Origin of the sequence: Acidicapsa acidisoli, assembly GCF_025685625.1 — a bacterium.
Classification (GTDB): domain Bacteria; phylum Acidobacteriota; class Terriglobia; order Terriglobales; family Acidobacteriaceae; genus Acidicapsa; species Acidicapsa acidisoli.
In genome coordinates, this window is the sequence record NZ_JAGSYI010000002.1 from 1,672,475 (window position 1) to 1,730,145 (window position 57,671).

Genomic DNA, 57,671 nt, shown 5'->3' on the forward strand with positions numbered 1-57,671 from the left:
CGGCGAGACACTCCGCCCGCCCTTGCGCGTCATCACGAACGACTTACGCCGGTCCGCCGCCGCATGGTCGATCTTCTTCCAGAACCCGATAAAGTAATCCACGGCTGAGATCACAGAGACAAGCGTCGCGAAGTAGATCGCAGTGATCGCCGTCCATTCGATTGGAATAATGACCCCGAAGAACTCCCACTGAAACCAGCGATGCGCCAGGATCGCCGAAACTACCGCCACAATCTGAATCACCGTTTTAAGCTTGCCAAGATCGCTCGCCTGGATGGTAAAACCCTCCGACGCCGCAATCGAACGCAGCCCCGAAATGAGGAACTCCCGGCCAATGATCACCACCGCGATCCACACCTTGACCACGCTCGGGTTATAGGCCACCAGCGCGATAAACGCCGCCGTGACCATGATCTTGTCCGCCAGCGGGTCCAGCAGAATTCCCATGGTCGTGATTTGGCCGCGCTTCCGCGCCAGGTAGCCATCCACGCCATCGGTAATAGAAGCCAGAATGAAGAGCACGGATGCCGCCAACTCCTGCTCCCCGGCAGCGCCACGCCACGGGAAATGAGGGGACAGAATCCAGAGCAGCAGTGGAATCATCACAATGCGGCTCAGCGTAATGGAGTTAGGCAGGTTCAATTGGCATCCGGGTGCGAGAACTGGGATACCTCTCGCCTTAGACGAATTATATGCGCAGCCTTCCCTGCGAGCGGACAAGCCTCCGCTCAACCTCCCATGTTGTTCCATTTGAGACACAGTCAGAGCAGCTTTGCATCCAATATGGTTCGCAATCCTCTTCGAGGCCCCAGATACATCTCTGCTCTGCAAGCACCTTCAGCAATTTTGCGAACGCCGTGTAACGTTCGCAGTCCATCGACCACTACTCTTCGTGCCTCCGTCATCGCGGAGAGAACGAAATTGCGCGCAGTCAGAAAGGCATTCCTCTCATGCTCAACGTTGCCTACCAATCATGCGGGTCGCTTGCCATCGCCACGCAGCCATCTGCGGATCGCCGATTCTTACGAAACCTGAACCACGATTCGCCGTCCCAGAGCCGATCGATGACTCAAAGCGTCTCTCTCTGGTGGCGCCGTATGCAGCTCGAACGGCGGTGCCGCTATACCGCGCGCCTCATGAAGCGCCTCGGCTGCTTCGACGATTCCGTCGCCGCTCACCTCCGCGAATACCCTGCGCCGCCTTCCGTCGACGAAATGTGCGCGCACTTCCTCTCTTCGCTCAAAAACCACAGGGACCCCGTGCTCCGCGCCGTCTCCGCCTTGGAGCTGGCCTGCATCTGGCCTGTCGACCCATTTGCCCCATTCGGAGCCCGTCCGCGAACCACCACCATCTACTGGGACCGCAACCCCAATCAAGTGATGGACGCACTCGACCGATCCGCCTCGCTCCCCGATCCCGAACCCCGCGTCCGTTATGTCCTCCGCATGGGTTCCGACACACCCAACGGCGTAACCTGCGTGCGCCAACTCCTGCGAGCCTAACTTCCCTTGCCCAAAAGAAACAGGAGGAGCCAAACGCCCCTCCTGTCTTGTTGTCTGCGAGTTAACTCGATTTACGCGTAAATCCCACGCTGCTTGATCGTAACCGCCACGCGATCGATGGCCAGCATGTAAGCCGCGATGCGGTTATTCACGTTATGCGCCTCTGCATAGCGAACCACATCCTCAAAGCTTTCGCGCAGAATCCCCTCCAGCCGCTCGATAACTTGCGCCTCGGGCCAGAAGTAACCTTGCCGATCCTGCACCCATTCAAAATAACTCGCAGTTACCCCACCCGAGTTAGCCAGAATATCCGGCACGACAAAGATTCGCTTTTCCGCAAGTATCTCGTCGGCTACGGCCGTCGTCGGCCCATTGGCGCCTTCCACCAGAATCTTCGCCTTGATGCGGTCGGCGTTGCGGCTCGTAATGACATTTTCCGTAGCGGCGGGAATCAGGATGTCGCATTCGGTAAGCAGAACTTCCTCGCTGGGCATCGCCTCCGCATTGCGGAACCCGAGCGTCGTCCCGTTGCGCTCCTTGTAAGCCAGCAGTTGGTGCACATCGATGCCAGCCGGGTTGTACAGCCCGCCATCATACTCGGCAATGCCGACAATCTTGTAACCGTGGTCGGCCATCAACCGCGCTGTGTTCGAACCAACGTTCCCAAAGCCCTGAATAATCACCCGGCAGCCTTCGCGAGGCAGTTTCAGGTAACGCAGGCTCTCGTCGCACATCACCATAACGCCGCGTCCGGTCGCCTCTTGGCGTCCGCGCGACCCGCCGATGTTGAGCGGCTTGCCGGTCACGACGCTGGTGACGGTCTGGCGCATGTGCATCGAGTAGGTGTCCATGATCCAGGCCATCGTCTGTTCATTGGTGTTCACGTCGGGCGCGGGAACATCCTTTTCCGGCCCGATAAACTCGATGATCTCCGAGGTGTAGCGGCGCGTCATGCGCTCCAGTTCGCCTTGGGACATCTGTTTGGGGTTGCAGATCACTCCGCCCTTAGCCCCGCCAAAGGGGATGTTGACGACAGCGCACTTCCAGGTCATCCAGCTCGCCAGTGCGCGAACTTCGTCGAGAGTGACGTCGGGTGAGTAGCGAATGCCTCCCTTGCCGGGGCCGCGAGCCTGCGAGTGCTGCACGCGATAGCCGGTGAAAAGCTCAAAGCGGCCGTCGTCCATCATCACCGGGAAATGCACGATGATCTCGCGCGAAGGAGAACTGAGAACCTTCCAAAGACCTGGATCAAGGTTCAGTTTGCGTGCTGCAAAGTCAAATCGAGCGCTCTGTGCCTCCCAGGGATTGATCTCCTGTTCGAGCGTAATGGTTGCCATTTCGAGTTATCTCCAATTCCGTCGCTGAGGGTCCTTTTCCGCCCCCAACTCGCCGCTTCCGGCGAAGATGCCCTGCACACTCTATCGGCCCAAACTCGCCTATTTATAGTGTGTTAGACGCAGCGTTCCGTTTCTCCGGTTCGATAATTCGGGAGTGCTCCGGCCCGTTCGGCTGTCCCCGTTCTCTCGTTTCCCGCCCACCCGAAACACTTCGTCGGGTACCGTAGCGGGAATCGTGACCGCAATCCCATTTCCATCGACCCGGGAACCAGCTGCTCCGGGCCGGTGGTGTAGCCAAACTCGATGAGTCTAGGTTCCCCCGGAAGCGTCAGTCAACCCCACAATGGTCATATTGGCCTGACACTTGCGGGTCGGAACCAAAGGACGCAACCACTCCAGTATCGTGGAAAGCCCTCAAACTTTCCATAACCCCGAATAAATGTTTGTTATATGACGCATAAAAATGTCCAGCTACCGGTCCAGATAATCTGAAATGATACCTTCGGACTTGAATTGCAACCATGCCCCGGGCAGCCATCGTCGGCAGCGGTCCCAACGGCCTCAGCGCCGCCATCACCCTCGCGCAGGCTGGTATTGAAACCCGCGTCTACGAGGGCCGCGACACAATCGGCGGGGCGGCATCGACGGCCGAAGTCACATTGCCGGGCTTCTGCCACGATCTCGGTGCGTCAGTCTTTCCCATGGCGGCAGCCAGCCCATTCTTCCAGCCCTTGCCCTTGCGCGACTTCGGACTGAACTGGATCGAGCCGTCCGCCCCGCTCGCCCACCCCCTCGACGACGGCACAGCCGTGATGCTTGAACACGATCTCGTCGCAACCGCCGACGGACTGGGAGTCGACGGCGCAGCCTGGACGCGGCTGATGCGGCCCCTGATCGACCACTGGCCCAATCTGTGCCGGGAAATCCTCGGTCCCGTCATCCACTGGCCCTCGCATCCGATCCTGATGGCGCACTTCGGCATCTTCGCCGCGCTCCCTGCCGCAACCCTCGCCCGAACCATCTTTCGCGGAGCGCGAGCAAGAGCCTTATTCGCCGGAAACGCAGCCCATTCGGTCCTCCCACTGGAGTCCCCGTTCAGTTCCGCTGTCGCTCTGGTTCTGGCCGCCGCAGGCCAAACCACGGGCTGGCCAATCGCCGCCGGAGGAGCGCAGCCCATCTCGGACGCACTGGCAGGCTATCTGCAAAGCCTCGGTGGACGCATCGAACCCGGGCACTCAGTCCAATCCCCAACCGAATTGCAGGGCTTCGACGCAATCCTCTGCGACATATCTCCCCGAGGACTGCTCGCAATCGCCAGGTCCGAGCTTCCAGCCAGTTACAACCACCAGCTCACGAACTATCGCTTCGGTCCCGGCGCGTTCAAAGTCGACTGGGCGCTCTCCGAACCGATTCCCTGGAAAGCCCGCGACTGCCTGCGCGCTGCAACCGTTCACGTAGGCGGCACATTCGAAGAGATTGCAGCCTCCGAACGCGCTCCGTGGGCCAGCCAAGAGGCCAAACGAGGGACCGAGCAATGGACCGGACAAGTCCCCGAAAAGCCCTTCGTCCTCGTAACCCAACCCAGCCTCTTCGACCCCGGCCGCGCTCCAGAGGGCAAACACACCGCCTGGGGTTACTGCCACGTCCCCAACGGCTACGCCGGGTCGTCGGAAGCGGTACTCAACGCCATAGAATCCCAGGTGCGGCGTTTCGCGCCCGGCTTTCGCGACTGCATCCTCGCCCGCCGCGTCACAAGCACCGCCCAATTCGAATCCTGGAATCCAAACCTGGTCGGCGGCGACCTGTCCGGCGGCGCAATGACCCTCCGTCAGCTAATCTTCCGCCCAACCCCCACGCTCTACCGCACACCCCGCCAAGGACTCTACCTCTGCAGCGCCAGCACACCGCCAGGCGGCGGAGTCCACGGCATGTGCGGCCATCAGGCAGCAATAGCGGCATTGCAAGACCTGAGCGGCAAGAGAAGAAAATAGTCCCTATTCCCGGCTCCCTGTTCCTTGTTTTTTCGGCAGCTCCTGCGGCGTCCAATAAGGCTCCGTAGCCGGAATAAAGTGAACCGGCAGCGACGGAAACATCGGACGCAACCATTGCGTGCAGTAATCCATCCCAGCCTCTTCCGAAGTCAGATGTCCCAGCAAAATCAGTGCCTTGCGCCGCCCCTGAAGCTGCGCGTCGCGAACATACTCCACCGTCTCCCACTCCGAGGCTTCCCCAGCCACTAGCACTTCCACATCGTCCCGCTCCAGCGCCTTCGCCTGCTTCGCCTCACCCGAAGCTCCTGGCCGGTACGCCACCTTCGTGATCTTCATCCCCGGATCGCCGACGATCCGCACCGCGCGTGCATGGAAACGCCGCTGCAGATCCTTCGCCAGACCCAAAACCGTAGTCTGCGGCAGCGTAAAAAACATCTGCGTCTCAGAGGAAGGACCGGGATTCTGATACTGCTTCCACCCGGCCTGCGCAACAAACCCCTCCACAATCCCATCCGGATCGCGCAAATGCCATGTATCGTGAAAACGCCAGATCACCAGATGATGCTCGCGAATATAAGCCAGCTTCTCCTTGTAAACCGGATCATCCACAAACAGCGTCGGATCATCGAGATGGTTATAGAACGTAGGCTCGTGCGTCACGATCAGGTTGTCGCCAGCCTCAACTGCTTGGCGCAGCACATCCATGCTCGGAGTAAAGGTCGTCACGATCCCGGTTACCACTGTCGCCGGATCGCCAGCCTTGATCGTGTCCACCGTATTCGCTGGCAGCGTAGCTCCCGTAGCCTTCACAATGCGGTCAATCACCTGCGACGCAGTCAGCGAGCCGTGATCCAGCGAGGAGTCCTGTGCCAGAAGATAAGGCGCGGTTGCCATCAATGAGATCGTCACCGAGGCAACAAAATAGGCAGTAATAAACAGCTTGGATCGAAGCATGGCTCAGCGTAACAAATGTCGGTGCTTCATCGAAGAGCAGCGGAGGCCCGCGTAAAGCCGCAAGCCATTTACACTTGGTGTGTCATGGCCCACGCAGACCCCGATCATCTCGGCATCCAGCCCACGCGCAAGGAATTTTTGGCGCTCGCCAAAAACCACACCCTCGTCCCCGTCTTCCGCACCCTGACGGCCGACCTCGAAACCCCGGTCTCCGCATTCCTCCGCGCCGCCTGGGAATCCCCCGAGTGCTTCCTGCTGGAGTCTGTAGAAAACGGCGAGCAGATCGGCCGCTACACCTTCATCGGGCTCAATCCCTACAAGCGTATCGTTGCCCGAGGCCGCTCCATCACCATCTCCGAAGGCAAAAAGACCGTTCAGATCGAGGGCGACGTCTTCGCCATCCTGCGCGAAGCCCTCAGCGGACACACCCCAGCCCGCCTTCCCGGTCTGCCACCCTTCACCGCCGGAGCAGTCGGCTTCCTCAGCTACGACGTCGTCCGCCAGATCGAAAAACTCCCCGCCACGGCCGCCGACGAACTCCATGTTCCCGACGCCTGCCTGCTCTTCTTCGACGAAGTCCTCGCCTTCGACCACGTCCGCAAAGAGATCCACCTCGTAGTCACAGCAGACGTGACCCTCAACTCTGCCACACAAGCGCACGCCGACGCGGTCAAACGCCTCGCACGCCTCGAAAAACGACTAGCCCGCCCGCTGCCCAAACTGCCCAAACCCACCGGCCGAGCCGGAAAAGACAAGGGCAAGCTCAAAATCACCCACCGCACCCGCAAAAAGGACTACCTCGCCGCCGTCGAGCGCACCCGCGAATACATCCGCGCCGGCGACGTCTTCCAGGCCGTCCTCTCGCAGCGCCTCGACGTCGAGCCAGGAGTCGACCCCTTCGCCGTCTACCGCGCCCTGCGCATCGTCAATCCCTCGCCCTACATGTTCTACCTGCGCACGACGCCTGACGGAGTCCCGGCCTCGAAATCGAAGAAGTCCGCCCGCGCCGCCGGTCCTCTCGAAGTCGCCGGCTCATCCCCCGAGATGCTCGTCCGCGTCAGCCAAACAAAAGACGGCAGCAAAGTCGAATACCGCCCCATCGCCGGTACCCGCAAGCGCAGTTCCGAAGAAGCCAAAGACCTCGCCCTCGAAACCGAAATGCTCACCGACGAAAAGGAGCGCGCCGAGCACGTCATGCTCGTCGATCTCGGCCGCAACGACGTAGGCCGCGTCAGCGAATACGGCACCGTCAAAGTCGACCGGCTCATGTTCGTCGAGCGCTACAGCCACGTCATGCACCTGGTCAGCACCATCCAGGGCAAGCTCCGCAACGGCCTCAGCGCCGTCGACGCCCTGCGCGCCTGCTTTCCCGCCGGCACGCTCTCCGGCGCTCCCAAAGTCCGCGCCATGGAGATCATCGAAGAGCTCGAACCCGCCCGCCGCGGCATCTACGGCGGAGCCGTCCTCTACGCCGACTTCTCCGGCAACCTCGACTCCTGCATCACCATCCGCTCCATGGTCGCCCAAAGCGGCCAGGGACACATCCAGGCCGGAGCGGGCATCGTAGCCGACTCAATCCCCGAAGCCGAATATCAGGAATGCCTCAACAAGGCGCAAGCCGTCCTGCGCGCCATTGAGCGTGCACGCGACCTTTAGGCTCCCATCGAATCTGCCTTTATCCCGCGAATAATCGCGTAAAGAACCGCCCGATACTGTGAAAAAAACCAGGCTTCTTCGTCTTCGCGGGCTTCGGAGGCTCGGGCGCAGCGACCACCGGCGCGGTCGCAACCTTAGCCTGCACCTGCCCACCCCCAGCGCCGTCGTAGGAAAGCACCGCCGTGGCCTGCGCTTCCTGAACGCCCTTCTTCACCGCATTCGGCGGAGGCGGCTTCAGCGCCACCATGCCTTCGCTCTGCGCCACCGGGAATTCATTATCGGCAACCTTCAGCGTCTCCGGCGGGCAGCCGCATGATTCCTTCTCGTTGTCCACCACTTCGTGCAGACTACCGTGCTGGAACATCACCCGCTGGTTCGGCTGCACGCGGTAGACTCCCCCGTCAAAGACGCTGTTAACCGTGACATACGGAGCATTGTCGCCGCGATTGTCCACGCACGTATCGCCCTTGTCGCCCAAGCGCACCTGCACCTCGGCGTTGCCCGGTGCACTGATGACAATGCGAAAATCCGGCGTCAGAATCACATCGGAATTCTCACCCGTCTGAAAATTCGCCTCCAGCGCGCCCTGATCCAATGCCATCATCAGCCCCGGCGACCCGCCCGGACGAAGCCTGGAAGCCACACTCGAATCCGCCGTCAGATTCACCTTCGTCATCGGGCAAATACGCATATTGCCCCGATGCGGCAAAGTGATCGTGGAGGCTTTTTCCCCCGCCGTAACGGACCCGCCAAAGGCAATCACGGCCTTGCCCGCACCAAGGTCCACAGCCCCGCTCAACTTCAACCCCTCCGTCGAAACAACCGCAATCGGAGTAGGCAAGAGAGTAGGGGGGATCGGCGCAGGCGTCGCCGTCGAAGACGCTGAAGGAGATGCAGCAGGAGCCGCCTCAGCAGACGTAGCCGAACTCGCAGGACGCTGGGAAAGTCCACTCAGCGGCGCAGCCAGCAAAATCCCCCACGCGCTCGTGATCCAGACAGCCCGTCCCCGCATCGTTTCTACATCTCCAGGAAATTGCGAATCATCTGCCGGCCGCCTTCGGTCAGCACGCTCTCCGGATGAAACTGCACGCCCTCCACGGGAAGCGACCGATGGCGCAGGCCCATAATAATGGACTCCCCATCCGCCGCGCCGGACCTCGCGGTAATTTCAAGCTCGTCCGGCAGTCCCTCTTCGGCCACAATCAGCGAGTGATACCGCGTACAGGTCAGCGGCGTCGGCAACCCGGCAAAAATCCCCTTGCCGTCATGCTCCACCGCGCTCGTCTTGCCGTGCATCAGCTTTGCCGCACGAACCACCTGCCCGCCAAAAGCCGCTCCAATCCCCTGATGCCCCAGGCAAACCCCCAGAATCGGCGCCTTGTCCGCCATCCGCTGAATCAGCGGAATCAGAATTCCGGCATCCTGCGGCGTGCACGGCCCGGGAGACAAAAGGATGCGATCCGGCTTGAGCGCTTCCACCTCATCCACGGAAAGCTCGTCATTGCGGCGCACAACAATCTCCGCGCCCAGTTCGCCAAGATACTGAACGAGGTTGTAAGTAAACGAGTCGTAGCTGTCGAGAACAAAAACCATCTTGAATTCGAGTGTACAGCCGGCGCAGGCATTCGATGCGATACCGACTCGAACCCAGCCCAAATCCAGCCCAGGCACTAGCCCGGATACGCTCCCGCGATGTACCCCTCCAGCGCCTGAATTGTCTGCTCGTGCCCTGAAATTACCCACTTCACCAGGTCGCCGATGGAGATCAATCCCACCACCCTATCCTCATGCAAAACCGGCAGATGGCGGCAACGGCGCTGCGTCATGATGGTCATGCATTCGTCCACGGTATGCTGCGTGCTCACAGACACAACGGGGCTGGACATGATCTGCTCAACCCGTGTCTCCCGGGAAAGATTGCCCAACAGGATTCCCTTGCGCGCGTAATCCCGTTCCGACAAAATGCCCATCAGCCGATCACCGGAAAGCACCAGCAATGCGCCAATATCGTATTCCGCCATCTTCTCGAGCGCTTCGTAAACCGTCTGCTCCTGTCCTATCGACAGCACCTGCTTCTCACCTTTGCTTTTCAGCACCGATCCAATCGTGTCGGAAACTTTCATCGAACCCTCCTGGCTCTTGGAATATAAGCTCCTGTACACCCATTCCGGGCAGCCTTCGCTGTCGAGAAACAACAGGCAGTCAATATAGTCCATCCGGATTGCGAGAGAACAGCCCGAAATAGAACCATGCCCTTGATTCTTCCAGCGCCAACAGCGCGTCGTTATTCCTACCCAAGCCATCGGCCTGAGTCTCGTCTCCATCCGGCAACCCTCCCCAACCCCTCCCTTGGGCTACAATAAACATTGGGCCAATACCCAACATATTCAGCAATCCCGTTCCATTTGCAAGGAGTTTCCCCTTTATGGCGATTCCCGCCACTCAAATGCGTCCCGGCATGATCATCAAGCACAACGACCAGCTCCACTTGGTCTTCCACGTCGAACACCGCACGCCGGGCAATCTCCGCGCCTTCATTCAGGCCAAGCTGCGCAACATCCGGACCAACGCGATGTTCGAGCATCGCTTCCGCTCCGGCGACGCCATCGAACGCGTCGTAGTCGAGGAAGTCGCCATGGAGTTCCTCTACAACGACGGCGACGACTACTACTTCATGAACCCGGACGACTACGAGCAGATCGTGCTCAAGGCCTCGACCCTCGGAGATGTCGTCGAATACCTGACGCCTAATCTCAAAATCACCGTCAGCTATTTCGACGGCAAAGCGGTTGGCGTCGAACCTCCCGGCACCGTCGAGCTGACCGTCGTCGAGACCGAGCCCGGGATCAAGTCCGCCACAGCCTCCAGCGTCACCAAGCCCGCCAAGCTCGAAACCGGCCTCGTCGTCCAGGTCCCGCCCTTCATCAACGAAGGCGAAAAAATCCGCGTAGACACCAGCGAAGGAACCTACCTGAGCCGCGCCTGAGCGCAGGACAGTTACCCAACACTAATTCCCAATGAAAAGAGGCGCGCTCAATCCAGAGTGCGCCTCTTTTTCATTTGAGATATTATTTCCAATCGCATCCATTCTCTTTAGATTGCAGCCGATTTCATATCTCAAGCCCAGCCGGGAGGCTCCGTGAAGACGTCAACACTGCATTCCTCATCGATTCCCAACACCAGCCCCCGGCTGCTCCGGTCAAGTCTGGCCAGCCTCATCGTCCTGGCAATCCTCGCGATGCTGGGCGTCGTTCCAGCGCGAGCGCAGGCACAATCTCCCGCCGGCGCTTCCGGCCAACCGTCGCAATCAGCCCCCAAAACCGACTCAACTCCGGCAAAGAATCCCCCAGCATCACCCAAAGGGGCGCTACGCGGCAGCTTTCACGAGCCGGACCCAATCGACTGGGAAGATCACGACGGCTACCAGCAGATCTTCGACGGAGTCAGCCTAAAGAACTGGGTCGGCGATCCCGCCGTCTGGCGCGTCGAAGACGGAGCCATCGTGGGAGAATCCACAAAAGAGAAGCCCGTGACCAACAGCTACATCTCCTTTCATGGCTTCGAAGCCAAAGACTTCGACCTCAAGCTGGAAATCAAAGTCGTCAACGGCGGCGGCAGTGGCATCCAGTACCGCAGCCAGACCGGAATTACCTGGCGGCGCGCGCCTGCCGACCAGCAGCCCAATCTCGACTGGATGATGACTGGCCCGCAGGCTGATTTCTGGTCTCCCGCATTTCCCATCGCCTCTGAGTGGACCGGCCAGTTCTACTCCGAAAACACGCCGCTGGGAATCCTCGCATGGCGAGGCCAGGTCGTCGATTCATCGCCGGGAAAAGACTCGCGGTTGGTCGGCAACATCGGCGACCGCACGCCGCTCGGCGGCTACGTCAAAGTCAACGACTGGAACCAGTACCTGATCATGGCTCGCGGAGGCACATTCATTCACATCCTCAACGGCCAGCTCATGGCGGTCTACGTCGATGACGACCCGGACTCCTCCAACAACAAGTCCGGAATGATCGGCATCGAGATCGAAGGCTCACCCTCCAAAGTCCTGGTCCGCAACATCTGGATCAAGAAGCTTCGTTAGCCACCCATCCCAAATTTCTCCAGTCCGGCCTGGACATCAAAATGAATTGAATGTGGAAGTGCCCTGCTACTCTTTTACATTCAATTCAGGTTTCGCCCCAGCTACTTATTTTCCAGCGTAAGGGCGTAAAGATCGTCGGTGCCCACATCGCGCAGTAGCAGAGGCGCGTCATTCGGGTCCAGCCCCATCCAGAGGCCGACAAGTCCCGTATGATGAAACCCTTTTAGATCCACGACCCGCTCGGGAACGCCGCCCTTGACGGAAACGCGGTAGACTCCCGGTTGCTGATCAGCGTAGAGGATATAGAGGTAGCGGCTATCCCGCGACCAACTGGGAAAACCGATACCTTCGTGCGACAAAACCGTCGACCATCGATGCGTCTCCAGGTCGCACACTGGGAGACCCGAGAAGCGCGTAGACAATGCGGCGATGAAGCGGCCGTCCGGCGACCAGCGCGGCGAGTACATGCCAATCGATCCCGGAACCTCTGTTATGCGATGGCTGTGAAGGTCGAAAATGCGCAGTGCTGCTTCTCCATTCGACTGGCTGTGAAAGACGATCCTGCGACCGTCAGGCGACCAACTCCCGTCACCTTGCTTCCCGTTATCCTCTGGAATCAGGCGGTGGGGCTCGCCGCCCCGAGAAGACACCACATAAAGCAAGTCAGTACTTTGCGCGTCCGGTGAGGCCGAGAAGAGTATCTGGTTTCCATCCGGGGACCAGCGCGGGCCCGTGGGATAGAGGGGAAGGTCGGTGAGTTGGATCCTTCCACTGCCGTCAGCGTTAGCCTTCCAGAGTATTCCTTCGGGGAAGGTGACATAGGCGAGCGATTTGCCATCCGGCGAAAAAGAAAGAAACTCCGCAGAGATGCCATCGAGGAAGGGCCTTAACTGACGGCTCGCGGAATCGAATCGGACCAGCTCGCCTCGTGGCGTGACACCGACAGCGAAAATCCTGGTCCCGTCCCTGCTCGGGATCGCCCCGTACCAACGAATTGGCCCCGAAGTCAACTGAATCGGCTCACTCGATGCTTGCCGGAATGGCCCCCGGCGCTCATCAAGAGCCGAGATTTGATAGAAAGTACCGATTGCGGACCCCCTCTGAATCCCGGACAGGTAGATGAAGAATCTTCCATCGGGAGTCCAGTGGCCGAAGCAATGCGCGTTAGAGGCAGCCAGGCCGGAAAACAACCGATGCAGGTTCGATCCGGTCGACGATACCTCCCAAATCTTATTGAGCTCAGAAAATCGCAGAACCCTGCCGTCCGGAGACCAGGCAAGGGCGTAAGGAGACCATTCACCGGAAGGAGCAACGGTCCGTCTGGACACCAGCATTTGAGGTTCCGTCCCATCGCTGCGCACGCGATAGATGTCTCCGTCTCTCGTGACATAGGCCACATATTTTCCATCGGCGGAATAAGCCGCATATGTCGCGAATACGCCGTTTATGCGGCGAAGCGAGCCTCCCAGCACCCCATCACTCCAAACGCTCATATCAGGTCCCTGAAGGAGGGCAGTCGTTCCATCTGGCGAGATACCCAGCACGTTGTAATCTCGTACCTCACTTGGCATCTGCGTTATTTCGCCTCCCGACACCGAAACCTCGAAGTTGTCGCTTGCAGGGGAAAAATAAAAATATAGCCTGCTGTCGTCGATTGCGATCAGACGTTTGGGTCGGCCGTCGTGAGTGATCTGGTTGTACTCCGTAATACGCGGCGGCGGCAGCGGACGTCGCAAGTACAAAAAAGCGCAGATCAGGCCAATGACCAGGACGGTAGCGAAGACAATCGCTGAAAGAAGCCGCTTCGACCTTCTACGGCTCTCGACAGGCTGGAGTTTGGGCACTCGGTCGTCAAGGAGATTAGGGTCGTGAACGCCAATCTGCCCATTCGATACCTCGACCGCGCATAGAATCCGATAGCCTTTGCCCGTGACGGTTTGCACAAAGCGCGGCTCGTCCGGGTCGTCACCCAACACCTTGCGGATCTTGCGAATGGCAGTGTTGATCCCGTGCTCGGTATCGACAAAAACTTCGCTGTCCCAGAGGTGCTTAGCAATTTCCGATCGGGTAACGAGCTGCCCCTGGCGCGATGCCAGCAGGATAAGCAGTTCCAGAGGTTTGCGTTCGACTCGGGTACTTTGGCCATTGCGGAGGAGCTCGAATTGGCCGGAGTCGAGCCGGAATTCGCCGAATTCGTAGACGGGACCAGCCACGGAGCCCCCTTCCGCGGGGGAAGTATAGCATCGGGTGATCTGGAAGTGGCGCGAATTGAGAGGGTTGGAGGTTCACCAAAACTTCACCTCGATCTTCACCACTCCTTCATTGCCCATTCCGTCAGGTTGCAGTCTCCTCGGGGGCAGCCGGCGTTCCCGGCAAAGGAGGAGGAGAAATGAAGTTGAACGTATCGATGACGCTTGGGTTGGTTGTCCTGGGAATTTCCGCCGTGCCCGCAGCGCTGGGGCAATGCGGTATGCCGGCGAAGGCCGCGAAGCCGACGGCATGGCATCCCCAATATGGCGTTGCGCGACTGGTGCGGGCCGCCGATGACGATGAGTTCCGTCGCGAAGACGGCAAGTCGATGGTGGGAATGTGGCATGTGATTTTTACGGCCAACACCAGCAGCGGCGCGTCCATCCCGCCAACTGTGATCGACAACGCGCTGGTTGTCGATCACAGCGATCGCACGGAGATCATGAACTCCGTACGCCCCCCGCAGGACGGCAACTTCTGCATGGGCGTCTGGGAACAGCTCGACCGCTCGCACTACTTCGTGAATCACTTTGCCTGGTATGCGAACGAGTTCCCCAATGCCAACCCCAGCGGGATCGGGAATGCGCAGGGTCCGACGCAGATCCAGGAATGGATCAAGCTGAGCTCCGACGGGGATCACTTCACCGGAACCTTCCAACTGGATGCCTACGATTTGTCGAACAACATCCTGGCTTCCTTTACCGGGACGCTGGCTGGAACGAGGATAACGACTAGCACAAAGGAAAAGGACCTCGTCGGCAATTAGCTTTCGCGCGACGAACGAGATGGGCGGTGTCTATCGATGCCGCCCGCGTCCGTCTCTGGCATTGAGAAACCGGAATAACCGCTCAGCGCCGGGCCTGTACCTGCTGGTCTTCGCCTTGCTGCGGCCGCAGGATGTGCGCGTCGGCACGCGCTCACTGAACCAGGTAGCCTTCGTCACCCCTGAAAGGCGACCGCCGTTCAACTCCCGAGGAAGATGGCCTGTTGCCAACCAGTCTGCTGCGGTGGGTCTTCATCGGCTATGTCGATCACTTCGTCATTGTGGCTCCAAAATGATGTCCAAGCTTCAGCCGGCCCTTAAAATGATTGAGAACGGAGGGCACAGACTGGCTATGGTGCAGCATTTTCTGGTCCGGGGACGGGTACAGGGCGTCGGCTTTCGCTGGTTCGTCCACCGCGAAGCCAGTGAACTCGAACTGAAAGGCTGGGTCCGCAACACCGAAGACGGCGACGTTGAAGTCGTCGTCGCCGGAGCCCCCGAGAGCCTCGCCGAACTGCGCGCCTCGCTCCATCGCGGGCCGCGCGGCAGCCGCGTCGACAAAGTCATCGAGCACCCACTCGCCGAAAGCGAAGCCGAGAGCCTGAACGCCTTCAAGATCGAAGGAGCGTGGTAACTCAAAGCTCCAGCCTCCGCGCCAGGACTTTGTAAGCCCATGACTTTATAATCAGTCAGAAGGACAGCCTTCCTAAGCGTCGGGCCGCTTTCCGAGAACAAGTCACCCCGGAAACCTCTCCGAGACCTGACGGAACAAAATTTACTGACATTCAGGAGTAACAGGATTCATGCCGGAACCCATCAATGAGGCAGCGCTGAAGGCGCTCGTGCGCACCGTCCCCGATTTTCCCAAGCCGGGCATTCTCTTTTACGACATCACCACCGTGCTCAAAGACCGCACCGGCTTCGCCATGCTCATCGACGAGTTGGCGACCCACTATCTCGACCGGAAAATCGACCTCGTCCTCGGTATCGAAGCCCGCGGATTCATCTTCGGACCAGCCCTCGCCTACCGCCTCAACGCTGGCTTCGTCCCCGTCCGCAAACCCCGCAAGCTGCCCGCGCCGGTCGCCCGCGTAACTTACGACCTCGAATACGGCTCCGACTCGCTCGAAATCCACCTCGACGCCATCGAACCCGGCCAACGCGTTCTGCTGGTCGACGACCTGCTAGCCACCGGCGGCACCATGGAAGCCACCGTAAAGCTGGTCAAGCAACTCGGCGGCGAAATCGCCGGCCTCGCCTTCATCATCGAACTCGACTTCCTCCGCGGCCGCGAGCGCTTCAAAGAGCACGACGTCTTCAGCCTGCTCCACTACGCGGAGTAGTTGCCTTCCGGGAGCAGCTCTGTGACGTTAAGCTGCTCCCCAGCCTTCAAATACCCCTTCCGTCGAAACCAATCCTCCATCGCCGGTCCCAACCGATCTACCGGAACCCGATGCCCAGCCTCCAGCAGTCCATCCCCCACCGGCAGCGTATCGTCAAAGACCGCATCGTTGGTAAAGTTACGCATAGCAAAGTTATCGATCCAGTGAATCGGGCACGGCGACTCCGCCCCGTTTGCATCGACCCGATTCACCCGAATTCTGCGTACGAACATTCCTTTACTCTAGGCCATCCGTTCCAAATTCGCCCTGAAACTCCAATCCGGCCGTCAACACTTTCCCGCCGACCCGCGTCTGCCCTCATGAACACACGCCAACGCGTGGTTCCAAGACAACCCCGGCAGGGACAAGAGGAGTAACCGGATCATGAAATCAATGCAATGGAAATGCGCGGTAGCAATCGCCGTATTAGGAATTGGTTCATTGGCCGTCTATGGACAGTCCGGGCAGCCGGCCAATGATCCTCAAAATACTCCCCAGGGCAATTGGCATCGAGGAGGCGGGCCGGAACGGGAACTGCATATGCTGACCGAAAGGCTCTCCCTGACACCCGAACAACAAACCGGAGTCAAGGCAGTCCTCGATCAGCAAGCCACGCAAATGAAGGCTCTGCGCACCAACGCGCAGAGTGAGTCCGCGCAAGCCGACACACCGGAAGCACGCCAGGCCCGCATGACCCAGATCAACCAGATCCACGACGAGACCGACACTAAAATATCCGCGCTCCTGGACGACAATCAGAAGAAAACCTACGCGGAGATCGTCCAGCATCGGAAAGCCATGATGGCCCGTCGCCAGGGCGGCAATCCACCCGAAACGCCCCAGCAATAAGACAATACGGCAATATCCATCGCCCTGGGCCTGGAAACGCGGAAACAGCATCGTCACCCGCGTTCCCAGCCCTCGCGATCCACAGATCCACAGATCCACAACGGAGAGGACAGAAGCGATTCCGCTATTGTCCTCGGGATAGCTCGGCGTAGAGACCGTCAAGCTCTTTCCCGGAAAAGTTCTCCTTCAAACCAGCATCTTCCAACCGGAGTTGAGAAACGAGTTGATCCTTGGGAGTGCCGTCCTTGATCAGCTTCGTGGCGCGGGAGACAAATTCGTCGATCTTGCCTTTGAACGACTCCAGCTCTGATCTGGAGATAGCCGCTCCCGAGTCCGGCACAGCCACATCGAAATCCAGTTTCAAAACCTCGCCCAACGCCTGTGACCAACCGATCAGGCTCCCTTCGGTGGCATAATCCGGTTCAGGATTTAACGAGTAAAGTCCTCCCACAACGACTGCTTTCAAATCGGGAAAGTAAACTACCGTATCGCCGTTCGTTCGCGCATTCCCAAAATGAAGAAGCTGCACCTGGACCGCCCCAAAGTGCAGCATTTGCTCATGGTCGTATACGGCGGACGGCGGCGTGAGACTTGCACCGGAGGTGTTATCCACAAGCAGGTTCCGCTTGGCATTCTCTTGTGCGACTACCTGTATGCCATCTCGCAGAAACTTTGCGTTAGTCCCCGTGTGGTTCTCAAAATGATCCGTATCGATGACGACGCGGATGGGTTGATCGACGATCTTTCTTACCCGCAGAAGAAGTTCATCGTAGTTACTTGCAAACTTGCCGTTTACCAGGATCAATCCGTTTCCACTCAAGCGAAGAACGGTATTTCCTCCGCCGCCGGAGATAACATAGAGGCCAGTCTTCACATAATGCGAAGTGAGCGTGCCGGCCGCCTCGTTTGGATTGTGTGGAGCGTATTGTGCTGAAACAACAGGAATGCCTGCGAGCGCGATAAGTAGCATCGCGCAAAATCGAAACGTTGCGACTGCCTTCTGTGACATCGTGACTCCCGGATATAAATAAGTGAGTGCTTGAAAGACGCAGGGCAGACCTGCAGCCAAATCTGGCTGTGGGTCCACCCCGTATCTTCCTGAACGGCGGTGCTAGTTTCCGCCCGGTGTAAAGGCGTAGAACGTCGTCCCGCCCGTCATGCCCGGAAGTCCTAAGTGTGTGTATCCAGAACCCCAGTAAACAGAGCCATTCGAAACAGTGGCGCCTGCAATAACTGAAGATCCCGCGGGAAACGTCCAGAGCGTCTTGCCTGTCGCGGCGTCCAGGGCAAGCATATTCGGTGCTGTTGCCGCACCTCCCATGGAAGGCGCATACACCACCCCGTTGGATACAGCAAGAGGGCCAAGGTCGATCGATCCATTCGGGTCCGCCGCTTTCCACAGCACGTTCCCAGTGGCAGGATCAAGCGCCGCGAAGAAACCGGCACTGCCCCCTCCCCACGGAATGCCATAGAAGTTAGCGACTGCGACATAGATGCGAGAACCATCCGTTGCCGAACCCCACTCCATGCCGCCCAATGCAGATCCCGGACCAACCTGCGTCTGCCACAGCACGCGGCCTGTATCCGGATCAAGAGCAAAGTAAATCCCGCTCTTCTGTCCCGCGCCAATAATCGTCTTGGGCCCGCGCGGAGTGGAATAAGTGATTTCATTCGGCGCAGAGCCAAAATCAAAGTCCGGCCCGGCAGGCGATGGGCAGCCAGGAATACCGTAAAGACAGGAGAGATTGAAGAAGTCGCTGCCGCTCGTTACACCTTCCTGATCCCATGTCTGCATGCGTTGCGACCACTTGACATGCCCTGTAAATATGTCCAGCGCAATGATTGAATCGGAGAGATTGTGCGGAGACTGGCAGCTCGGGGCGGTGCCTCCGGCCGAGATACATGCCAGATAGGCCGGGTCGGTCGGAGCTGAGTAGTTGTCTCCCATACCCACAAAAACGGTGCCGCGTAACAAGTCAACAACAGGGTTGCTACCCCACACTCCCGCGCCGGTGTATCCGGCTGGCGTAGTGTAAGTCTTCCATAGAATGGTGCCGTTCCAGGCGCTCAATGCTACTACGCTGCCTCTAGCTGGCCCAGCTCCTCCGGCGAGTGCTTCCTGGGTCGAAGCTACTCCCTCGAATACCATCCCATTTACTACCGTGGGAGAAGTTGTAATGATCGCCAGCGGATCAACAGTTTCGAGCTGGGTCTTCCAGAGCAGGTGGCCGGTTGCCGCATTGATCGCCAGCATCCATGCACCTTGTTGGACGCCGATATACAACACGCCATCCACCACCGCCGGCGTCGATCGTGCGTAAGTGGGATTCACCAGGCCGTAACTTGAAAACTGCTTTCCCCAGATCAGCTTGCCATTTCTCGTATTTACTGCAAATAGATTGCCTGCCCAGTCGGGGAAGTAGGCAACTTCGTCCACGACCGCTGCCCGCGCTGAAACATCCCCACCGGTCTGGAATGTCCACTTGGTTTTTAGCGTTCTGACATTCCTGGTTGAGATAGACGTTTCCTCTGAATTACTGGCGCTATTGCTGGGGTTTTTCCCAAACATCGGCCAATCACTCTGAGCTGTTGCCATCGTTGAAGTCAACAATCCCGTTGCCATTGCTAACAGAGCTAGAGCGTGGCGCAGCTTCCATGGTCGACCACTGGCTGGCAACGCGACTTCACTCTTAACTCCCGGAATGAATCCATTGAATCGCATATCTTCGATATTCCTCTCGATCGCAGATGGGTGAGTCCTTTTACCGACAGAATTGGTAACAGGGCGGGAAATATGTATGAAACTGCCAGGGGGAACACGAGAAACCAAGCGTAGAGACGTAACTAACTCAGGGGGTGGTGAGCCACGCAATTATGCTTGAACGATCCATGCAAAATCAAGAGGGAATCTTACGCCGATTTCGGCCTGCCGTCTTCGTAGGAGGAAGCTCTCGCACGCGTGGTAACTGATTCCATTTCGTGATGACCCGCTTGCGCAACTTGAATTACTAGAGTCATTATCTTTGCATCGTGCTTCCTGCGGCAGCCGAAAGGGCAATCACCATTCCAGGGGCAGGCGGGGGACGAGGTCTACAAGCTTAACGAGGCGCGGAACGGCAACCGGCCGCCGCAAGGCAAAGGGAGGCAGCCGCCCGGCAGTGGCGGTCCACCACCGGGCAACAGCACGCCACGCCGTCTGGATCCCCGGTGCACTCTCCCTGCTCAGTCTAGCCTGCTGGTTCCTTGGCTCAACCGCCCATCGCCAGCGTCACTTTGCCTTCAGATTCTCCGGCAGCGTCCAGCCCTGCATCCGCTCCGACTTCAACAGCAGATAGAAGTCGTAGGTCTCGTTGTCCTCGCCCGAGTTATGCTTCGCCTGAGCCACCGCCATGGCCTTCTCCGTGTTCGGAACCCCGCCGGTCGAGTCCAGCGAATCGAAAAGATCGAAGAGCGTGCACGGGTCCCACGCAGGCTCGGGAATAACAGGCAGCTCCGGCACCGATGCATCCGGCGCAGTAAAGTTCAACGCGCTGGCCAGGTTGGCAATCTCGTCCGATGCGTCGCGCGCCGTCAGCGGCTCCAGATTCCAGCGCCATTCAATCATCTTGAGCACCGACGTGTGATCGTACAGCAGCGAATTGATGCGTGGCTTCGCCGGATTTCCGCGCGCAAACGGCGACACGATCAGCGTAGGCACGCGGCATCCGAGCAGCGCCTTGCCATCCACGAGGTCGGTGTCCACCGCGTTCGGCGCAATCACCCGCGGAGGCACCACATGATCGAAGAATCCGCCCCACTCATCGCGATTGATCACCAGCACCGTGTTCTTCCACTGCGGGCTTGCCGCCAGCGCCGTCACCACCTCGCGCAGAAAGATTTCTCCCTTGCGCATATCCGCATGAGGATGGTCGTCATTCCCCGTGCCGTCATCGAGAATCGTGAACCACGGATCGACAAACGACACCGCCGGCAGCGTGCCATTCGCCGCATCCGACTTGAACTGGTCAAAGAGAGCCGATATCCCGATATACTTCAGCCCCCACAACGCAAGAAACGGAACATTCGAGTAGTAGTAGCGGCAGCTCACGCCGGCGGCGAGCAGGCGATCCCAGATCGTCGGCAGCGAGGAAAGATCAAGCGAGTTGGTCAACCGGTCCGTCTGCGCCGCATGTTGAAAGACGCGGTTGGGATACGTCGACGAGAGGATCGATGGAAAGTAGTTATTCAAGGTCGTAAAGTTGCGCGCCAGCGTGCCAAAAAGCGGCAGATCCGCCTCCTCGTAGTACCCGATCGAGAAGCTATCATTCGAACTTGTGCGCAGCCATCCATCCATCTTGCCGCCGTCATACTCCGATCGCCCTCCGGCATACGAGTGGTCGGGGTCTGGATGGGAGCAGCCCACAAAATAGTTCAGCCGCTGCGTCGGTTGAAGATTGCCGTTGTTATCCGGGTAACTAAGCCCGGCTTGTCGGCCATTCGCTTTCGGCATCCAGCCAAGCAGATGGTCGAAACTGCGGTTCTCCATCATCACCACAACCACATGCTCAATGCCGGAGCTGGCCGGGCCGGGCAGCACGGCATCGATTGCCTGAACGTGGGATTTGGCATCAGCCAGCGTGCTGGCAATTGTTGCGGCTGAGACGCTGGCAGCTTTACGCAGAAAATCTCTACGATTCACAGTCATTGGGGGACCTCGATAAACGAGATGCGGCGACGAGTCGGGCGCGCCGCCGACTGGCCCACAGCATACCCCCGCCCAGGGCCGAGTAGTTGAACCGCGCATGAATCCACGATGAAAACCCGCAGGCTTCGCGAGCCGCCAGTCTACTTCTTCACATCCGGCTTCGAGTCTGGCTTCGAATCCGGCACCACAGTAGCCGTCTTGCTCGTCTGCGTCTCAACTGTAAACCGCTGATAATCCGAGTCCTTCTCGACAAAGTGCTCGCGCACACCCTTCAGCAGCAACACCCGCGCCTGCACCCGACCCTCCGCGCCCGTAGGAAACCAGATCTCGCCATTCACCGGAGCCTGATCGAAGTAAAAGCTCGACCCCTTCTGGATATTCGCCAGCAGCCCCCCAACCAGATGAAAATTGTCCGTGAAGCGCGCCTCCATATGCGCTACCTGTCGATCGCGCTCGTCGACCCAAAGCGTTCCCGCCAGCTTCTTGGACGCGTCTTCCGCCAGTCCATGCGTCTTGGCGTCATGCCGCCCGGCAAAGTCAAAGACAATCGTGCTTCTGCCGCGAAAATTCTCTCTTCGCGGATTCGAAACCTCCATGATGTTCAGCAGGCGAGTAATGCTCACCGTCTCCCGCTCATCAATCGGCTGGCCCGATGGCGTCTTAACCGCCTTCTCCACCAGCTTGTTCACGCGATCCTGCTCCTTTTGCTGGTCGTGATCGCTAAGCGGCTTGCCACCTTTCTTGACCGTGCGTTCGATGCGGTGCCCGTTGACGAAAAACACCTCGCGCTCCTCCGTCTCCGTCTTCTGCACCTGTCCCTTGGAATCGATCTCGTCATCCGTAAACGAGGAACGATACGTATAGTTTTCGCGTATCTTTTCCAGCTTCTTCTGGTGATCCACCACATCGGCCATCAGCTCGCGAACCCCGGGAATCGGCGCTGAATTCGCATCCGCCGGCTTCTGTTCCTGCCCAGCCGCCGCCATCGGAATCGGGCGCATCATCGCAACGGCAACCCCGAGAGCCCCGAAAAAGACAAGTGCCTTGAGCATGGTCCGCCTTAATCTGGAGGAATTTCGTTTCATCGATGCCGCGCCGAAAGCGATACTATGACGAAGACGCATAGGACTCGCTAAAATCCTGCTCTCCTCCAGCACCGCGAGCTCAAGACCTCACGCACACTAAGACAGAGATCAAAATCCGAATCGGAGAGAAAAAAATGGTACGATTGCTCGCAAACTGGCTCCTGAGCGCCATAGCCTTACTCATTGTTTCACGGCTGGTGAACGGCTTCGTTATCGATTCCTTCGGCACAGCGCTGGTCGCGGCCCTGGTATTTGGACTCCTCAACGTCACATTAGGCTTGGTCTTGAAGCTGGTTACGCTCCCCGTCACCATCCTGACGCTCGGACTCTTCCTCCTCGTCATCAACGCCTTTGTGCTGGAGCTGGCCTCCGGCTTCGTCCGCGGCTTTCACATCCGCAGCTTCGGCGCCGCCTTCTGGGGCGCAGCTGTCCTGGCCCTCATTCAGATGCTCTTCCGCTTCCTCGTAAACGAATCGAACTAACGTTGCCTGAATCGATGTCTGGACAGATGTATGGACCGGTTCGTGATCATATCCGGCTGTTCCGGAGGCGGTAAATCGACCCTCCTCAGCGAGCTCAATCGACGCGGCCATGCAGTCGTGGAGGAACCCGGCCGGCGAATTGTTCAAGAAGAAACCCAGCGCAACGGCTCCGCCCTCCCTTGGGTCGACATGGATGCCTTCCTGCATCGCGCAATCGAACTGGCGCTTGCAGACCGGGCGACGGCGAGCACGCTGGAGGGATGGGTCTTCTTCGATCGAGGATTGATTGACGCAGCTTCCGGTCTTCAACAGTTAACCGGCGAGCCGGTGTTGGCTTCGCTCAGCCACGCGCACCGCTATCACAGGCGTGTCTTCCTGACCCCGCCCTGGCCGGAGATTTACCAAACGGATTCAGAGCGGCGTCACGATCTGGACCTCGCGATTGCCGAATACACACGGCTGCTCGACGCCTACCCTTCCCTCGGCTATGAGGTCTTCCTTCTGCCAAAGGTGAGCGTGGAAGAACGTGCGGACTTCGTTCTCAATATTCTGAAAGAAGCTCCGTAGCGCCCGAGTTTCTACTGGTTCTCGATCGGCTTCGGAGCAGCCTCGTCCGCAGAAGACCGTGCAGCAGGCGTACTCGGCGAAGGCTTCGCCAAAACATGGCTAGGATTCGGCTTCTTCTTCGGCGCCGGTGGCACCTTGATCGGATGCAGCGTCGGCGGCACGCGCTCCGCTCCGGCGCTGCCAAAGCCACCCGACACCCCAGGCAAAGCCCTCGCTGGCTGGGTCGGCGCAGCCTGCGAACCGCCGCCCACCTGCGGATGCGCATGGTAGACGCTCCACGTCGACCCCGCCACCGCGATCACCAGAGCCGCCGCAGCCGCAAACTGCAATCGCTGAGCCGGCATCCACAGCGACCAGAATCCACGCTGCTTTCTCGCATTCCGTTCATCCGCGAGCCGCCGGTGCACACGCTCCGCAAGCTCCTCAGGCGGTCGAAGCTCCGCCACCAGGCGAAGCGTCTCTTCCGCAGGATGATTGGTCTCGTATTCGGCATTCCGATTCTGGCTCATTGCGCACTCCCCGATTCCCTTGGCGACTCGCTTGCCGGCTGGCGCGTTCCCTGACCCTGTATCTGGCCTTGCATTCGGCCCCTTGCCGGGCCAAGCAAGTTGGCCAAAAGCTTCCTGGCGCGGAAAAGCCGCGAGCGAATCGTCGATTCCGTTGTGCCAAGAATCTGCGCAATCTCCACGCTGGAAAGCTCTTCAAACGCCGACAGAATCAGCACCCGCTGCTCCTTTTCCGGCAACTGGCCGACAGCCCGCAGCACATGCTCATGATGCTGAGCCGACGCCACCCGCTCCTCCGCGCTCAGCCCCGATGCAGGCAGCAAGCGCGCCAAATCGGCGATGTCGTCGGTTTCAGGCCGGGTCTTCGCGCGGCGCTTCCGGTCTAGCACCACATTCCATACGATGCGCACCAGCCACACTCGCGGTTCGCGAATTTCCGCCAGCCCATCGCGATGCCGCAGCACACGCAGATACGTCTCCTGCACCGCGTCTTCCGCATCCGCCGCATTCCGCAGCACCGAGTACGCCACGCGATACAGCGTCCCGGCATACTCGTCCACAAGCGCCGCAATTGCAACCGCGGCTTCCTCAGCCTTAGACTCAGCTCTCGACTCAGCCGGATGGCCGGAATGTCCGAACGGTTTCATCTCAGGTGTCGTCGGGATCTCCATCCAGCCTGCGAGTACTGCGGGAGTGCTGCTCATAGCCTAATGGACGCAGCCACCCCTTGCTACGCTCGCCCAATTGGACTACCGAAAAACGAAAATGGCCTGCGCAAGCGCAGACCAATCTCGATTCCTCAATCTCTTCCGGCTACTTCTTCGCGTTCAGCTTTTCCGCGGCAATCGAACCAGCGGCGCCGGTCTTGTCCGCGTCCCTCACCTTGGCCCAGATCTGCTTGGCCTGCTCGGTCTTTCCGGAAGAAGCATAAAGATCCGCCAGCGCAAGCTGCGAGCTAAACGCCGGAACAGAGGCCGTCGGCTTGGCGATCAGCCCGTTGTAGAGATCGATGGCCTGCGCGTCGCGGCTCGTCTGGTGGTAGAAACCAGCCAGCGCAAACTTCGCCAGACTCGCAAGATTTCCGTCCCACGCCCCCGCGGCAGCCTTCAGTTCCGTCTCCGCCGGGCCATTCTGGCCCAGTTCGGCATAGGTCAAACCGGCAAAGTAATGCGCCTTCGCGCCTTCCGGCAGCCATCCATACTGGCTCGCCACCTGCACAAATTTCTGATTGGCAGCCTTCGCGCGATCGACCGCCGTTGCGTAAATTCCGTTTTCCAGCGGCTGTCCCGGCTGGGCCAGCTGCGCGCTGTAAACGTCCAGCGCCGAGCCAAGCGCGGACGACGCCGCTTGAGAGCGCTGCGTGTAAACCACAAGGCCGGCAATCAGCACCGCCAGCACAACCACAAAAACGACCGAGTAACGAATGACAGTGGACCGATGTTCCCCCACCCAGCTAACGCCGGATTGGGTGGTCTGTACGAATTTGTCCTGTTTGAGCGCGTGACGCGTTTGGGAATCCACGTGAGTCCTTAATCAATGATCCGGAAAGATTCTTGCAGGGCAAGCACACAGCGGAATGTGATGCAGGCACAGCCAGTACAACCCTATCAGTCTAACAGGGGACGCTCCGGAGCGTCCACGACACCTCTACCCCCAGATCACTAACCCCTGATCTCTGCCCCCTGCTGCCCGGCCTTACTCATACCGCAGCGCCACCATCGGATCGACCCTCGAAGCCCGCCGTGCCGGAATAGCGCAGGCCACGGCTGCCACCCCGCTCAGCACCAACGTCGCGCCCACCAGCATCAGCGGATCGCGCGACGATCCCTCCGCCCATTGCGCCACGACCTTGTTGAGCGCCAAAGCCAGCACCAGCCCTGCAATCACTCCGCCGCCAACACTCACCAAAATCGAGTAAAAGACGATCTTCAGCACATGGCCGCGCTGCGCCCCCAGCGCCATGCGAATGCCAAACTCGTTCGTCCGCTGCACCACCGAATACGCAACTACGCTGTACAGCCCCACCGCGGCCAGCGCCAGCGCCAGAACAGCAAACGAGCCAAATAGCCAGCTGATGAGATTCCCCTGTTGATACTCGGTCGTTCCCATAATCCAGTGCTCCAGATCCTGCACATCGCCCGCCGTCTGCTGATCGGCATTCACCGAAACAATCTGCTTTTGAATCTCGTGCAGCAGCGTCAGCGGAGGCACCTTCGTCTTGACCAGAATCTGCGTCCACATCCGCATAAACAGCGTGTAAGGCACAAAAGCCTCCGGCTGAATCGGCTTGCGCAAGCCATCATCGCGCTTATCTTCAATCACGCCCACAACACGCAGCGTTGCAAAATCGCCCGCGTCCTTCGCACCCGGCGCCAATAGATTGAACGGCGGATTATCCTGCGCCGGAACCCGGATCAACTGCCCCAACGCGTCTCCGCCCGAAAAATACTTCCGCACAAAGCTCTCATTAACCACGACCAACTTGGCAGCGCGCCGATTCTCCGCGTCATCCCAGATGCGCCCCTGCGACAGCGTAATACGCAGCGCCGGAAAATACTCCGGACTTACAAAGTTGAGCCGCCCCGGATGCTCTTCCGTCGTCGGTTTGCCCACAATCTCGAACTTCGTATTGTTCCCATTGTCCGGCGGCGTGGCATTCGTCGAAATCCCCGCAATCTCCACCCCCGGCACCGCGGCAACCTTCTCCCGCAGATGCTCGAAGTAATTCGATCGCTCCTCCCACGTCTTGAACGTGTTCTCATGCACCGGTATTCCAACCGACATGATGTTATGCGGATCATACCCAAGCCGCGTATTCATCAGCTTGAGAAACCCCTCCAGCGCCGCGCCCGCGCCCGTCAGCATCAACAGCGTCAACGCAATCTGCCCCCCAATCAGCGTGCTCAGCGTCCGCCTGCCCTGCACGCTTCCCGCAACCTTGCGCGTGCTCGACTGCATCACCTGGCTCACCTCGGGCCGCGAAAGCTGCAGCGCCGGCCACAGTCCAAACAAGACGCCCGTCAATATCGCCACTGCCACGCTGAAACAAAGCACCGGCACATTGATATGAATCGCCGCCTCATGCGGAAACGAACCATTCGGCAGCCAGGCCACAATCTTCGCCAGCGAAACATACGCCAGCAACACGCCCAACGCCGCTCCCGTCAGCGACAACAGCAGCGACTCCGTCAGCAACTGCGAAATCATCCTCCGCCTGCCCGCCCCAATCGCCGACCTTATCGCAAACTCGTGCTGCCGCGCCGTTCCCCGCGCCAGCAGCAGTATCGAAACATTCCCGCACCCAATCAGCAGCAGCAGCGCCACCGCCGCAAACAGCAGCGACAGCGTCCCTCCAAGCTGCTCCAGAAAATCATCATTCAACCCGCGCACATTCACCTTGAACGAGCCAGTAGGAAAATGATTCGGCGTCTCCTTCTGAAACTGCTCCATCATCGTCTGCAGTGCCGCATCCGCCGCCGCGTGGGTTACACCCGGCTTCAGCCTTACCTCGCAATCGAACGCATGCTCCCGATCCTGCGTAACCTTCTGCGGCACGTAAACATCCGCGTCAAACCACGTAAATCGCTGAGCAGCCACGCCAATAATGGCGTAGTCCTTATGCACCATCTGCATCGTGCGCCCAACCACCGCGGGATCGCCGTTGTAATACCTCTTCCAGAACTTGTAACTCAGCACCACCACCGGGCTCGGGTCCTGCCCATCAATCGCATCCGAAGGCAGCAATCCCCGCCCCAGATACGCCGGCACGCCAAAGAAGTTAAACGAATTCGACGAGAAAAACCCCGCCTCCACATCCTCCGGAACATCCTTGCCCGTAACCGTCAAACTCCATCCATCGGCGATGAACGAGTCCTCCACCACCGGCGACTTCCGCAACTCCTGCCACTGCCCCGCCGTCAGCCCAAACCCATTCCGCTGCCCCGCTGAATTCACCAGCCCCAGATGCACCATCCGGTCGTTATTCACATACGGGTAAGGGTCCAGCAGAATCCCATAAATCACACTGAAGACAGCCGTAGTCGCGCCAATCCCCAGCGCCAGCGAAACAATCGCAGTAAATGTAAATCCGGGTGACTTGCGCAACTGGCGCACAGCATAGCGGAGATCCTGAACCATAGCGTGCATAGACAGCCTCCAGGCCGCGACAGGCCGAGCTTAGACAAGCCCGTGAACTAGCACCCCGGAGACCAAAGCCCCACACCGCCAGAAACACATCCAATCCAACCACTTACAACGACACTTATAGCTGGAAACCAAACCACCCTGTCCAAAAACGCAACCCCGCTGTCCACAATCGAACAACGACCGTGTCCGAGCCCAATGTCCTCAAAACCCGCCGGGTGCCCCAGGTCTCGCTTCTGAGACCTGGGTTTCCGCAGTTCCACACTTCTTCGATGGGTAGACTTGGTAGCTTTTCTTTTGAGTTACTTTCAAGGGCGAGTTCCTGCAGAGCCTGCTACAACTTCTCTCTCGTCTGAACCCATCGCGAACTGGAAAAAATAAAAGCGGGATGCCCCGGATCTTCCCCCGGGCCTGAGTTACCGCAACACAGGACCTTGAGTAGAATTACCCCTCAAACGCGCAAATCTGGGTGAGTTCTTCAGATGTTCTCTGGGAGTAGTATTATCCCGCATTCCTAAAAAACTGAAAGGAGAACCCCGTGAAAGTTCGCTCCCAATTGTGGATTGCCGCACTCTGCTCGACCGTCGTATCTTTGACCGCCGTATCTTTGACCGTTGCATCTCTGACCGTCGCATCGTCTGTTCCGGCTCTGGCGGCGGATCAGGAGCATCGTGATTCCCAGCCTCCACAGCCCATCATCGTCACCTTCGACGCTTCCGGAGCTGGTTCAGGCACTTCGAATTTCTGCTTCCCGGAATGCGGCACGGTTGCCGACTCGATCAACGCGAAAGGGGAGGTTGCCGGTTATTACATCGACAACGAGCACGTCGCTCATGGCTTTCTGCGTCGGCGCGACGGCACGATTGAAACATTTGATGCTCCGGGCGCGGGAGCCTCCCATTACCTGGGCACGGTGTCTTCCGGTATCGACTCCGCAGGTACGATTTCGGGAACCTATACGGACTCGAACTCTCTAAGCCACGGCTATCTACGCACACGGGACGGTGACTTCACAACTTTCGATGTCCAGGGAAACATCACCGGCTTAGTTACGACTGGCATGAATGCCGAGGGCGCAATTACCGGATGGTTTGGCGACTCGGATGACCGGGCGCATGGCTATGTGCGCAATCGGGACGGCGAGATAGTAACATTCGATCCTCCGGGCTCGATTCAGACCTTTCCCGAGAGCATTAATCCCGACGGCGCGGTCACCGGCACCTATGGGGACGAGAGCGGCGGCTCTCACGGTTTTTTGCGTAAACGTGACGGAAGGCTCGTCAGCTTTGATCCTCCCAACTCGACGTATACCCTTCCCTTTAGCATCAATACGGAGGGCGCCATCACCGGAACCTATCAGACCGGGCCGGCATCGCATGGGTTCTTACGGGCCCCCGACGGCGCTTTCACCAGTTTCAATCCTCCCGGCTCGACCGGTGTCTTCAGCAGCGCCATCGACTCAGCAGGAACAATCACTGGATCCTACAACCAATCGGTCGGCCCGGTGCAAGCCTTCGTGCGAGATCGCGATGGCGCGTTCACCTCGTTCAGTGCCGGGCCGGATGGGACGACGCAAAACACCACACCCCTGGCCATCAACGCAAAAGGAGCTATTACAGGGTACTACGTCGACGAAAACAGCGTATCTCACGGCTTTCTTCGCTACTTCAATCAAGATCGCTGTGAGGATGACAAAGATAAACATTGAAAGAGATGAGCCGAACGGCCCAGCTTTGTCCCTGTTTTTTCTGTCCCCAACTATAAAAGCTGGGTGCCCCATCCTTGACACGCACCTTGCGGTAAGGGTGGGTTACCACAGAAGCCGGGTGCCCTTGGTCTCGCTTCTGAGACCTGGGTTTCCGCAGCATCACACCTCTTCGATGGGTAGATTTGTTAGCTTCTTCCTTTGAGTTATTTTCAAACATAAGTTACCGCAGAGCCTGCTGCAACTTTTCTCTAGCTTCTATACGCATCGCGAACCTTTACTTCACTAGGTTCAAGCGTAACCTAACCCTGAAAAAAAATAACATGCGGGATTCAATCTGGGTGAGTTCTTTAGATGTTCTCTGGGAGTAGTATTATCCCGCGTTCCCAAATAACTGAAAGGAGAACCCCATGAAACTTCGCTCCCTATTGTGGATTGCCACGGTTTGCCGGATCGTGACATCTCTGGTCGTCGCATCCTTAACCCTCGCACAGGCTGTTCCGGCTCGGGCGGCGGGGCAAGAGCATCGTGATTTCCATCCTCCAGAGCCCATAATCGTCACCTTCGACGCTCCCGGAGCCGGTTCAGGCACTTCGGGTTGCTTCCCGGAATGCGGCACGTATGCCGACTCGATCAACGTGCAAGGGGAAGTTGCCGGTAATTACGTCGACAACGACCACGTGCGTCATGGCTTTCTGCGTCGCCGCGACGGCACAATTGAGACATTCGATGTTCCGGGCGCGGGAACGTCCGCTTACCAGGGCACGTTTTCTTCCGGTATCGACTCCGCAGGTACGATTTCGGGATCCTATACGGACTCGAACGATCTCAGCCACGGTTATCTACGCACACGGGACGGTGACTTCACAACTTTCGACGTCCCGGGAGATACCAGGGGCCTGTATCCGGCTGGCATGAATGCCGATGGCGCGATTACCGGAAACTTTGTTGGCTCGGATGACCAGCACCTGCAGCATGGCTTTGTGCGCAATCGGGACGGCGAGACAGCCGAATTCGATCCTCCGGGCTCGTTTGCGACCATTCCCGAGAGCATTAATCGAGACGGTGCGGTCACAGGCAGCTATGAGGACTACAGCGGCGGCGAACACGGCTTTTTGCGTAGACGCGACGGAGGACTCGTCAGCTTTGACTTTCCTCTTTCGGCGTTTACCTTCGCCTCCAGCATCAATCCGGAGGGCGCCATCGCCGGAACCTGGGTGGTCGGGTCGGCATCGCATGGGTTCTTGCGGGCCCCGGACGGAGCTTTCACCAGCTTCGATCCTCCAGGCTCGACTGGTGTCAACGGCATCGCCATCATCGACCCAGCCGGAACAATCGCCGGATCTTACACCCCGTCGGTCGGCTCAACGGTAGCATTCGTGCGATATCGCGATGGCACGTTCACCTCGTTCAGTGCCGGGCCGGATGGGACGGCAAAAGAAACCATGCCCCGAGCCATCAACGCGAACGGCGCTATTACCGGGATCTACGTTGACGAAAACAGCGTATCTCACGGCTTTCTTCGCTACTTCAAAAAAGATCGCTGTGAGGATGACAAAGACAAACATTGAAAGAGAATTGAGCGGGTGCCCCAGGTCTCGCTTTTGAGACCTGGGTTTCCCCGGATATTGCGCAGAATTACTCTCCGATCCCGCAAAATAAAAGAAGGCAAATCCCGCATCCCGTCCACCACGAGACGCCGGGAATCAGCGCAAAAAGCAGTATAAAAAGCACCCAAACCGCCTCAAAAACGCACTTTCAGGCACCCTGATTTGCACGTAACCAACTCAAACCAAACAGCATACGGACAAAAACACCCACCCCCTACCCCCTCCAAACTGAATCGAGGCAAAAAGTAAAATTTCGTTGCTCCAAATCGCCACCAGCGAGTACGCTGAAAGCCCGCAGCAATGAGCCAGGCCGAACAACCCGCCGAGACAACACCTGCCCCGCTAACCGACAACGTCAAGTCATGCGTGGCCCTGCTCATGGTCACCGACATGGAGCGCTCGCTCGCGTTCTACGTAGACGGCCTGGGCTTCAAAATCACCAACCGCTGGCTCCCCGACGGCCATCTCCGCTGGTGCTGGATGCAGCTCGGCACAGCCGCTCTCATGCTCCAGCAAGCCATGCCCCCGACCCTCGAAAAGATGACCGCAAACGGAAAGCTCGACAACGGTATGTCCCTATATTTTCAATGTGAGGACGCCCTCGCCATCTACCGGCGCGCCAAAGACCGCGGCGTCGCCGGACGCGAGCCGCAGGTCGGAAACTTCAACTGGGAAGTCTCCCTCCACGACCCCGACGGCTACAGCATCCACTTCTGCAGCCCCACCGACCTGCCCGAAGAAACCCTCCTCTCCGAAATCGAAAAATAGCCCCGAATATCAGAAAAATCAGCCAATCTCTGCCCACCCGCCTTATGCCCCATAACAATTTGCGAATTCACTTCGACCCGGCCAAAAGCTACTGTCGAAGCATGGAGACGCAAATGAAATCCCGGAAAACAATAGCCATCATCGGCGGAGGGGTCAGCGGATCTCTCACCGCATTCCATCTCATTCATCAGGGCACGAAAGCCCGCGTCATTATCATCGAACCTCGACCGGAACTCGGCCTCGGCCTGGCATATTCCACTCCAAGTCTTCGTCACCTGCTCAACGTGCCGGCAGGCAAGATCAGCGCGCTGCCCAAAGAGCCCGCGCACTTCCTCAACTGGCTGCGCACGCATCATGATCCCCACGCGACCGCAGCGACCTTCGCTCCCCGCGCCGTCTTCGGCCGCTACATCCATTCCCTCGTCGCCAGCGTCAAAGGCATCGAGCAGGTGCGAGCCACGGTGGTGGGCTATCGCCAGATCGGTGATTGCGCGACCCTGATCCTCCACAACGGTGCGGAACTCCAGGCCAACCGCGTAGTCCTCGCCACCGGCAACTTCGACCCTGCCCAATTGCCTGGCATCAGCCGCGAAGCCACAGCAAGCGGGGCATATTGCCACAATGCCTGGCTCCCTGAAACCTATGACAACCTGGCCTCCGACGCGCCCGTGACCCTGATCGGCACTGGCCTCACAGCCGTGGACGTGGTGTTGCGGCTGCGCGAACTCGGCCACAGCGGCCCGATCACCGCAGTCTCGCGCCATGGCGTCTTCCCCAATCGCCACGCGGATTACACCCCGATAACCAAGAGCGCCATCCCTGCCGGAACCGCGCCAACCTGCGTAGCTTATCTGCGCGCCCTGCACTGCGTGATCCGCAGCGGCGTCGAGTGGCGAGCCGCCATCGACAGCCTCCGCGCGACCACCAACGACCTCTGGCTCGCGTTGCCGATCAAGGAACAGCGCCGTTTCCGCCGCCATCTGCAACGCCGCTGGGATGTAGTCCGCCATCGCATGGCCCCGCCCATCGCCGACGTCATCGAAGCCGAACTCGCCGCAGGCACGCTGGTCATTCACGAGGGAAGTCTTGAGAGCATTGAAGCCGCAGAGAACGGCGCCATTGTTACCTTCCGCGCGCCAGATGGCAGCGATAGCCTCGCGACAGCCCGCGCAATCAACTGCACCGGCCCAAGCATGAACTACCGCCGCGTCGAATCTCCCCTGCTGCGAAGCCTCTTCGCGCAAGGGTTGGTATCGGCCGGTCCAATGGGCGGAGGCTTTAACTCCACCCGCTCCGGCGCTCTGATCGGCTCTGACGGTGAAGCATCGCCCATCCTCTTCAACCTCGGCCCCGGCCGCCTGGGCACGCTGCTCGAGTCGATCGCAGTCCCCGAGATCCGCGAGCAGGCTGTGGAAGTCGCCAAGACCCTCACCGCACAGTTGGCGGCTGCAGAATACCCGAATTCCCAACCAGCTTCGCACGCACTAGGCGGCGAAGAGTTAGACTCCGAAACGGTGGCGGCATGACAATCGCTGTCCTGAGCCGCGAAAGGCGCTTAGGAGGCACGATCCCCAAGCGCCTCATGAACTGCTTCCCGACCAGCCTCTCGAAGCTGGCATGGTCCGTGGTCATTGGCGCGATAAGCGGCCTGGCTTGCGTCGGCGTGAGGCTTGGATTTCGTTTGTTGCAATGGATTTTCATGCAACATTCTGGTCTGCTACCGGAGGCGGCCGCTGGACTGACGCCAATGCGCCGCCTGCTGACGCCGATGCTCGGCGCGGCCTGCGCAACGACGGTTATCTGGGCCGTGCGGCGATGGTCAAAAACCGGACACGCCGAGGACTACATCGAAGCAGTGCGCGGCGAACACGGCCACATTCCGTTCGCCTCCACACTTTGGCGCACTGTGTCCTCGGCTTTCTCTGTCGCGACAGGCGCGGCGATCGGGCGCGAGGGCTCGATGATCCAATTCGCGGCGGCGGCTAGTTCCTGGCTCGGAAAGCGCACTCCGGTCAAGTCCGTCACTCTAGCACAGCAAGTGGCTTATGGAGCAGCGGCGGCCGTTGCAGCCGCGTACCAGGCTCCAATCGCGGGCGTCTTCTTTGCAATGGAAATAGTGCTTGGGAATTGGGCGTGGACTGAAGCGCCCCAACTGGCTTTGGCCTCGACAGCAGGGTGGCTTGTGAGCCGCGCCATACTTGGCGGAAGCACTCTCTTCGCTGTCCACGCAGCGTTGCCGCTCTCCTGGCAGACGGCGCTATGGGCTGTTCCTGTGGCTCTGGCAATGGGCGTAACGAGTCCGCTGTATCAGGCACTATTGCGAAGCCTGCGCTTCGCGCGGAACTTGCCTTTAGCGCTTGTTTGGAGTGGGTTCTTTGTGGGCATATTCAGCCTGCTTCGTCCGGAAGTGTGGGGCAACGGCGACGTGGCTCTGAGCCACATGCTGACGGGCGAGCCGATCCTCTCTGGAATCGCCGTGATCCTCATTTTGCGGATTCTCGCGACCACTTTTTGCGTTGGAACTGGAGCTGTTGGAGGAGTCTTCACTCCTACGCTCTTCACCGGCGCGGCCATCGGCCTCGCGGCGGGACAGATATTTCACCAGTCGCATACAGCCCTTTTTGCCATCGTGGGATTGAGTGCCTTATTGGCGGCGACGACACACGCTCCAGTGATGGCTGCGCTGATGGCAGTTGAGCTGACCGGACAATGGCACCTGCTGCCGCTGTTGCTTATCCTGAATCTGGCGGCATTTCGATTGGCGCTCGCAATTTCGCCGCACTCGCTCTACGCAGTCAATACGACGAACCCATCGCAGCGCGACGGGCATCCTAGTTCTCAGGCTCATGCCAGTAACTTGATAGTCTCAAGTTAGTCTCAAAGGGCACAGTTGTGAGCCGGACAGAACTGGATAAAGCCGGACAACGTTGTCCCCGCACTATGCATTCCAAATGAGCCAGGATCATGATCGAGAACTTTCGTCTCCGTGTCTTCCGAGTCGTCGCGCATCACTTGAACTTCAGCCGCGCGGCTGAGGAGTTGCTGTTAACGCAGCCTGCAGTGACGCAGCAGATCAAAGCGCTCGAAGAAGAGTTTGGCGTGCCGCTTTTCGATCGCGGCGGCGGACACATCTCCCTGACTCCCGGCGGCGCTGCGCTGCTTCCGTTTGCGGAGAAGATGAAAACGCTGTCTGAGGAGGCAACCGCTGCAGTTGCGGGAGCCTACGGCCAACAGGCCGGCGAACTGGCTCTTGGAGCATCGCAGACGATCGGCCAATATCTGCTGCCGAAGCTCATCGCCAGCTTCCTGCATTCGTACCCAAAGGTCCATATCGTAGCGCGCAGCGGCAACTCGGATGCGATGCTCGAAGCCCTGGTGGCGCGCGAGATCCATCTGGCGTTGATTGAAGGACCGGAGCAACGCCAGGATGTCCGCATCGAGCCTTTCATGGAAGATCACATGGTGCTGGTTGTTCCGGCGAGCCACGAGTGGGCCAATCATGAAATCCAGCTTTCGGACCTCGCGACGCAACCGCTGCTCATGCGAGAGTTCGGCTCGGGCTCGCGTCGCGTAGTGGAGCAGGCTCTCGCCGCCGCCGGACTGAAATCCAAGGATCTGAAGATAAGCATCGAACTGGATTCCACCGAAGGACTGTTGAGTGCGGTTGAGGCTGGGCTGGGCGTCACCTTCGTTTCCCGCTGGGCTGTGAGAAATCACATCGCAGTGGGATCGTTGAAGCTATCGCGGGTGAGCGGCCTCAAGCTTTCCCGCAAATTCTCCATGGCGTATATGGCCGGGCCGGAGCCATCCGGCAGTATCGGCGAGTTTCGGCGCTTTCTTCTGACTCGATCCGAAGAGCTGGCGCCGCGCGCAACGGGCAAGCGAACCAGCGCCAGCGAATGAGATTTCGTCACGGCTGATGGAAACAGGCGCAGAATCGCGAGTGAGATCTGGCGGTCACGCTTTAAGATGGCGTTACGCTCGCACTTGACGCCAGGAGTTCGCCCGCCATGAAGTTCTGCCTTCTTCGCCGCCGTCTCGCCCAATGCTTTCTCTTCAACTTGCTGATCTGCCTTCCGATCTGGCTTTCGCTTGCCAACACCGCACGCGCGCAGGATTCGGCGGCCAATGTGAATTCGCAGGCGCAATGGACCCCTGCGCTTCACTGGCGACTGGTTGGGCCGTTTCGAGGCGGCCGCACACGGGCAGCAACAGGCGTTGTCGGCCAGCCGAATGTTTTCTATGTGGGCCAGGTAAATGGCGGCGTGTGGAAGAGCACAGATTATGGGCGCACCTGGAATCCCATCTTCGACAACGAGTCTTCGCAGTCGATTGGCGCGATTGCCGTTGCTCCGTCAGACAGCAATATTGTCTATGTCGCCAGCGGCGAAGGGCTGCATCGGCCCGATCTCTCCATCGGCAACGGCATTTACCGGTCGAGCGACGCCGGCAAAACATGGCAGCATCTTGGCCTGCGCGAGGGCCAGCAAATTCCCGCGCTGGTCGTCGATCCTCGCGATCCGAACCGGCTTTTTGCCGCGGTGCTTGGCCATCCTTACGGTCCCAATGAGGAGCGTGGCATCTATCGCTCCACCGATGGAGGTCAGAACTGGAAAAAGGTGCTGTACAAAGACGCGAATACCGGCGGCTCGGATGTTGTGATCGATCCGGCCCATCCGGACGTGGTTTATGCCGGACTGTGGGAATCGCGTCTCGGCCCGTGGGAGGATGGCAATCAGTACGACGGCACGCATGGCGGCCTGTTCAAGTCGACCGATGGCGGCGAGACCTGGCGTCCGCTGACCAAGGGGCTGCCGGACAATCTGGTGCAGATTCAAGTAGCGATTGCCAACAGCTATACCAATCGGCTCTACGCCACTGTCTCAACCACGCACGCGGGCGGCTACACGTCCGGCGCGGGGCTGGGTGTGTACCGGTCCGACGACGCAGGCGAAAACTGGTACAAGGCGACGGACGATCCGCGTCCGGCGTTGAAGATCGGCGGCGGCGATCTGGCGATCCCCGCGGTTGATCCGAAGAACCCGGATGTGGTCTACAGTGCGAGTATTGTGACGATGCGCTCGACGGATGGCGGCAAGACGTGGTCCGGTTTTCGCGGCGCGCCGGGTGGAGATGACTATCAGAACCTGTGGATCAATCCGGAAAATCCCGACATCATTCTGCTGGTGAGCGACCAGGGCGCGCTGGTGAGTGTGAATCGCGGAGAAAGCTGGAGTTCGTGGTACAACCAACCGACCGCTCAGCTCTACCACGTCGCCACGACCAATGAATTCCCGTACAAGATCTGCGCGGGTCAGCAGGAGAGCGGTTCGGTCTGCATCGCAAGCCGGGGCAACGACGGCGAAGTCGGAATGCGCGAGTGGCATCCCGTGGGCATTATCGAGTACGGATACGCGGCGCCCGACCCGCTGCACCCGGAGATTATTTACGGCGCGGGCCGCACCGAGGTTTCGCGATTCAACAGCCTCACGGGGCAGGTTCAGAATGTAACGCCGCTCCCGGTGCGTGGTCCTGACTATCGCGCCGACCGCACCGAACCGATTCTGTTTTCCCCGGTCGACCAGCACCTGCTCTTCTACGCGTCGAATGTGCTCTTTGAGACGAAAGACTACGGCAGGAACTGGGAGAAGATCAGCCCTGATCTTTCACGTGAACAGACCGGGCAGCCTGAGTCTCTTGCGCCGCTTCCAGCCAAGGATGTTGCCCGCAGGCGAGGCGCAATCTATGCTGTTGCGGCATCGTTCCTGAACGCGAAGACGATCTGGGCCGGAACCGACGATGGGCTGCTTTGGATTACGCGCGACCAGGGCAAGAACTGGAAGAACATCACGCCTCCAAAGCTGACGTCCTGGAGCAAGGTCACGCAGATCAGCGCTTCGCACTTTGACGACAACACGGCGTATGCCTCGGTCAGCCGCTTCCGCATCGATGATCTGCATCCCTACATCTATCGCACCCAGGACGGCGGGGTCACGTGGCAGACGATCACGAACGGCTTGCCGGAAGACTCGCCAGTGAACACCGTGCGCGAAGACCCGCTTCGCAAGGGCCTGCTCTTTGCCGGAACAGAGACCGCGGTGTGGATGTCGACCGATGATGGCGATCACTGGCAACCGCTGCAATACAACCTGCCTCATACATCGATGCGCGATCTGATGATCCAGGGCAACGACCTGATCGTAGCCACGCATGGGCGCTCGTTCTGGATCCTCGACGACATCTCGCCGCTGCGCCAGGTTGCTGCTTCAGCAACGCAGACAGAACCGGTGCTGTTCAAGCCAGGAGATGCATATCGTGTGCGCAGAAGCACTTATACGGACACGCCGATGCCGCCGGACGAGCCTGCTGGTCAGAATCCACCGGATGGCGCGGTGATTGATTATTCGCTGCCGGAATCTGTGCAAGGGGCTGTGACGCTGGAGATTCTCGACGCAGGCAACAAGGTGGTACGCCGTTACTCCAGCGCTGACGCACCGGAGGCCACGCAGGAGCAGTTAGCAAAACAGCTAATTCCGCTGTACTGGCTTCGCATGCCGAAGACGCTGCCCGCAAGCGCTGGAATGCATCGCTGGGTTTGGGATCTCAGATACGCAAGGCCAACGGCAACCAACTACCAGTACCCTATCTCGGCAGTGCCGCATGACACACCGCGCGAGCCGCTGGGGACACTGGCCTTGCCGGGCACTTACCAGGTGCGACTTACCGCGGGCGGCAAGGTGCTTACGGCTCCGCTGACCGTGAAGATCGATCCGCGCGTGGAGGCTTCGCGCGCCGATCTTGAGAGCCTCTTCAAGCTGGAGTATCAGCTCTCGGGGATGGTCACAAGCAGCGCCGCCGCAGCGCTCGAGGCCCACTCGATCCGGGAGCAGATTGAGAAGCTTTCGAGCAGTGCGTCGCCAGAAATCAAGGAGTCACTGGAGAAGCAGAACAAGGAACTGTCCGCGTTGCTCAGCGGCAAGGAGAAGTCAGCAGAAAGTGGAGAAGAGCCGGGACTGGATGAAGTTGCGGGCGAGGCATCGTCGATCTATACGATGGTTGGCATGGCCGATGCGCTGCCTACCGTAATTCAGCAGAAATCAAGCGAGCACTTGAGCAAGGAACTGAGTGAAGTGCTTGAGAAGTGGGACGCGGTGAAGAAGTCTTCGATTCCGCAGTTGAATCAGAAGCTCCGCGCCGCGCACCTGCCCGCGATCGACCTGAATCAGGAGCCGGAGTCAATGCCAGAGAGTGGAGATGAGGACTGATCTACGGAGAATCCAAAATCTTGCCGCGCAACTGAGAATTCTCGCTGGCATTGCGTTCGTATTCCTCGCAACAGCAATGCACGCGCAGAACTCAACCGGGAGTCTGCGCGGCATGGTGCAGGATTCGCGAGGCGCACGTATCGCTGCGGCCAGCGTTCAGATGAACATCCCTGATTCCTCGCTTTCCCGCATTGTTCAGCCGGACGCGCATGGAGAGTTTCGGATCGAGAGCCTTGCGCCGGGAGTATGGCAGGTGCAGGTGAAGGCTCCCGGATTCGCTGACGCCAGCGCAGATGTGACGATAGGCGTAAGCACTGTCCGGGACATTACCGTAACCATGCAGCCCCAATCCGTGCGGCAGAGCGTCAGCGTCTCGGCGCAAAGTTCTTCGATCTCCGCACAGCCCATCGATCTCTCCAGCAATGTGCATGGCGGCGTAGTCACTGCGCAGGATCTTGAGTCGCTGCCGTTGCCTGCGAGGAGCTTTGCGAACATCGCCTATCTTGCGCCAGGCACCGAGCCGGTCGAACCATCCGACCCAACCAAAGCGCGCATCACCGCCGTTTCCACGGGCGGCAGTTCCGGACTGAACAACGAGTTATCGGTCGACGGGGCCGATAACTCGGATGACTACATCGGCGGATTCCTCCAAAGCTACTCTCCCGACGCTATCCAGGAGTTTGCCATTCGCACCTCGCAGGAGGACGCGGATACGGGAGGCACGACTGCCGGGTCCATCGTCATCACGACCAGGAGCGGCACCAATGAGTGGCATGGAACCGGCGCATTTTACGAGCGCGCCGCAGCGCTGAACGCGCGCTATCCAATCGAAAATCCCGCGCCTGATCCCAAGCAGCCTTTTTCGCGCCAAAACTACGTCGCCACGCTCGGCGGTCCGCTGGTGAAGGACAAACTGTGGTCCTTCACCGCCTTTGAAGGTGTACACGAAGACGCAAGCATCGCATACAGCCCGGCCAGCACCACGCAGTTCAATGCGCTGGCACAACTTGCCGCGGAAGGCTTGATTCCCGGAGTCGGCTCGATTCCCGTTCCAACCGATGTGCCAATTCCCTTCCGCGACTTCTTTGATTCGCAGCGATTTGACTGGGCGCAATCGGCGCGGTCGCACTGGTTTCTGCGAGCAGCCACCGATAGTTACACCACGCATAACAACCTGGTGCAGCAAGGCACGCTGCCATCCACCGGATTGCTCACGCATAACAACTATTTCAGCCTTGTGATCGGCAACCAGTTTGTCTTCTCGCCGACTCTTCTGGGTTCGCTGGTTTTGAATGCAAGCGGACTGCACCTGACGCAGTCGCGCAACTCCGATCTGGGCTTTGCGCTGGCTTTTCCTTTCAGCTCGACCGCATTGACCGTCTCGGGCTTTGAGACCTTTGGCGATAATCAGTTCGCTACGCCAATTACTTTTTTCCCGTCGCTGCGCAATCAGGAGAAGTATCAACTGCGCTATGACCTTACCAAGACACACGGCGCACACACATTCCGGCAGGGAATCAATTTCATCCATGAGCCTGTGCTCGGTGGAGCGTTTCCGAGCAACACCGAGACACTCTATCAATTTCCACAGGACCCGACCTACTATCTGAGCAATCCCACTCAATTCACGGCCGACATGACAGCCGGCGCTACCACTTCCAACCTCGGCGGAAGCTTCTCGCAAAATGTGCAGCGGCTTGCCCTCTACGCTCAGGATTCATGGCGAGTTTCGCGCACATTCACCGTCAACTATGGGCTGCGCTACTCGACCACTTACGGACTTCTGACCGGCTCGGGGCGCAGCCAGCTCGAGAATCCCGGCTATCTCACGCTTGCAGCATTGTTCATTCCGCTGATGCATGGAGCGCCGCAGAACGACCACAAGCAGATTGCGCCAAGACTTGGCTTTGCGTGGTCGCCGGACAGGAGCGGCAAGACGGTATTTCGCGGCGGCTTTGGCGTGTACTTCAACGATCTTGCTCAGAATGGCTGGGCGACGGCGCTGCAAGCGGTCAATGCCGCTCCCGGCACATGCACAGATCCAGTTCAAAATCCCGGCGGAGCGGAAAACGCCGGTTGCATTGCAGGAAGCGCCGCCGGCGGCACGGCCAATCTTATTGATTCAGGCTATCGAACGCCGTATGCGATTCACATCTCTGGCGGCTTGCAACACGCCTTCAACGCCGACTGGTCGTTGAGCGCGGACTATGTGCACGAACAGGGCAACCACTCGTACCGCGCCTACAGCTATACCGGAGGCGTAAACCTCTTCACGCCCGAGCTTGCTCCCGGCGACCCGAATCAGGCGACTTACGTCCCGGACGTAAATCTCTTCCGGTCTGACAACCGCTCCAGTTACAACGGCTTATTGCTTCACCTGCAAGGCAACGTCGGCCGCAGGGCCAACTTCGTTGCCAATTACACATTCTCCAAAGCACAGACCTGGGGTTGCGTGCTGGGCGAGTTATTCGACTATGTCAACGGCGTCTGCAACCCGCTCGACGCCTTCGGCCCAGGAGACTACGGGCCATCCGGCGAGGATGTTCGCCAGCGATTCGTTCTTGCGGGCACCTGGCGAGCGCCGGCGGGCCTTGAGATCAGCGGCCTGTCGCAGGCTGAGAGCGCACGGCCATTCACGATTACGACGGCAGACAATTCTGGGCGCATCGCCGTCAATGGAGTACCCACGTCCCTCGACGAGTTTCGCGGCACGCCGTATATCCAGACAGACCTGCGCATCAGCCGCCCGATCAAGCTCGGTGATCGATGGACGATCATGCCATTCGCCGAGTTCTTCAACCTCTTCAACCGCAACAACCCCGGCGCGAATTACGTGACCAACGTCGCATCGCTGCCGGTCCCGTCGGCGCAGGCGCAGGCCGGAAATATCACGGATCTCTGCACCAACGCCGATTGCAGCGAAACCGCGCCCGTCACCAGCCTGAGCCAGCTCGCCAAGCCAGCCGGAGAGCTAGGCGATTTCTTTGGCCCTGGCACGACGGTTGGTACGCCGTTCGCAGCGCAATTGGGTGTGCGCGTCCGCTTCTGAGGCACTGTGAACCCTGAGTCTTCGCTTAGGGAGCTTGCCCGCAACCACGGACAGGAGATACGCTGGAAGCATGTACGAGGACTTCCACGTAACCGACCGCTGGACCGGCGAAGATCTCCATTGCCGCTGGAAAGCCAATATCGTTGCCATCGCCACCCGCCATGCCGACGCTGTCGATGTGCGCTTCGACGTGAACAACAAGCCGATGTGGATCGCCATGCCATGCCACGCCTGGGTCGAACAGAAGCGCCGCACCGGCAAGGTCATCACCGACTACCTCGCCGCTCAGATTGCGGGCCACTATCTGAAGGCCATCGTTGAGGAAGGCTACGACGCCAGCCGCGAGATGTACACGATGACGGTAGACGAAGTGCTGGAGCATCTTGACGCCGTGGTGGCCGTAGCGCGCGAGGCCCACTCGCTGCCCGTTCTTCCCATCATCGGCGACGTTCAAGACACCTCATTCATTCCGACCCCAAGCCGCCAGGTATAGCCGCTAAACCGCTCACTCGTGCCGCAGCGCCTCGACCGGCTGCACCGAGGCCGCCCGCCGCGCCGGAAGCCAGCTCGCGGCAAGTCCAACGGCAATGAGCAAGGCGGCTCCGGCAATCAGGCTGACAGGGTCTGCCGGCTCCAGGCCGTAGAGCATGGACTTGACAGCCTGAGCCAGAACCAGCGCAGCACCGACGCCGACGGCAATCCCAGCCAGCGAGATCCAAGTAGCCTCGCGCAGCACCATCGCCAACACCTGCCTCGGAAGCGCGCCCAACGCCAGGCGAATACCAATCTCGTTGGTCCGGTTCGCAACCGAATACGCCATGATGCCGTAAATGCCCACTGAGGCCAGGGCCAAAGCCAGCAAACCAAAGCCCGAAGTCATGGACACGAAGATACGCTCCTGCTGCATGTCTTCCTGAATCTGCTGCTCCTGAGTGCGCACATTGAGGAGCGGCAGGTCAGGGTCGATCTGCTGCGCGACCTTGCGCAGCATTGGGATGACCTGTTCCGGATTGATCCGAGTCTGGATCTCATACGCTACCGCGCCACCGGCTTCGGACTGCTGCGTAAACGGCAAAAGGAACTGTGGCGGCGGCTCTTCTCGCAGATTGAAATAGCGCGTATCTCCGCAAACTCCGACAATCGTAATCCAATCGTCGGTCGCCTTCACGCCATGACCGTCGCTGTCGTGGCCATTCACCGAAAATCGCTTGCCGACGGGGTTCTGGCCGGGAAACCGCTCCTTCGCCAGACTGGCGTTGATAATACCCACCTTAGCGGATGTGGCAGTATCCTGCGACCCGAAGCCGCGCCCCGCCAGAATCGGTATCCGAAGCATGGAAAAGAAGCTGTAGCCGACGACATTAAAGTCTTCGCCGTCGTCTTTGGTCTTGTCGTAGGCCTGTCCCTCGACAATGAAGTCGGTTCTCGAGATATCTCCAGAGAGATAGGTCACCCAGGCAGGAGAAACAGCCTCGACGCCCGGCAGGCTCGCGAACTTCTCCACCAGTTGCTTATGCAACGAAATGTCCTTCCCAGCCGGATACAGCCTTTGCGGAGGGCTGATCTCGGCCAGAAGCAGGTGGTCGGTGCGAAATCCCGCATCCACGGAGTTCAGGCTTGCCAGCGTGCGAAGAAACAACCCCGCTCCGATCACCAGCAGGGTCGAGAGCGCGATCTGAAAACCAACCAGCGATCTGCCTCCCCATCCCTTGCGGCGTCGCGTCACAGACTGCGAAGTTTCTTTCAGCCCCACGCTGACTTTCGCGCGCGCTGCCGCCCAGGCCGGAGCCAGACCGAAGAGAATGCCGGTCAACAAGGTTACGCCTGCCGTGAAACCGAAGACCTGCCAATCAAAATGAATGTGGAAATAGTTCGGCTCCCAGCTATTCTCCGTGAGTCTGGCAATCAGGTTGCTTCCAAGATAGCCAAGAGCCAGCCCGCCGACTCCTCCGAGCGACGCCAGTAACAGACTTTCCACCAGCATCTGGCGAGCGATTCTTGCACGACCGGCGCCCATCGCCATGCGAACCGACATCTCGCGCTGCCGCTGCGATCCGCGCGCGAGCATCAGGTTCGCGATGTTTGCGCAGGCCAGCAGCAATACGAAACCGACCATGACGAGCAGAACCGTCATCGGCTTGGCAAACTGGCGCTCTTGATTGAAGAGGCCGCGGCTACCATCGCGCAGGTCCATGCGCGGTACGTCTTCTATCGGACGAACGGGCATCGTAGCCCGCACGATTGCGTTCAACTGACCATCCAGCGCAGCCTGGGCCGTGGCATCGGGCACGCCAGGCTTGGCGCGGCCCATAATGTTGAGCCACCAGTCCCTGGAAGAATCGAGCAGCGACGCATGGTCTCCGCGCGGGTAAACCAGCGGCTGCATGCTCACGGGCATGAAAATATCCGGAGACTGGAGTGTGCTTTTTGCCCCTGTGAATCCCATTGGGTTTACGCCAACAATGGTGAGCGGAGTTTCATTCACCTTGATGACACGCCCTATCACCGAAGGCAAACCGCCAAAGGAACGCTGCCACAACCCGTAGCTGATCACAGCAATCGGGCTTTGGCCCGGTGAAGCGTCGTCTGCGGGTGTAATCGACCTGCCAAGCACTGGCTTCACGTGCAAGACACTGTAGTAGTTGCCCGAAACCAATTCGGTTTGGACCTGTTGAGCGCTGCCTTCAATGGTCGCGTTCATGCCTGTTTCCTTGAAGGCAAACAGATCCTGCATGACAGAATTCTGCGATCGCAATTGCAGATAGACCGGATAGGCAAAGGCTGTGCTGGACGCGCGCCCGCCAACAAGCGGCTCGTCATCTCCCCAGATGTGATGCACAGCTACGTGCTTCTCCGTTCCTGTCCACGCAAGCAGGCGTAGCTCCGCGGCATTCGGCACGGCCAGCCGCTCGTAGAGCAATTGCTTGGCCAGCGAAAAGATGGTAGTGTTCGCTCCGATCGCCAGCGCCAGCGAAATGGTCGCGACAGCGGTAAACCCCAGGCTCCGTCGCAGGCGCCGCGCGGCGTAGCGCAGGTCGGCGAGAAGCTCGTCCCACAAACGCAGCCCGAGCGAGGCCCGCATTTCGTCCTTATGCACCACCGTCGAGCCAAGCGCGATGCGGGCACGGCGAGCGGCTTCAGCCTTCGAATATCCGGCACGGACCAGGTCCGCCGTGAGATTTTCCAGGTGACTCGCCAGTTCCGCCTCCATCTCAGCCTCAAGGCGATTTCGCTGCACAACAGCGCGGAGCCATGATCCAGGCTGGGAGATGAGTCGTGCTAAAAAGTACCGAAAGGGCTTCATTCTTCCTCCGGAATGCTTCCATACATCCGCAACAGTCTTCGGATAATTCACTCGTGCCGCAGCGCCTCAACCGGCTCCACGCCAGCCGCGCGCCGTGCCGGAATCCAACTGGCCGCCAGGGCAACCGCCAAAAGAATCGAAATGCCCGCCGCCATCGTGACCGGATCATCGGGCCGGATTCCATACAACATCGAGCGAAGCAACCGGCAGAGCACCAAGGCCGCAACCGCCCCGGCAACAACGCCAATCCCAGCCAATCCTGTGCTCTCGCGCAGAATCATGCCACGCACCTGGCCCGGCAGCGCCCCGAGCGCCAGCCGTATACCGATTTCGTTCGTCCTCTGCGCCACCGAGTATGCCATGACGCCGTAAACGCCCACCGAAGCCAGCGCCAGAGCCAGCAGGCCAAACCCCGAGGTCAGTGTGACGAATACCCGCTCCTGCTCGGTAGCCGACAAGATCTGTTGCTCCTGGGTGCGCACGTTGATCAGCGGCAGATCCGGATCAAGCCTTTGCACCACCCTACGTAGAGCCGGAATGGCTGCGTCGGGCTCGCCTCCCGTGCGAATCTCATACGTCCAGGTTCCATTCGCGCTCTGCTGCTGAACAAATGGCACAAAAAACTGCGGCGGAGGCTCATCGCGCAGGCTCGCATAGTGCGTGTCCGCGCATACGCCCACAATCTGGATCAGCGTGTGCTTTTCCCCGTGGAAGCGTCTTCCAACCGGATTCTGGTTGGGAAATCGCTCCCTGGCCAAGCTGGCATTGATAATACCCACCTTGACCGAAGTTGACGTATCCTGCGGCCCAAATGAGCGCCCTTCAAGAATCGGAATACCCATCATCCGAAAGAAACTGGTGCCAACGATGTTGTAATACTCGGCGTCGTCATTTCCCTTTATGGCCGTCACGCCCTCGGGCAGAAAAGTGGTTCGGTTGGTGCTGTTCGCAATGTAGGCCACAGCAGCCGGAGACACGTCCTCCACGCCGGGCACCGCTGCGATCGCCTGTTGAAGCTGAGTATGAAATTCGACATCCTTTCCCGCAGGATATTGCTTCGGAGGCAAGCTGATCTCGGCCAGCAACAGATGATCCGTGCGGAATCCCACATTGACGGCATTCAGACCAACCAGCGTACGCAGAAACAGCCCCGCGCCAATCACCAGCAAAGTCGACAGCGCAATCTGAAACGCCACCAGCGATCGCCCACCCCAGCTCTTGCGGCGCCGTGTGACCGACTGCGAACTCTCTTTGAGTCCAGCGCTCACTCCAGCGCGAGCGGCAGCGAAAGCAGGCGCTAATCCAAACAGGATTCCCGTTGCGATGGTGATGGCAACCGTAAAGAGCAGCACCTTCCAGTCGAAATGCACTCGAGGATCGTCGCTCGACCATCCCATATGCGTCAGTCTTGGAGCGACGATAGTGCCCGCATAACCCAGCACCGCGCCACCGGCCCCGCCCAGAGCCGCCAACACCAGGCTCTCCACCAGCATCTGCCGTGCAATGCGTCTGCGCCCTGCGCCCATGGCCAGCCGCACCGATATCTCCCGCTGCCGCTGCGTGCCTCGCGCCAGCATCAGGTTAGCGATGTTGGCGCAGGACAGCACCAGCACAAAGCCAACCATCGTGAGCAGCACCCGCATCGGCTGCAGGAAGGAGCGGCCCTGGCGAAACAGACCACGGCTGCCATCGTGCAGATCCATCCGTGGCAGGTCCTCATCAGGATGCACCGGCAGTGTCGCCCGCGCCGCCGCGCCCAGCTCAGCATCGAGAGCCGCCTGCGCCGTTGCGTCCGAGACGCCGGGCCGTATGCGGCCTATCACATTCACCCACCACTCGCGATTATCAGAGAGCAGCGAGCCTCGATCTCCATTCGGCCGCAACAGCGGCTGCATCGCCAGCGGAGCAAACAACTGTGGCGAACCCATGGTGCTTCGTGCGCCGGTGAACCCTTTGGGATTCACCCCGATAATTGTCAACGGCACTTCATTGAGCTTGATGATCTGTCCCAGCACCGTCGGCGAACCGCCGAACTCTCGCTGCCACAGGCCGTAGCTGATTACCACCACCGCGCCATTCGCCGTGGAAACATCGTCCACCTCTGAGATAACCCGTCCCAGCACCGGCCTTACGCCAAGCTGGCTGTAGTAATTGCCCGAAACCAGCTCACCCTCGGCCTGCTGCGCCTGCCCCGCGATGGTCGCATTCCCACTCATCCCCTTGAAGGCGAATAGCTTTTCCATCACCTGGTTCTGTGCTCGAAGCTGCTGATAGACGGGATAGGAAAAAGAAGTGCTTGTAACCCGTCCATCCCCGACCGGATCGTAATCACCCCAGATGCTGTGGACAGCCACATGCTTCTTCGTCCCCGTCCAGGCAAGCAGACGCAACTCAGATGGCCGCTCCACCGCCAACCGCTCGTACAGAATTTGCCTGGCCATCGAAAAGATCGTTGTGTTCGCCCCAATTGCTAGCGCAAGAGAAATCACAGCCATCGCGGTAAATCCCAGGCTCCGCCGCAACCTCCGCAAGGCGTAGGGAAGATCGCCACCTAGCTCGTCTGATAGCCGCAAGCCAAGCGAGGCGCGCATTGCCTCCTTATGAACGACTGTCGAACCCAGCGCGATGCGGGCGCGGCGCGAAGCCTCCGCTGCGGAGTACCCGCTTCGAATCAGGTCAGCGGTCAAATCCGCCAGATGGCTAGCTAGTTCCGCCTCCATCTCGGCCTCCAGCCGGTTGCGCTGCGCCACCGCGCGAAACCATGACCGGGGCTCGGCAACCATCCTGCTGAGTAAGAGATAGAGCCGCTTCATGCCCCCTCCGGTTCTGCGAGCAGAATCGTCCCCATGATCCCAGCCATGCGGTTCCACTTATCCATCTCTTCGTCAAGGCGCATGCGTCCCGCAGCGGTTAGGCGGTAGAACTTCGCCCGGCGGTTGTTCTCGCTTTCGCCCCAGTCGCTCGCGATCGCTCCCTGGTGCTCCAGCCGGTACAGAGCCGGATACAGCGACCCCTGCTGAATCACCAGCGTTTGCCCCGAGATTTGCTGAATCCGCAATAAAACGCCGTAGCCGTGCAGCGGGCCGAGCGAAACGGCCTTCAGAATAAGCAGGTCGAGCGTGCCCTGCAAAAGATCAAGCTGCTTGTCAGACGATTGTTCGGACAAGATACTCTCCTAGATCGTCTAAGCTTAGACGGTCTAGGAAAGCGTAACGAGGCTCTCCTAGATTGTCAAGGAGAAGATTCCAAGAGATTACTTGGTTGCCCTGCGCATCCAAGCAGGCGCTCGACACAATGGATCGCCAATCACTACATCTTCCCAACCCACAAACCGCGAAGCCGCATAAAAGCTCTCCGCCAGCGTGAACCCCGACGTATATCGCTCCATCGCGACCGCAGGCGAAGCAATCGCCTGCAGCAGTGGCTCATCCGTGTATCCCTTCACACCCGTAATGCCATGCGCGATGAGATCCGTGATCAACGATTGGCCGCCCGTTGTCGGCAGAAACGTGCGCGCGCTCGTTGAGACCGCCGTATCGCCAATGGCGCCGGGATCAAAGCTGAGCGATTCATACGCCTTCTCGTTGTACTTGGCGTCATTACTGCCCCACGAAAAGTACCCCATCAGATTCGAGCGGTCACCGACAAAAACTTCGTCCCGATCGAGCTCCGTCGGAATTTTTCGCGCCATCAGCAGATCCCCAGCCTTCACCATATCTGCGTTCCACAAGCCATAATCCGATTCGTCCGGAATCGGCCCTGTCACCGCAAAAGGTTGGCCGGCCACATCGGTGCTCTTGAATTTGAAAATCGGCTGCACATCGAGGAGCACCTCGCCGCGCACCTTGCCGCTTGAATCCTTCTCGCTTTCAGCCGCCAGTGCCCTCGTTACAAGCGCCTCAGCGTCAGCCTGCGTATAGCCATCCAGCCGCGTCACCAGGTAGCCACCAAACTTGGCATGGCTGAACGGCTCGTCTTTGTTCCAATACCGGTTCAACCAGCCAAACCCATCAGCACCCGACCCATGAATGCTGATCTTCACCGCACCGGGGATCGACGCGTAATTCATCGCCGCCAGATAGCTGTCAATCGACGGATGAAGATTGCCTGTCGTATGCTCATCGCGCGACCCCGTGTCGCCACCATCAATCCGGATCGGCACCCCCTTGGTCAGAACAATGAAATTGATTTCTGAGTGATGTTCGAGAAACCCGGCAATCGGCGCAGCGATTTCTCGCTTGTAATCAGCCAGCGGGATCGTCTCATTCGCGGCGCTAACAGCAGAATCCAAGCAATGAATGACAATTGTCTTGGTCACGCCTCGCCTGGCGGCATAGTCCTTGCCAATCGCCATGGAGATCGGACTGTCAGCGTTATAGACCAGCAATACTTCAGAGGATGAGTGAGGCGGCCCAGACGCTGCTCCAACTGCAGCAGCATCACAGCAAGAAATCGCTGCTGCAAACAGCGAACCGATCACAACAGTGAGAGTTTTCAATTGAAATCGAACCACAGGCGCCTCACTGCTCCAGCAAATTCGAACTCCGCGAGTTCTCATTATAGGGATAGGGCAGCAGCAAGCACGCCAATGTGACCTCGAGCTCACTTCATCCGCTCGTGACCGGCAGAAAATCAGCTCTCAGATTCTCCGTTATAGACACACCCGCTGGTACAGGTCTCCTGCACCACAACCTTGCTCAATAATGGCAACGTCGGCCGCAATTCCCTCCAGATCCATCGGGCCAGATTTTCGCTCGTTGGATTCTCCAAACCTGGAACCTCATTCAGGCAGTAGTGATCGATGCGCTCTTCGATCGGCGCAAAGGCAGCTTTAATTGCGGCAAAATCAAGCACCCATCCGAGCACCGGATCGACAGAACCGCTTACGTATATCTGGATCTGAAAGCTGTGACCATGCATCCGCGCGCATTTGTGGCCTGGAGGAACATTCGGCAGCCAGTGCGCGGCTTCAATCGAGAATTGCTTGAAAATCTCCATCCGCTTCTCCTATGGAATCCCCAGGAATTTATGCGTCTGCAGACTCAGCCGCCACGAAGGATGATCGAGACAGTAACGCACAGCAGACTGAGTGTTGAGGATCTGGTTCGGACCATCCATCGGCTGGAGGAAGAAGTTTCTGAATGCAAGCTTCTCAAAATCGGAGGGGTCGAGCCCGGTCTGAGGAAAGACCAGCTTCAACTCATTCCCGGATTGCTGGACAAGCCGCGTCCCCGCTTTGGGACTGACACACAGCCAGTCCACACCCTCTGGAGCGTGCACGGTTCCGTTGGTTTCCACCGCAATTTCGAAATTGAGGGAGTGCAGTGCGCCAATCAAAGCTCTATCCAGTTGGAGCAACGGCTCGCCGCCAGTACACACAACAAACTTCCGATGCAAAGCCTTGGCAGCCGTAGGCGATTCTTTCGGCCATGCCAGATCGATTGCCGCCGCCAGGGCCTCGGCGGATTCAAACTTTCCGCCGCCCACGCCGTCAACGCCAACGAAATCCGTGTCGCAAAATTGGCAAACCGCCGTTGCGCGATCAGCCTCGCGGCCCGACCAGAGATTGCAGCCGGAAAAGCGGCAAAATACCGCAGCGCGGCCAGCCTGCGCACCTTCCCCTTGCAAGGTGTAGAAAATCTCTTTGACTGTGTAGCTCATGAAGGAGTCCGTTCAATGAATGGATGCTGCTTGCATCCCGAAAGCTGTAAAAACACAAAAGGCCAGTCCGCAATGGACTGGCCTTTTGTACTGATGATTATGCCGGCGATCACCTAATCTCCCACACAGTTACCCGTGCAGTACCATCGGCCCAGCGAGGCTTAACTTCCGTGTTCGGGATGGGAACGGGTGATCCCTCGCGGTATGGTCACCGGCAAACTTGATGGCGCTTGGCGGGTGGTTCCCCGCAGCCAGGCACTCTGATTCGCTCGCATACAGATTGTTTCTTCTTGCTCGCGAGCGCAGGTGCAAACAGCAAACTGGCGCCAAAAACTTGCAAAACGAAATTGATCGGGTAATACAAGGTGTTACAGAAGAATGTCGATAAGAATCACTCAAGCAGTTGGTACTGCGCGGAGTTAATTCTATGGACAAGCCGAACGGGCGATTAGTACTGGTAAGCTACACACATTGCTGCGCTTCCACCTCCAGCCTATCAACCAGGTGGTCTTCCTGGGCCCTTCAGGGAAATCTCATCTTGGAGCGTGCTTCCCGCTTATATGCATTCAGCGGTTATCACAACCGAACTTCGCTACCCAGCCGTGCCATTGGCATGACAACTGGAACACAAGAGGTTCGTCCATCCCGGTCCTCTCGTACTAAGGACAGCCCTCCTCAAATTTCCTACGCCCACAGCAGATAGGGACCGAACTGTCTCGCGACGTTCTGAACCCAGCTCACGTACCGCTTTAATAGGCGAACAGCCTAACCCTTGGAACCTTCTACAGCTCCAGGATGCGATGAGCCGACATCGAGGTGCCAAACCATTGCGTCGATATGAACTCTTGGCAATGATCAGCCTGTTATCCCCGGCGTACCTTTTATCCGTTGAGCGATGGCCCTTCCATACAGAACCACCGGATCACTAAAGCCTGCTTTCGCACCTGCTCGACTTGTAGGTCTCACAGTTAACCACTCTTATGCTTTTGCACTCGACGACTGATTTCCAAACAGTCTGAGAGTAGCTTCGCGCGCCTCCGTTACATTTTGGGAGGCGACCGCCCCAGTCAAACTACCCGCCTAACTATGTCCCTCTCCCGGATCACGGGAGGAGGTTAGGATCACAACACTCACAGGGTGGTATCTCACCGTTGGCTCCATCGAATCCGAGAATCCGATATCAAAGCCTCCCACCTATCCTGCGCAGTAAGAGTCATAACCCATAGTTAAGGTGTAGTAAAGGTGCACGGGGTCTTTCCGTCTAGCTGCGGGTAACCGGCATCTTCACCGGTACTACAAATTCGCCGAGCAACTCGTTAAGACAGTCGTACGATCGTTACGCCATTCGTGCAGGTCGGAACTTACCCGACAAGGAATTTCGCTACCTTAGGACCGTTATAGTTACGGCCGCCGTTCACCGGGGCTTCAATTCAAAGCTTCGCTTGCGCTAACCTCTCCTTTTAACCTTCCGGCACCGGGCAGGCGTCAGCCCCTATACGTCGTTTTCGACTTAGCAGAGACCTGTGTTTTTGTTAAACAGTCGCCGTACGCGCTTCACTGCGGCCCACTTGCGTGGGCGCTCCTTCTCCCGAAGTTACGGAGCCAATTTGCCGAGTTCCTTAACGAGCTTTCACTCGAGCGCCTGTGGATATTCTCCTCGTCTACCTGTGTCGGTTTGGGGTACGGTTCCCTTTGTTCTCCTTAGAGGATTTTCTTGGCAGCGTGGAATCATCATCCTAGCCCCATAAGGGACTGCTTTATGCCTCACTGTTAAGCCCCGACGGATTTGCCTATCGGAACCAGCTTACGCATATCGACCGCTATAGCCATAGAGCGGCATGATTATCCTTCTGCGTCACCCCATCGTCAAACGAACATTGGGAGGTCCGGAATATTAACCGGATGTCCATCATCTACGCCTTTCGGCCTCGACTTAGGGACCGCCTAACCCTGAGCGGATTAACCTTCCTCAGGAAACCTTAGACTTTCGGCGCGGAGGGTTCTCACCTCCGTTATCGCTACTTATGCCGGCAGGGTCTCTTCTCAACGCTCCACATGTCCTCTCGGTCATGCTTCGCTGCGGTTGAGAATGCTCTCCTACCACGCACACCATAGGTGTGCATCCGCTGCTTCGGTGTACAGTTTTAGCCCCGTTGTATTATCGGCACCGGACCGCTTGACCAGTGAGCTATTACGCTTTCTTTAAAGGATGGCTGCTTCTAAGCCAACCTCCTGGCTGTCTGAGCGTTCCGACTTCCTTTTCCACTTAACTGTAACTTGGGGACCTTAGCAGGCGGTCTGGGCTGTTTCCCTCTCGACGATGGAGCTTAGCCCCCACCGTCTGACTCCCGGACTGGTTGTCACTGGCATTCGCAGTTTGGTTGGATTCAGTAAGCCGGAAAGCCCCCTAGTCCATCCATCTCTCTACCACCAGTGCAAATCATCCGAGGCTAGCCCTAAAGCTATTTCGGAGAGAACGAGCTATCACGGAATTTGATTAGCCTTTCACCCCTACCCACAGCTCATCCGAGCTTTTTTCAACAAACACCGGTTCGGTCCTCCAGTGGGTGTTACCCCACCTTCAACCTGGCCATGGGTAGATCATCCCGCTTCGCGTCTATTCCTGCCAACTGAACGCCCTGTTCAGACTCGCTTTCGCTTCGGCTCGCTTACGCTTAACCTTGCTGACAAGAATAACTAGCCGGCTCATTATGCAATAGGCACGCGGTCAGACATTCCCTTGCGGGCATAGTCCTCCCACTGCTTGTAGGCACACGGTTTCAGGTACTTTGTACTCCCCTCGACGGGGTGCTTTTCACCTTTCCCTCACGGTACTGGTTCACTATCGGTCAGAGACTAGTATTTAGCCTTACGGGATGGTCCCCGTGGATTCAAGCAGGGTTTCACGTGCCCCGCCTTACTCAGGTACCCGCTTCGAGTCTGGATAGATTTCGTCTACGCGCCTGTCACGCTCTATGGATCCACTTTCCAGAGGATTCGACTATCTACCAGATTGGTAACTCTACTGTTGCGGGCCCTACAACCCCGCAGATACCGAAATATCTACGGTTTGGGCTATTCCGATTTCGCTCGCCACTACTTTCGGAATCGAGGTTTCTTTCTTTTCCTCCAGGTACTGAGATGGTTCACTTCCCTGGGTTTGCTCGTACCCGCCTATGTATTCAGCGGGCCGTTCCTGAGGATTGCTCAGGAGGGTTTCCCCATTCGGAGATCTTCGGATGTAACGCCTGTGTGCGGCTTCCCGAAGCTTATCGCAGCTTGCCACGTCCTTCTTCGCCTGTCTCTGCCAAGGCATCCACCGTGCGCCCTTAGTAGCTTGACCATAGAATTAACTCCAGCGCAGGGAGCCGGATCGCTCCGGTCCTGTTCAAAGTTAATCTTGATTATCCGCCTTGAGATCGATCGCTTGCGACTCGCGTCGCTACGACCATTCTCCTTAAAGACACTCTTCTTTTTTTGAACACTTTCCTAGCCGCTGCGTTCTGTCTTGCGACATATACAGACGGCCAAAATGTGCTCGGCCTTGTATTACCCAATCAATTTCGTTGTCAAAGATCCAGAGCATTCCGACTAAGGAATGTTGAGCCCTAGGGCTTGGAAACCAGTTGAACGGTTAAACTTGATAAACCATTCAACCCCTGTCTCCGGGTCGATGCCATAGCCCATAAGCCATGACGTCCAACCGGATACAGTGAATGATCTGAGGAGTGGTGGAGCTGAACGGGATCGAACCGTTGACCCCCTGCTTGCAAAGCAGGTGCTCTCCCAACTGAGCTACAGCCCCAACTTCTTGGGAACGTGCGGCTGAGATGGTGGGCCTGGGTAGATTCGAACTACCGACCTCACCCTTATCAGGGGTGCGCTCTAACCAACTGAGCTACAGGCCCGAGTTAGTTGTCACTCCTGGGCGGCTGCGTTTGAAGTCAACTTGCGACCAAACAACAGCGCGATTGCTCTTAATCCATCCTCATCCATTCAAAAAGGTTTCGAGGACAAGGTTGAACGTGCAGAGCGACTACGTCGCTCGGGACCATCGTGGAAAACAAATCAGTCAGAGAAGGCCTGAACCGGACTCCTGCAAGCAAGACTCGCGTCTGACTTACAGGGTTGTGTGACCACCGCATCCTACGTCTCTCGACGTTCCGCATTCGCGGAAGGGATGCTAAGCGCCACAGCGTTCTCTCTTAGAAAGGAGGTGATCCAGCCGCAGGTTCTCCTACGGCTACCTTGTTACGACTTCACCCCAATCATGAATTACACCTTGGACGGCTGCCTCTCTTGCGAGTTAGCCCACCGGCTTCTAGTGCAACCCACTTTCGTGATGTGACGGGCGGTGTGTACAAGGCCCGGGAACGTATTCACCGCGGCATTCTGATCCGCGATTACTAGCGATTCCAGCTTCACGCAGTCGAGTTGCAGACTGCGATCCGAACTGAGGCCGGCTTTTTCCGATTAGCTCCCCCTCGCGGGTTTGCGACGGTTTGTACCGGCCATTGTAGCACGTGTGTAGCCCTGGACATAAAGGCCATGAGGACTTGACGTCATCCCCACCTTCCTCCCCGTTATCCGAGGCGGTTCCACCAGAGTGCCCAACTTAATGATGGCAACTGGGGGTAAGGGTTGCGCTCGTTGCGGGACTTAACCCAACATCTCACGACACGAGCTGACGACAGCCATGCAGCACCTATATTGCAGCCCCTTGCGGGGAAGTGATGTTTCCACCACGGTCCACAACATTTCGAGCCCAGGTAAGGTTCTTCGCGTTGCGTCGAATTAAACCACATGCTCCACCGCTTGTGCGGGCCCCCGTCAATTCCTTTGAGTTTCAGCCTTGCGACCGTACTCCCCAGGCGGACTGCTTAACGCGTTAGCTACGGCACGGCGGGATTGGGTACCCGCCACACCAAGCAGTCATCGTTTAGGGCTAGGACTACCAGGGTATCTAATCCTGTTTGCTCCCCTAGCTTTCGTGTTTCAGCGTCAGTAATGGTCCAGTGAGCCGCTTTCGCCACAGGTGTTCCTCCTGATATCTACGCATTTCACCGCTACACCAGGAATTCCACTCACCTCTCCCATACTCAAGCCCGGCAGTTTCGTGTGCAGACTTCGGGTTGAGCCCGAAGATTTCACACACGACTTACCAAACCGCCTACACACCCTTTACGCCCAATAATTCCGAACAACGCTTGCCCCCCTCGTATTACCGCGGCTGCTGGCACGAAGTTAGCCGGGGCTTCTTCTTCCGGTACCGTCATAATCGTCCCGATCGAAAGGAGTTTACATCCCAAGGGATTTCATCCTCCACGCGGCGTTGCTGCGTCAGGGTTTCCCCCATTGCGCAAAATTCCCCACTGCTGCCTCCCGTAGGAGTCTGGACCGTGTTTCAGTTCCAGTGTGTCCGTGCGCCCTCTCAGGCCGGATACCGATCATTGTCTTGGTGGGCCATTACCCCGCCAACTAACTAATCGGCCGCGACCCCCTCCTGAAGCGAATTGCTCCTTTGACCCGTAGGTATTATGCGGTATTAGCTAAGGTTTCCCTCAGTTATTCCCCACTCCAGGGTAGGTTAGTCACGTGTTACTCACCCGTGCGCCACTGTACTCAGGTATTGCTACCCTTTCTCGTTCGACTTGCATGTGTTAGGCACGCCGCCAGCGTTGATTCTGAGCCAGGATCAAACTCTCGTTTGAAACTGTTCACCAGTCCTAGGCGACGGAGGTCGACCTGGATCTGGCAGCACCACGGAATAAATCCGTGATGACTTATTTTGTGAGAAGATTCAAGCCAAAGCTGCTTGTCTTCATCACGACTGGCACGTTCAACCTGTTGTCAAAGATCCTTACGACCCTCCGCCTGAGCGGTGCCGTTTGGATCGAGGCCCGGAATCGCTTCCGAGTGTCCTCGAACTTGTGCGCCGATTTCTACTCCGATTCGCTTTCGCGTCATCGTTTCGTCGTCGTTAGCGCCTTTCCCAGTTTACCGTTTCTCTATCCCTCTGTCAACTCTTTTGTTTTCACTCTTTTATCGAGCCGCTCATCTTCATTGAT

General features: G+C 58.5%; 42 protein-coding genes, 2 tRNA genes and 3 rRNA genes (1 of these 47 cut by a window edge). 20 read left to right on the top strand and 27 right to left on the bottom strand.

The window, feature by feature from the left end:
- Positions 1-642 carry the 5' portion of a CDP-diacylglycerol--glycerol-3-phosphate 3-phosphatidyltransferase gene (gene pgsA / locus OHL23_RS16690; protein ID WP_263353047.1) on the bottom strand. 9 nt of this gene lie to the left of the window's left edge, so only the first 642 of its 651 coding nucleotides appear in the window; the start codon lies at positions 640-642; its stop codon lies beyond the left edge, outside the window.
- A gap of 422 nt (positions 643-1,064) precedes the next feature.
- On the opposite strand from pgsA, the gene OHL23_RS16695 reads away from it, so the two are divergent.
- Entirely contained in the window at positions 1,065-1,502 is a 438-nt protein-coding gene (locus OHL23_RS16695; RefSeq protein ID WP_263353048.1) for a hypothetical protein, read from the top strand.
- Positions 1,503-1,573: 71 nt separating this feature from the next.
- On the opposite strand, the gene OHL23_RS16700 is transcribed toward OHL23_RS16695, so the two are convergent.
- Entirely contained in the window at positions 1,574-2,839 is a 1,266-nt protein-coding gene (locus OHL23_RS16700) for a Glu/Leu/Phe/Val family dehydrogenase (protein ID WP_263353049.1), read from the bottom strand.
- A gap of 521 nt (positions 2,840-3,360) precedes the next feature.
- Here OHL23_RS16700 and OHL23_RS16705 point away from each other — a divergent pair.
- Positions 3,361-4,830: a phytoene desaturase family protein gene (locus OHL23_RS16705; RefSeq protein ID WP_263353050.1), complete on the top strand. Its 1,470-nt coding sequence runs from the start codon at positions 3,361-3,363 to the stop codon at positions 4,828-4,830.
- Positions 4,831-4,833: 3 nt separating this feature from the next.
- Here OHL23_RS16705 and OHL23_RS16710 read toward each other — a convergent pair whose 3' ends face one another.
- A complete protein-coding gene (locus tag OHL23_RS16710; RefSeq protein WP_263353051.1) occupies positions 4,834-5,784 on the bottom strand; it encodes a Nif3-like dinuclear metal center hexameric protein in 951 nt (316 codons plus the stop codon).
- An 84-nt stretch (positions 5,785-5,868) separates the two neighbouring features.
- On the opposite strand from OHL23_RS16710, the gene trpE reads away from it, so the two are divergent.
- Positions 5,869-7,440 (top strand): anthranilate synthase component I, encoded by a 1,572-nt coding sequence (gene trpE / locus OHL23_RS16715; RefSeq protein WP_263353052.1) that lies wholly within the window; start codon positions 5,869-5,871, stop codon positions 7,438-7,440.
- A gap of 19 nt (positions 7,441-7,459) precedes the next feature.
- On the opposite strand, the gene OHL23_RS16720 is transcribed toward trpE, so the two are convergent.
- The 3 genes from OHL23_RS16720 to OHL23_RS16730 all read right to left on the bottom strand — a co-directional run bounded on the left by OHL23_RS16720 (position 7,460) and on the right by OHL23_RS16730 (position 9,563).
- Positions 7,460-8,452 carry a hypothetical protein gene (locus OHL23_RS16720; protein WP_263353053.1) on the bottom strand — a complete coding sequence of 331 codons (993 nt, stop codon included), beginning with the start codon at positions 8,450-8,452 and terminating at the stop codon, positions 7,460-7,462.
- Between the two features lie 5 nt (positions 8,453-8,457).
- Entirely contained in the window at positions 8,458-9,033 is a 576-nt protein-coding gene (locus tag OHL23_RS16725) for an anthranilate synthase component II (RefSeq protein WP_263353054.1), read from the bottom strand.
- Between the two features lie 77 nt (positions 9,034-9,110).
- Positions 9,111-9,563, bottom strand: a complete 453-nt coding sequence (locus tag OHL23_RS16730; protein WP_263353055.1) for a CBS domain-containing protein — start codon at positions 9,561-9,563, stop codon at positions 9,111-9,113.
- A gap of 302 nt (positions 9,564-9,865) precedes the next feature.
- Between OHL23_RS16730 and efp the strand changes: the two genes are divergently transcribed.
- The gene (gene efp, locus OHL23_RS16735; protein WP_263353056.1) at positions 9,866-10,426 is read left to right on the top strand and encodes an elongation factor P; all 561 of its coding nucleotides are present in this window, start codon (positions 9,866-9,868) and stop codon (positions 10,424-10,426) included.
- A gap of 153 nt (positions 10,427-10,579) precedes the next feature.
- Complete coding sequence (locus OHL23_RS16740; protein ID WP_263353057.1) at positions 10,580-11,530, top strand: 3-keto-disaccharide hydrolase; 951 nt, start codon at positions 10,580-10,582, stop codon at positions 11,528-11,530.
- 101 nt (positions 11,531-11,631) lie between these two features.
- Here OHL23_RS16740 and OHL23_RS16745 read toward each other — a convergent pair whose 3' ends face one another.
- Positions 11,632-13,743, bottom strand: a complete 2,112-nt coding sequence (locus OHL23_RS16745) for a winged helix-turn-helix transcriptional regulator (RefSeq protein ID WP_263353058.1) — start codon at positions 13,741-13,743, stop codon at positions 11,632-11,634.
- A gap of 176 nt (positions 13,744-13,919) precedes the next feature.
- Between OHL23_RS16745 and OHL23_RS16750 the strand changes: the two genes are divergently transcribed.
- The 3 genes from OHL23_RS16750 to OHL23_RS16760 all read left to right on the top strand — a co-directional run bounded on the left by OHL23_RS16750 (position 13,920) and on the right by OHL23_RS16760 (position 15,886).
- A complete protein-coding gene (locus OHL23_RS16750; RefSeq protein ID WP_263353059.1) occupies positions 13,920-14,546 on the top strand; it encodes a hypothetical protein in 627 nt (208 codons plus the stop codon).
- 319 nt (positions 14,547-14,865) lie between these two features.
- Positions 14,866-15,177 carry an acylphosphatase gene (locus tag OHL23_RS16755; protein ID WP_263353060.1) on the top strand — a complete coding sequence of 104 codons (312 nt, stop codon included), beginning with the start codon at positions 14,866-14,868 and terminating at the stop codon, positions 15,175-15,177.
- Between the two features lie 169 nt (positions 15,178-15,346).
- Entirely contained in the window at positions 15,347-15,886 is a 540-nt protein-coding gene (locus OHL23_RS16760; RefSeq protein ID WP_263353061.1) for an adenine phosphoribosyltransferase, read from the top strand.
- Here OHL23_RS16760 and OHL23_RS16765 read toward each other — a convergent pair.
- The gene (locus OHL23_RS16765) at positions 15,874-16,158 is read right to left on the bottom strand and encodes a hypothetical protein (protein ID WP_263353062.1); all 285 of its coding nucleotides are present in this window, start codon (positions 16,156-16,158) and stop codon (positions 15,874-15,876) included. The genes OHL23_RS16760 and OHL23_RS16765 overlap by 13 nt on opposite strands.
- A gap of 151 nt (positions 16,159-16,309) precedes the next feature.
- Between OHL23_RS16765 and OHL23_RS16770 the strand changes: the two genes are divergently transcribed.
- Positions 16,310-16,774: a Spy/CpxP family protein refolding chaperone gene (locus OHL23_RS16770; protein ID WP_263353063.1), complete on the top strand. Its 465-nt coding sequence runs from the start codon at positions 16,310-16,312 to the stop codon at positions 16,772-16,774.
- A 124-nt stretch (positions 16,775-16,898) separates the two neighbouring features.
- On the opposite strand, the gene OHL23_RS16775 is transcribed toward OHL23_RS16770, so the two are convergent.
- The 4 genes from OHL23_RS16775 to OHL23_RS16790 form a co-directional block, all read right to left on the bottom strand.
- Positions 16,899-17,783: an MBL fold metallo-hydrolase gene (locus tag OHL23_RS16775; protein ID WP_263353064.1), complete on the bottom strand. Its 885-nt coding sequence runs from the start codon at positions 17,781-17,783 to the stop codon at positions 16,899-16,901.
- A 102-nt stretch (positions 17,784-17,885) separates the two neighbouring features.
- On the bottom strand, positions 17,886-19,370 hold the full coding sequence (locus OHL23_RS16780; protein ID WP_263353065.1) for an outer membrane protein assembly factor BamB family protein: 1,485 nt from the start codon (positions 19,368-19,370) through the stop codon (positions 17,886-17,888).
- 672 nt (positions 19,371-20,042) lie between these two features.
- On the bottom strand, positions 20,043-21,458 hold the full coding sequence (locus OHL23_RS16785) for an alkaline phosphatase family protein (protein ID WP_263353066.1): 1,416 nt from the start codon (positions 21,456-21,458) through the stop codon (positions 20,043-20,045).
- 140 nt (positions 21,459-21,598) lie between these two features.
- Positions 21,599-22,510 carry a hypothetical protein gene (locus tag OHL23_RS16790; protein WP_263353067.1) on the bottom strand — a complete coding sequence of 304 codons (912 nt, stop codon included), beginning with the start codon at positions 22,508-22,510 and terminating at the stop codon, positions 21,599-21,601.
- A gap of 167 nt (positions 22,511-22,677) precedes the next feature.
- On the opposite strand from OHL23_RS16790, the gene OHL23_RS16795 reads away from it, so the two are divergent.
- Together OHL23_RS16795 and OHL23_RS16800 are read left to right on the top strand one after the other, a co-directional pair.
- Complete coding sequence (locus OHL23_RS16795) at positions 22,678-23,025, top strand: phage holin family protein (protein WP_263353068.1); 348 nt, start codon at positions 22,678-22,680, stop codon at positions 23,023-23,025.
- A gap of 30 nt (positions 23,026-23,055) precedes the next feature.
- A complete protein-coding gene (locus OHL23_RS16800) occupies positions 23,056-23,592 on the top strand; it encodes an AAA family ATPase (protein WP_263353069.1) in 537 nt (178 codons plus the stop codon).
- A gap of 11 nt (positions 23,593-23,603) precedes the next feature.
- Here the strand turns inward: OHL23_RS16800 and OHL23_RS16805 are convergent, their stop codons facing one another.
- From OHL23_RS16805 to OHL23_RS16820, 4 genes are all read right to left on the bottom strand, one after another.
- The gene (locus OHL23_RS16805; protein ID WP_263353070.1) at positions 23,604-24,101 is read right to left on the bottom strand and encodes a hypothetical protein; all 498 of its coding nucleotides are present in this window, start codon (positions 24,099-24,101) and stop codon (positions 23,604-23,606) included.
- Positions 24,098-24,802: an RNA polymerase sigma factor gene (locus OHL23_RS16810; protein WP_263353071.1), complete on the bottom strand. Its 705-nt coding sequence runs from the start codon at positions 24,800-24,802 to the stop codon at positions 24,098-24,100. The genes OHL23_RS16805 and OHL23_RS16810 overlap by 4 nt, the downstream gene beginning before the upstream one ends.
- 109 nt (positions 24,803-24,911) lie before the next feature.
- Positions 24,912-25,619, bottom strand: coding sequence for a tetratricopeptide repeat protein (locus OHL23_RS16815; protein ID WP_263353072.1), 708 nt, complete (start codon positions 25,617-25,619; stop codon positions 24,912-24,914).
- Positions 25,620-25,793: 174 nt separating this feature from the next.
- Entirely contained in the window at positions 25,794-28,244 is a 2,451-nt protein-coding gene (locus OHL23_RS16820) for an ABC transporter permease (RefSeq protein ID WP_263353073.1), read from the bottom strand.
- A 535-nt stretch (positions 28,245-28,779) separates the two neighbouring features.
- On the opposite strand from OHL23_RS16820, the gene OHL23_RS16825 reads away from it, so the two are divergent.
- The 9 genes from OHL23_RS16825 (at position 28,780) to OHL23_RS16865 (ending at position 43,131) form a co-directional block, all read left to right on the top strand.
- Positions 28,780-29,949, top strand: a complete 1,170-nt coding sequence (locus tag OHL23_RS16825; RefSeq protein ID WP_263353074.1) for a hypothetical protein — start codon at positions 28,780-28,782, stop codon at positions 29,947-29,949.
- 407 nt (positions 29,950-30,356) lie between these two features.
- Complete coding sequence (locus tag OHL23_RS16830; protein ID WP_263353075.1) at positions 30,357-31,517, top strand: hypothetical protein; 1,161 nt, start codon at positions 30,357-30,359, stop codon at positions 31,515-31,517.
- A gap of 339 nt (positions 31,518-31,856) precedes the next feature.
- Complete coding sequence (locus OHL23_RS16835) at positions 31,857-32,324, top strand: VOC family protein (RefSeq protein WP_263353076.1); 468 nt, start codon at positions 31,857-31,859, stop codon at positions 32,322-32,324.
- Positions 32,325-32,437: 113 nt separating this feature from the next.
- Complete coding sequence (locus tag OHL23_RS16840) at positions 32,438-33,850, top strand: FAD/NAD(P)-binding protein (protein ID WP_263353077.1); 1,413 nt, start codon at positions 32,438-32,440, stop codon at positions 33,848-33,850.
- Positions 33,847-35,199: a chloride channel protein gene (locus OHL23_RS16845; RefSeq protein ID WP_263353078.1), complete on the top strand. Its 1,353-nt coding sequence runs from the start codon at positions 33,847-33,849 to the stop codon at positions 35,197-35,199. The genes OHL23_RS16840 and OHL23_RS16845 overlap by 4 nt, the downstream gene beginning before the upstream one ends.
- 89 nt (positions 35,200-35,288) lie before the next feature.
- Positions 35,289-36,227, top strand: a complete 939-nt coding sequence (locus OHL23_RS16850; RefSeq protein WP_263353079.1) for a LysR family transcriptional regulator — start codon at positions 35,289-35,291, stop codon at positions 36,225-36,227.
- A 107-nt stretch (positions 36,228-36,334) separates the two neighbouring features.
- Entirely contained in the window at positions 36,335-39,589 is a 3,255-nt protein-coding gene (locus tag OHL23_RS16855; protein WP_263353080.1) for a WD40/YVTN/BNR-like repeat-containing protein, read from the top strand.
- Positions 39,579-42,638 carry a TonB-dependent receptor gene (locus OHL23_RS16860; RefSeq protein WP_263353081.1) on the top strand — a complete coding sequence of 1,020 codons (3,060 nt, stop codon included), beginning with the start codon at positions 39,579-39,581 and terminating at the stop codon, positions 42,636-42,638. Before OHL23_RS16855 ends, OHL23_RS16860 begins: the two co-directional genes overlap by 11 nt.
- Positions 42,639-42,708: 70 nt before the next feature.
- Positions 42,709-43,131, top strand: coding sequence for a hypothetical protein (locus OHL23_RS16865; protein ID WP_263353082.1), 423 nt, complete (start codon positions 42,709-42,711; stop codon positions 43,129-43,131).
- A 12-nt stretch (positions 43,132-43,143) separates the two neighbouring features.
- Here OHL23_RS16865 and OHL23_RS16870 read toward each other — a convergent pair whose 3' ends face one another.
- From OHL23_RS16870 to OHL23_RS16920, 11 genes are all read right to left on the bottom strand, one after another.
- On the bottom strand, positions 43,144-45,942 hold the full coding sequence (locus OHL23_RS16870) for an ABC transporter permease (protein WP_263353083.1): 2,799 nt from the start codon (positions 45,940-45,942) through the stop codon (positions 43,144-43,146).
- 47 nt (positions 45,943-45,989) lie between these two features.
- The gene (locus tag OHL23_RS16875; RefSeq protein WP_263353084.1) at positions 45,990-48,755 is read right to left on the bottom strand and encodes an ABC transporter permease; all 2,766 of its coding nucleotides are present in this window, start codon (positions 48,753-48,755) and stop codon (positions 45,990-45,992) included.
- Entirely contained in the window at positions 48,752-49,108 is a 357-nt protein-coding gene (locus tag OHL23_RS16880) for a PadR family transcriptional regulator (protein ID WP_263353085.1), read from the bottom strand. The genes OHL23_RS16875 and OHL23_RS16880 overlap by 4 nt, the downstream gene beginning before the upstream one ends.
- Positions 49,109-49,195: 87 nt before the next feature.
- Complete coding sequence (locus tag OHL23_RS16885; RefSeq protein WP_263353086.1) at positions 49,196-50,500, bottom strand: TIGR03790 family protein; 1,305 nt, start codon at positions 50,498-50,500, stop codon at positions 49,196-49,198.
- Between the two features lie 74 nt (positions 50,501-50,574).
- Entirely contained in the window at positions 50,575-50,940 is a 366-nt protein-coding gene (queD, locus tag OHL23_RS16890; protein ID WP_263353087.1) for a 6-carboxytetrahydropterin synthase QueD, read from the bottom strand.
- Between the two features lie 9 nt (positions 50,941-50,949).
- Positions 50,950-51,603, bottom strand: a complete 654-nt coding sequence (queE, locus tag OHL23_RS16895; protein ID WP_263353088.1) for a 7-carboxy-7-deazaguanine synthase — start codon at positions 51,601-51,603, stop codon at positions 50,950-50,952.
- A 100-nt stretch (positions 51,604-51,703) separates the two neighbouring features.
- Positions 51,704-51,819 (bottom strand): 5S ribosomal RNA (gene rrf / locus OHL23_RS16900).
- A 211-nt stretch (positions 51,820-52,030) separates the two neighbouring features.
- Positions 52,031-54,946, bottom strand: a 23S ribosomal RNA gene (locus OHL23_RS16905).
- Between the two features lie 386 nt (positions 54,947-55,332).
- Positions 55,333-55,408: transfer RNA gene (locus OHL23_RS16910), tRNA-Ala, on the bottom strand.
- Between the two features lie 26 nt (positions 55,409-55,434).
- A tRNA-Ile gene (locus OHL23_RS16915) sits at positions 55,435-55,511 on the bottom strand.
- Between the two features lie 301 nt (positions 55,512-55,812).
- Positions 55,813-57,314 (bottom strand): 16S ribosomal RNA (locus tag OHL23_RS16920).
- Together the 16S, 23S and 5S rRNA genes with 2 tRNA genes alongside form the textbook arrangement of a ribosomal RNA operon.
- Positions 57,315-57,671 lie beyond the last annotated feature (357 nt).

Coding starts and splice junctions, on each gene's coding strand:
- OHL23_RS16700 (WP_263353049.1), bottom strand. CDS start 2,839: ATGGCAACCATTACGCTCGAACAGGAGATCAATCCCTGGGAGGCACAG.
- OHL23_RS16875 (WP_263353084.1), bottom strand. CDS start 48,755: ATGAAGCGGCTCTATCTCTTACTCAGCAGGATGGTTGCCGAGCCCCGG.
- OHL23_RS16770 (WP_263353063.1), top strand. CDS start 16,310: ATGAAATCAATGCAATGGAAATGCGCGGTAGCAATCGCCGTATTAGGA.
- OHL23_RS16840 (WP_263353077.1), top strand. CDS start 32,438: ATGAAATCCCGGAAAACAATAGCCATCATCGGCGGAGGGGTCAGCGGA.
- OHL23_RS16695 (WP_263353048.1), top strand. CDS start 1,065: ATGACTCAAAGCGTCTCTCTCTGGTGGCGCCGTATGCAGCTCGAACGG.
- OHL23_RS16775 (WP_263353064.1), bottom strand. CDS start 17,783: ATGTCACAGAAGGCAGTCGCAACGTTTCGATTTTGCGCGATGCTACTT.
- OHL23_RS16810 (WP_263353071.1), bottom strand. CDS start 24,802: ATGAGCAGCACTCCCGCAGTACTCGCAGGCTGGATGGAGATCCCGACG.
- OHL23_RS16855 (WP_263353080.1), top strand. CDS start 36,335: ATGAAGTTCTGCCTTCTTCGCCGCCGTCTCGCCCAATGCTTTCTCTTC.
- OHL23_RS16730 (WP_263353055.1), bottom strand. CDS start 9,563: ATGAAAGTTTCCGACACGATTGGATCGGTGCTGAAAAGCAAAGGTGAG.
- OHL23_RS16870 (WP_263353083.1), bottom strand. CDS start 45,942: ATGAAGCCCTTTCGGTACTTTTTAGCACGACTCATCTCCCAGCCTGGA.
- OHL23_RS16720 (WP_263353053.1), bottom strand. CDS start 8,452: ATGCGGGGACGGGCTGTCTGGATCACGAGCGCGTGGGGGATTTTGCTG.
- OHL23_RS16710 (WP_263353051.1), bottom strand. CDS start 5,784: ATGCTTCGATCCAAGCTGTTTATTACTGCCTATTTTGTTGCCTCGGTG.
- OHL23_RS16725 (WP_263353054.1), bottom strand. CDS start 9,033: ATGGTTTTTGTTCTCGACAGCTACGACTCGTTTACTTACAACCTCGTT.
- queE (WP_263353088.1), bottom strand. CDS start 51,603: ATGAGCTACACAGTCAAAGAGATTTTCTACACCTTGCAAGGGGAAGGT.
- OHL23_RS16780 (WP_263353065.1), bottom strand. CDS start 19,370: ATGGCAACAGCTCAGAGTGATTGGCCGATGTTTGGGAAAAACCCCAGC.
- OHL23_RS16785 (WP_263353066.1), bottom strand. CDS start 21,458: ATGACTGTGAATCGTAGAGATTTTCTGCGTAAAGCTGCCAGCGTCTCA.
- OHL23_RS16760 (WP_263353061.1), top strand. CDS start 15,347: ATGCCGGAACCCATCAATGAGGCAGCGCTGAAGGCGCTCGTGCGCACC.
- OHL23_RS16820 (WP_263353073.1), bottom strand. CDS start 28,244: ATGCACGCTATGGTTCAGGATCTCCGCTATGCTGTGCGCCAGTTGCGC.
- OHL23_RS16705 (WP_263353050.1), top strand. CDS start 3,361: ATGCCCCGGGCAGCCATCGTCGGCAGCGGTCCCAACGGCCTCAGCGCC.
- OHL23_RS16795 (WP_263353068.1), top strand. CDS start 22,678: ATGGTACGATTGCTCGCAAACTGGCTCCTGAGCGCCATAGCCTTACTC.
- OHL23_RS16790 (WP_263353067.1), bottom strand. CDS start 22,510: ATGCTCAAGGCACTTGTCTTTTTCGGGGCTCTCGGGGTTGCCGTTGCG.
- OHL23_RS16845 (WP_263353078.1), top strand. CDS start 33,847: ATGACAATCGCTGTCCTGAGCCGCGAAAGGCGCTTAGGAGGCACGATC.
- OHL23_RS16765 (WP_263353062.1), bottom strand. CDS start 16,158: ATGTTCGTACGCAGAATTCGGGTGAATCGGGTCGATGCAAACGGGGCG.
- OHL23_RS16805 (WP_263353070.1), bottom strand. CDS start 24,101: ATGAGCCAGAATCGGAATGCCGAATACGAGACCAATCATCCTGCGGAA.
- efp (WP_263353056.1), top strand. CDS start 9,866: ATGGCGATTCCCGCCACTCAAATGCGTCCCGGCATGATCATCAAGCAC.
- OHL23_RS16860 (WP_263353081.1), top strand. CDS start 39,579: ATGAGGACTGATCTACGGAGAATCCAAAATCTTGCCGCGCAACTGAGA.
- queD (WP_263353087.1), bottom strand. CDS start 50,940: ATGGAGATTTTCAAGCAATTCTCGATTGAAGCCGCGCACTGGCTGCCG.
- trpE (WP_263353052.1), top strand. CDS start 5,869: ATGGCCCACGCAGACCCCGATCATCTCGGCATCCAGCCCACGCGCAAG.
- OHL23_RS16850 (WP_263353079.1), top strand. CDS start 35,289: ATGATCGAGAACTTTCGTCTCCGTGTCTTCCGAGTCGTCGCGCATCAC.
- OHL23_RS16800 (WP_263353069.1), top strand. CDS start 23,056: ATGGACCGGTTCGTGATCATATCCGGCTGTTCCGGAGGCGGTAAATCG.
- OHL23_RS16750 (WP_263353059.1), top strand. CDS start 13,920: ATGAAGTTGAACGTATCGATGACGCTTGGGTTGGTTGTCCTGGGAATT.
- OHL23_RS16835 (WP_263353076.1), top strand. CDS start 31,857: ATGAGCCAGGCCGAACAACCCGCCGAGACAACACCTGCCCCGCTAACC.
- OHL23_RS16885 (WP_263353086.1), bottom strand. CDS start 50,500: ATGAGAACTCGCGGAGTTCGAATTTGCTGGAGCAGTGAGGCGCCTGTG.
- OHL23_RS16830 (WP_263353075.1), top strand. CDS start 30,357: ATGAAACTTCGCTCCCTATTGTGGATTGCCACGGTTTGCCGGATCGTG.
- OHL23_RS16865 (WP_263353082.1), top strand. CDS start 42,709: ATGTACGAGGACTTCCACGTAACCGACCGCTGGACCGGCGAAGATCTC.
- OHL23_RS16755 (WP_263353060.1), top strand. CDS start 14,866: ATGATTGAGAACGGAGGGCACAGACTGGCTATGGTGCAGCATTTTCTG.